The organism is Methylobacterium sp. CCH7-A2 (genome assembly GCF_001557075.1).
Taxonomy (GTDB): Bacteria; Pseudomonadota; Alphaproteobacteria; order Rhizobiales; family Beijerinckiaceae; genus Allobosea; species Allobosea massiliensis.
The window spans coordinates 1-41,393 of record NZ_LSKN01000103.1 but is presented as its reverse complement, the minus strand read 5'-3'; the positions used below and the strand labels follow the sequence as shown (position 1 = coordinate 41,393).

The 41,393-nt window shown below is 67.1% G+C and carries 42 protein-coding genes and 1 pseudogene; 23 read left to right on the top strand and 20 right to left on the bottom strand.

The features are described 5' to 3' along the window. Positions 1–188 precede the first annotated feature (188 nt). The 4 genes from AX750_RS25935 (at position 189) to AX750_RS25920 (ending at position 2,316) form a co-directional block, all read left to right on the top strand. Complete coding sequence (locus tag AX750_RS25935) at positions 189–551, top strand: hypothetical protein (RefSeq protein WP_156449864.1); 363 nt, start codon at positions 189–191, stop codon at positions 549–551. 153 nt (positions 552–704) lie between these two features. Further along, a complete protein-coding gene (locus AX750_RS25930; protein WP_068072117.1) occupies positions 705–983 on the top strand; it encodes a hypothetical protein in 279 nt (92 codons plus the stop codon). 111 nt (positions 984–1,094) lie between these two features. Beyond that, positions 1,095–1,721: a DUF5343 domain-containing protein gene (locus AX750_RS25925; RefSeq protein WP_156449865.1), complete on the top strand. Its 627-nt coding sequence runs from the start codon at positions 1,095–1,097 to the stop codon at positions 1,719–1,721. Beyond that, complete coding sequence (locus AX750_RS25920) at positions 1,711–2,316, top strand: Swt1 family HEPN domain-containing protein (RefSeq protein WP_156449866.1); 606 nt, start codon at positions 1,711–1,713, stop codon at positions 2,314–2,316. The genes AX750_RS25925 and AX750_RS25920 overlap by 11 nt, the downstream gene beginning before the upstream one ends. Positions 2,317–2,545: 229 nt before the next feature. Here AX750_RS25920 and rpsD read toward each other — a convergent pair whose 3' ends face one another. Next, entirely contained in the window at positions 2,546–3,163 is a 618-nt protein-coding gene (gene rpsD, locus AX750_RS08930; RefSeq protein ID WP_066734351.1) for a 30S ribosomal protein S4, read from the bottom strand. Between the two features lie 456 nt (positions 3,164–3,619). Here rpsD and AX750_RS08925 point away from each other — a divergent pair, with 456 nt between their 5' ends. The 3 genes from AX750_RS08925 to AX750_RS08915 all read left to right on the top strand — a co-directional run bounded on the left by AX750_RS08925 (position 3,620) and on the right by AX750_RS08915 (position 6,205). Next, a complete protein-coding gene (locus tag AX750_RS08925; protein ID WP_197431926.1) occupies positions 3,620–4,759 on the top strand; it encodes a dipeptidase in 1,140 nt (379 codons plus the stop codon). A gap of 185 nt (positions 4,760–4,944) precedes the next feature. Beyond that, positions 4,945–5,763: an RNA methyltransferase gene (locus AX750_RS08920; RefSeq protein ID WP_067253916.1), complete on the top strand. Its 819-nt coding sequence runs from the start codon at positions 4,945–4,947 to the stop codon at positions 5,761–5,763. A gap of 19 nt (positions 5,764–5,782) precedes the next feature. Continuing rightward, complete coding sequence (locus AX750_RS08915) at positions 5,783–6,205, top strand: DUF2267 domain-containing protein (RefSeq protein ID WP_066735327.1); 423 nt, start codon at positions 5,783–5,785, stop codon at positions 6,203–6,205. Between the two features lie 71 nt (positions 6,206–6,276). Here the strand turns inward: AX750_RS08915 and AX750_RS08910 are convergent, their stop codons facing one another. Continuing rightward, entirely contained in the window at positions 6,277–8,568 is a 2,292-nt protein-coding gene (locus AX750_RS08910; protein ID WP_082735430.1) for a TonB-dependent hemoglobin/transferrin/lactoferrin family receptor, read from the bottom strand. 400 nt (positions 8,569–8,968) lie between these two features. On the opposite strand from AX750_RS08910, the gene AX750_RS08905 reads away from it, so the two are divergent. Further along, positions 8,969–10,246, top strand: a complete 1,278-nt coding sequence (locus tag AX750_RS08905; RefSeq protein WP_245282359.1) for an NAD(P)/FAD-dependent oxidoreductase — start codon at positions 8,969–8,971, stop codon at positions 10,244–10,246. Between the two features lie 7 nt (positions 10,247–10,253). On the opposite strand, the gene AX750_RS08900 is transcribed toward AX750_RS08905, so the two are convergent. After that, positions 10,254–11,180 (bottom strand): bifunctional helix-turn-helix transcriptional regulator/GNAT family N-acetyltransferase, encoded by a 927-nt coding sequence (locus AX750_RS08900; RefSeq protein WP_066735323.1) that lies wholly within the window; start codon positions 11,178–11,180, stop codon positions 10,254–10,256. A 144-nt stretch (positions 11,181–11,324) separates the two neighbouring features. On the opposite strand from AX750_RS08900, the gene murI reads away from it, so the two are divergent. Next, complete coding sequence (murI, locus tag AX750_RS08895; RefSeq protein ID WP_066735321.1) at positions 11,325–12,194, top strand: glutamate racemase; 870 nt, start codon at positions 11,325–11,327, stop codon at positions 12,192–12,194. 9 nt (positions 12,195–12,203) lie between these two features. On the opposite strand, the gene AX750_RS08890 is transcribed toward murI, so the two are convergent. Continuing rightward, entirely contained in the window at positions 12,204–13,454 is a 1,251-nt protein-coding gene (locus AX750_RS08890) for an FAD-binding oxidoreductase (protein ID WP_066735319.1), read from the bottom strand. A gap of 264 nt (positions 13,455–13,718) precedes the next feature. On the opposite strand from AX750_RS08890, the gene AX750_RS08885 reads away from it, so the two are divergent. From AX750_RS08885 to AX750_RS08860, 6 genes are all read left to right on the top strand, one after another. After that, entirely contained in the window at positions 13,719–14,699 is a 981-nt protein-coding gene (locus tag AX750_RS08885; RefSeq protein WP_066735316.1) for a hypothetical protein, read from the top strand. Between the two features lie 44 nt (positions 14,700–14,743). Beyond that, positions 14,744–15,421 (top strand): glutathione S-transferase family protein, encoded by a 678-nt coding sequence (locus AX750_RS08880; RefSeq protein ID WP_245282358.1) that lies wholly within the window; start codon positions 14,744–14,746, stop codon positions 15,419–15,421. Between the two features lie 78 nt (positions 15,422–15,499). Continuing rightward, entirely contained in the window at positions 15,500–16,183 is a 684-nt protein-coding gene (gene rpe, locus AX750_RS08875; protein WP_066735313.1) for a ribulose-phosphate 3-epimerase, read from the top strand. Positions 16,184–16,318: 135 nt separating this feature from the next. Beyond that, the gene (gene purB, locus AX750_RS08870; RefSeq protein ID WP_066735310.1) at positions 16,319–17,626 is read left to right on the top strand and encodes an adenylosuccinate lyase; all 1,308 of its coding nucleotides are present in this window, start codon (positions 16,319–16,321) and stop codon (positions 17,624–17,626) included. Between the two features lie 35 nt (positions 17,627–17,661). Next, complete coding sequence (locus tag AX750_RS08865) at positions 17,662–17,841, top strand: type II toxin-antitoxin system prevent-host-death family antitoxin (protein ID WP_066735304.1); 180 nt, start codon at positions 17,662–17,664, stop codon at positions 17,839–17,841. A 4-nt stretch (positions 17,842–17,845) separates the two neighbouring features. Continuing rightward, positions 17,846–18,424: an alpha/beta hydrolase gene (locus AX750_RS08860; RefSeq protein ID WP_066735297.1), complete on the top strand. Its 579-nt coding sequence runs from the start codon at positions 17,846–17,848 to the stop codon at positions 18,422–18,424. Between the two features lie 219 nt (positions 18,425–18,643). Here AX750_RS08860 and AX750_RS08855 read toward each other — a convergent pair whose 3' ends face one another. The 9 genes and pseudogenes from AX750_RS08855 to AX750_RS08815 form a co-directional block, all read right to left on the bottom strand. After that, on the bottom strand, positions 18,644–19,759 hold the full coding sequence (locus AX750_RS08855; protein WP_066735296.1) for a branched-chain amino acid ABC transporter substrate-binding protein: 1,116 nt from the start codon (positions 19,757–19,759) through the stop codon (positions 18,644–18,646). 130 nt (positions 19,760–19,889) lie between these two features. Then, positions 19,890–20,264, bottom strand: coding sequence for a DUF6867 family protein (locus AX750_RS08850; protein WP_066735294.1), 375 nt, complete (start codon positions 20,262–20,264; stop codon positions 19,890–19,892). A gap of 1 nt (position 20,265) precedes the next feature. Next, positions 20,266–21,030, bottom strand: a complete 765-nt coding sequence (locus tag AX750_RS08845) for an ABC transporter ATP-binding protein (RefSeq protein WP_066735343.1) — start codon at positions 21,028–21,030, stop codon at positions 20,266–20,268. A gap of 44 nt (positions 21,031–21,074) precedes the next feature. Beyond that, a pseudogene (locus AX750_RS08840) lies at positions 21,075–21,908 on the bottom strand (ABC transporter ATP-binding protein); the annotation flags it as partial. Next, positions 21,908–23,299, bottom strand: coding sequence for a high-affinity branched-chain amino acid ABC transporter permease LivM (livM, locus tag AX750_RS08835; protein ID WP_066735290.1), 1,392 nt, complete (start codon positions 23,297–23,299; stop codon positions 21,908–21,910). The gene livM and the pseudogene AX750_RS08840, both read right to left, overlap by 1 nt. A 4-nt stretch (positions 23,300–23,303) precedes the next feature. Further along, positions 23,304–24,221 (bottom strand): branched-chain amino acid transporter permease subunit LivH, encoded by a 918-nt coding sequence (locus tag AX750_RS08830; RefSeq protein ID WP_066735287.1) that lies wholly within the window; start codon positions 24,219–24,221, stop codon positions 23,304–23,306. Positions 24,222–24,503: 282 nt separating this feature from the next. Continuing rightward, positions 24,504–25,514 (bottom strand): 4-hydroxyproline epimerase, encoded by a 1,011-nt coding sequence (locus AX750_RS08825; RefSeq protein WP_066735284.1) that lies wholly within the window; start codon positions 25,512–25,514, stop codon positions 24,504–24,506. A gap of 30 nt (positions 25,515–25,544) precedes the next feature. After that, positions 25,545–26,777, bottom strand: a complete 1,233-nt coding sequence (locus tag AX750_RS08820) for an FAD-dependent oxidoreductase (protein WP_066735281.1) — start codon at positions 26,775–26,777, stop codon at positions 25,545–25,547. A gap of 10 nt (positions 26,778–26,787) precedes the next feature. Further along, entirely contained in the window at positions 26,788–27,114 is a 327-nt protein-coding gene (locus tag AX750_RS08815; protein ID WP_066735278.1) for a cupin domain-containing protein, read from the bottom strand. A 241-nt stretch (positions 27,115–27,355) separates the two neighbouring features. Here AX750_RS08815 and AX750_RS08810 point away from each other — a divergent pair, with 241 nt between their 5' ends. Next, positions 27,356–28,057 carry a GntR family transcriptional regulator gene (locus tag AX750_RS08810; protein ID WP_066735275.1) on the top strand — a complete coding sequence of 234 codons (702 nt, stop codon included), beginning with the start codon at positions 27,356–27,358 and terminating at the stop codon, positions 28,055–28,057. A gap of 146 nt (positions 28,058–28,203) precedes the next feature. After that, positions 28,204–28,722 (top strand): flavin reductase family protein, encoded by a 519-nt coding sequence (locus tag AX750_RS08805; RefSeq protein WP_066735274.1) that lies wholly within the window; start codon positions 28,204–28,206, stop codon positions 28,720–28,722. A gap of 163 nt (positions 28,723–28,885) precedes the next feature. Here the strand turns inward: AX750_RS08805 and pcaC are convergent, their stop codons facing one another. Genes pcaC through pcaB form a run of 5 tightly spaced genes read right to left on the bottom strand, consistent with a single transcriptional unit; the run spans position 28,886 to position 33,173 of the window. Then, positions 28,886–29,281 carry a 4-carboxymuconolactone decarboxylase gene (pcaC, locus tag AX750_RS08800; protein ID WP_066735272.1) on the bottom strand — a complete coding sequence of 132 codons (396 nt, stop codon included), beginning with the start codon at positions 29,279–29,281 and terminating at the stop codon, positions 28,886–28,888. Between the two features lie 35 nt (positions 29,282–29,316). Continuing rightward, a complete protein-coding gene (gene pcaD / locus AX750_RS08795) occupies positions 29,317–30,096 on the bottom strand; it encodes a 3-oxoadipate enol-lactonase (RefSeq protein WP_066735270.1) in 780 nt (259 codons plus the stop codon). 20 nt (positions 30,097–30,116) lie between these two features. Next, entirely contained in the window at positions 30,117–30,530 is a 414-nt protein-coding gene (locus AX750_RS08790) for a DUF126 domain-containing protein (protein ID WP_066735268.1), read from the bottom strand. Beyond that, complete coding sequence (locus AX750_RS08785) at positions 30,521–31,774, bottom strand: aconitase X catalytic domain-containing protein (protein WP_082735431.1); 1,254 nt, start codon at positions 31,772–31,774, stop codon at positions 30,521–30,523. Before AX750_RS08785 ends, AX750_RS08790 begins: the two co-directional genes overlap by 10 nt. Next, complete coding sequence (gene pcaB, locus AX750_RS08780; RefSeq protein ID WP_066735266.1) at positions 31,767–33,173, bottom strand: 3-carboxy-cis,cis-muconate cycloisomerase; 1,407 nt, start codon at positions 33,171–33,173, stop codon at positions 31,767–31,769. The genes AX750_RS08785 and pcaB overlap by 8 nt, the downstream gene beginning before the upstream one ends. A 181-nt stretch (positions 33,174–33,354) precedes the next feature. Between pcaB and AX750_RS08775 the strand changes: the two genes are divergently transcribed. Further along, a complete protein-coding gene (locus AX750_RS08775; protein WP_066735264.1) occupies positions 33,355–33,807 on the top strand; it encodes a carbon monoxide dehydrogenase subunit G in 453 nt (150 codons plus the stop codon). A gap of 22 nt (positions 33,808–33,829) precedes the next feature. Here AX750_RS08775 and AX750_RS27050 read toward each other — a convergent pair whose 3' ends face one another. Continuing rightward, positions 33,830–35,185: a methyl-accepting chemotaxis protein gene (locus tag AX750_RS27050; RefSeq protein ID WP_156450017.1), complete on the bottom strand. Its 1,356-nt coding sequence runs from the start codon at positions 35,183–35,185 to the stop codon at positions 33,830–33,832. A gap of 310 nt (positions 35,186–35,495) precedes the next feature. On the opposite strand from AX750_RS27050, the gene AX750_RS08765 reads away from it, so the two are divergent. The 3 genes from AX750_RS08765 to AX750_RS08755 all read left to right on the top strand — a co-directional run bounded on the left by AX750_RS08765 (position 35,496) and on the right by AX750_RS08755 (position 39,401). Further along, positions 35,496–36,008 carry a (2Fe-2S)-binding protein gene (locus tag AX750_RS08765; protein WP_066735261.1) on the top strand — a complete coding sequence of 171 codons (513 nt, stop codon included), beginning with the start codon at positions 35,496–35,498 and terminating at the stop codon, positions 36,006–36,008. A gap of 86 nt (positions 36,009–36,094) precedes the next feature. Beyond that, on the top strand, positions 36,095–38,458 hold the full coding sequence (locus AX750_RS08760; protein ID WP_066735259.1) for a xanthine dehydrogenase family protein molybdopterin-binding subunit: 2,364 nt from the start codon (positions 36,095–36,097) through the stop codon (positions 38,456–38,458). Between the two features lie 139 nt (positions 38,459–38,597). Continuing rightward, positions 38,598–39,401 (top strand): xanthine dehydrogenase family protein subunit M, encoded by an 804-nt coding sequence (locus tag AX750_RS08755; protein WP_066735257.1) that lies wholly within the window; start codon positions 38,598–38,600, stop codon positions 39,399–39,401. Between the two features lie 7 nt (positions 39,402–39,408). Here the strand turns inward: AX750_RS08755 and AX750_RS08750 are convergent, their stop codons facing one another. Next, complete coding sequence (locus AX750_RS08750) at positions 39,409–39,762, bottom strand: nuclear transport factor 2 family protein (protein ID WP_066735254.1); 354 nt, start codon at positions 39,760–39,762, stop codon at positions 39,409–39,411. 94 nt (positions 39,763–39,856) lie between these two features. On the opposite strand from AX750_RS08750, the gene AX750_RS08745 reads away from it, so the two are divergent. Together AX750_RS08745 and AX750_RS08740 are read left to right on the top strand one after the other, a co-directional pair. Then, positions 39,857–40,783: a MoxR family ATPase gene (locus AX750_RS08745; RefSeq protein ID WP_066735251.1), complete on the top strand. Its 927-nt coding sequence runs from the start codon at positions 39,857–39,859 to the stop codon at positions 40,781–40,783. A gap of 87 nt (positions 40,784–40,870) precedes the next feature. After that, positions 40,871–41,248: a nuclear transport factor 2 family protein gene (locus AX750_RS08740; protein ID WP_066735249.1), complete on the top strand. Its 378-nt coding sequence runs from the start codon at positions 40,871–40,873 to the stop codon at positions 41,246–41,248. Positions 41,249–41,393 lie beyond the last annotated feature (145 nt).

Here is a 41,393-nt window from a genome sequence, read left to right as displayed (position 1 = left end):
AAGCCTTGAATCAATCCGCGTGTCTCAGGTCAAGCTTTGTCCACGAGGCCTAGTGTTATAGCCGGGTGAACTGGGGCAATGAACGATTGCGAAAGTGATGTTGCTGAGACACCGAAGATCAAGCGTGCTACGCCCCTCGCGCCCGATCGGTTCTCTAATGAAGATTATCTTCTTAGGAAGATCACCCGTTGGGCGGTAATATTTGGGTCGTCAATGTTTGGTGCGGTGTTCTTGTTGAGCGCGCTTTCACAATTTACTATGAAGCGTGGGTAATTGAGTTGGCTCGCGCCCATTTTGCTGCTACCGTGGGATCGCCGTTTGCGGCTCTGGCTGCCTTGTGTCTAGTTGTGATACTAGAGATCAACATCGGGAAAATTGAAATAAAGGTCTCGGATTTTATTTTAAAGGAGCGGGGGCCCATTGATCATGTGGATATTTTGCTTCATCTCTATTGCCGCCGCAATCAAGCTTCTTTGGTGATTGGCTGGCAGGCGGATGGTTTCTGTTGGCTGTCAATCGGGCAGGACTCAAGGCCCCGGCAGCCACCTTGATGGCGCCTAAAGGAGACGCGAGGGGGGCACGTAGAAAAGGTAATGCGGCGGACAATGGATGGGTTGAGGAATTTTTTGGTTGAATATGCGAGCGTCGTGTAGAAACGTCCTCCTGCCTTGACCGGATTCACGGATGGAGGTGTAGGAGGGCTGATGATAAAAGAACTATGGGAAGAAGATTACAAAGCTAATAATGGCAAGACATATCGGCTTGTAATTTACACTGATTCGCGAACGCCGGAACTAACGATCGTCGAGGCGTTCGACGGCAAGCAACCGGCTGTTTTGGAGCTGGCGCCGGGGATCCGGCAGCGCGAGGCGCACTCCGTTGCGGACGATGTGGGTGAGAGCTTTGCCAGAGTATTTAATATATCCGCGTTTCTACATCTGATAGATGATCTCAAAGAACGCCTCGATCGGTACGGGACGTAGAAATATCCGTATCGCGGATATTAGAATTTGCCGAACAGTTTGTCTCCCATTTGCTTGTATATTGCTCTCGCCTACGTGATTTAGACTTCCGAAAATGGAGGTGAGCGAATTATGGCTGCCAATCTTCCGTACCTGGCAACGCCGGGTTCGATCAAAAACGCGTTTGAGAAGATCAAGACCGCCGCAACTCCAGATCGCGTCACTGCCGATTTCGTTAAGAACAAACTGTTGATCAAAGGTGGGGCGGGCGCAGCTCTGCCTCCATTTCTTAAGCGCATTGGCTTCGCCAACTCAGACGCTACGCCGTCCGAAATCTATCATCGATTTAGGAATGCGCAGACGTCTGGTGCTGCCGTCGCAGAAGCGCTCAGGTACGGTTACAAGGAACTATTTGAGATCAATGAAGCTTGCTACGATCTAAACGAGAGCGATCTTCATAGCCTAGTCTGCCAGGTGACAGGGGCAGCAGCGGATAGCAATGTTGCGCGGTTAACTGTCACCGTATTCCGTTATATGAAGGCTTATGCGGATTTTAGTATCCGCTCGAAGCCTCAAGCTATCGACATCACCGCGAGCGACGAGATGCCCAAGCGGCAATTTGCACCTCCATCGTCAGCAGATGGTGTTGGGCTTAATCTGTCCTACACGATCAATTTGAACCTGCCGGCCACTGCTGATCAGGCAGTCTTCAACGCAATTTTCAGAAGCCTCCGGGAGCATCTTCTGAATGGCCAGTAGAGATGTTCTCGACAAGATAAAGGCTTTCGGTATGACCAACCAGTTGGTCACAGGAGAGTTGTCACAAATCGAGCGGACCCACGACATTGTACTGGGGCATGTCCCACCTGTAGTTGAGGCGGAAGAGCGCGACTATTATCCGCAGCTTGATGCGGCGGCGCGGGCTGAAGCGGCCCGTATGGCCCGACATTATGAGGTCTTTTATGCACTTGAGCGGACGATTCGTGCCCTCGTCAATCAGACACTTGAAGAAGCGGATGGAACTGCCGATTGGTGGGCCGGAACCAGAGCGGCCGCCCACACAAAAAGTGAGGTCGAGCAGCGGATACAGAAGGAGCTTCATGCAGGCGTTAGTCGTAGGTCAGACGATGCGTTAGATTACACGACGTTTGGCGAGCTTGCGCAGATCATTACCGGAAACTGGGCGGTCTTTGGCGCGTTATTTACTAGTAAATCTGCTGTTGAAAGAGTTCTAACTAACTTAAACGCCATCAGAAATCCTATCGCTCATTGCTGCGCAATGGGCGACGATGAGGAAATCCGCCTGCGGCTGGCTGTCCGTGACTGGTTTCGCTGCATGGAAGTCGCCCGCTGACGCCAAAGATCACTGCATTCTCCTACGCCTAACCGCCATCAGGATCTTTGTAGGTACCGCGCGGCGGGGAAGCGGCACTTGTTGATTTGCAGAGTAAGATGAGCTGGAGCAGAGGCTCGACAGCCAAGCCAAAGTGCCCCAAAGCCCCCCAACAAAAAAGGGGACGGCGATTGCTCGCCATCCCCCGGAATGCTCCGGCGAGCGGGCTTTGCGGCCCGCCTCCGTTCGATCAGCGCGAGTAGAACTCGATGACCAGGTTCGGTTCCATCTGCACCGCATAGGGCACGTCCGTCAGCGTCGGCGTGCGGGTGTAGGTGGCGGTCGACTTGCCGTGGTCGACGTCCAGATAATCCGGCACGTCGCGCTCGGCGAGCTGGGCCGATTCGAGCACGATGGCGAGCTGGCGCGAGCTCTCCTTGACCGCGACGACGTCACCCGGCTTGACCTGGTAGGACGCGATGTTGACGCGCTTGCCGTTGACCGTGATGTGGCCATGGTTGACGAACTGACGGGCGGCGAAGACCGTCGGCACGAACTTGGCGCGGTAGATCACGGCATCCAGGCGGCGCTCGAGCAGGCCGATCAGGTTCTCGCCCGAGTCGCCCTTCAGGCGGATCGCCTCGGCGTAGTAGCGGCGGAACTGCTTCTCGGAGATCGAGCCGTAATAGCCCTTCAGCTTCTGCTTGGCGCGCAGCTGCGTGCCGAAGTCGGACGGCTTGCCCTTGCGGCGCTGGCCGTGCTGGCCGGGGCCGTATTCGCGGCGGTTGACCGGAGACTTCGGGCGGCCCCAGATGTTCTGACCGAGACGGCGGTCAATCTTGTATTTCGCCTCATGGCGCTTCGACATATCGCGTGTCCTCGTGAGTTCGCGAGTTGAGGACCGCGCCCTCCTGCTCTCCCGCATGGGGCGGGAGCGACAGATCCGGCTTCCGAAGACAACGGATCACGGGTGCGGAAAAAGCCACGCGGGCCTTTTGGGCCCGCGCGACGCCGGCTTAGAACCATGTGGGGCCGAGTTTGTCAAACCCCAGGGGCGGTCGGGGCTGTCTTCTCGCCACCTCCAGCTTCAATCGTGCGTCATCCTGGACTTCGCGCAGCGAAGGCCGGGATCCATCGGAGGGCGTCGAGGCCTCCGATGGATCCCGGTCGACCTGCGGTCGCCCAGGATGACGGGGAGGTGGTGGGTAGGCTGGGAGCGGGCCCGTCAATTCCTATACATGGCGCCCCTGCGCGCGGTGGCCTCGCGCGGGGGCTTGCGACCTGCCACGATCCGGCCCGCTCGATTCCGACTGAAGGTACCGCCATGGCCCTCGCCACACCGCCCGTCCAGGACAATGCCTATGCCGCCGCGCTCGCGCTGCTCGACCGCGCGCCGCTGATCGACGGGCATAACGACCTGCCTTACGTCATCCGGCTCGACCGCACGGCGAAGGGCGATGTCGGCCTCTACGACCTGACCAAGGTCCATGAGAAGGGCGACACCGACATCCCGCGCATGCAGGCGGGCAAGCTCGCGGCGCAGTTCTTCGCGGCCTATGTCCCGCCCAAGCAGCGCAACCCGGCCGGCTTCGCACTCGCGCAGATCGCGCTGATGCGCGACATCCTCAAGCGCCATGCCGACGTGTTCCGACCGGGATTGAGCGCCGCCGATGTGCTCGCGGCCAAGGCGGAGGGGCGGATCGCGCTGTTCATGACGATCGAGAACGGCACGGCGCTGGACGGCGAGCTCGACGCACTCGACGCCTATTTCGACCTCGGCGTGCGGCTGATGACGCTCTGCCACAACGACAGCCATGACTGGTGCGATTCCGCCACCGACGCGCCCCGCAACAACGGGCTCAGCGCCTTCGGCCAGCAGGTGATCGGCAGGATGAACCGGCTCGGCATGGTCGTCGACCTCGCCCATGTCTCGCCCAAGGTGATGCACGACACGCTCGACGTGACGCGGGCGCCCGTCGTCTGGTCGCATTCCAACGCTTTTTCGCTCTGCGACCATCCGCGCAACGTCCCTGACGACGTGCTCGACCGCGTCGCGGGCAATGGCGGCGTGGTGATGGCGACCTTCGTGCCGGACTTCATCAGCCAGGCCTCGCGCGACTGGCACCGCCCGGCAAAGGACCAGTACGGCAAGAGCCCCGAGGGGATCGACCATGTGAAGGTCGAGGCCGATCTCGCCGCCAAGGCGGGGCCGAAGCCGAAGGCGACGCTAACGCAGTATTGCGACCATCTCGACTATCTGGCCAAGCGCATCGGCCACGACCATGTCGGCATCGGTTCGGATTTCTTCGGCTGGATCAACCCCGACGGGCTGGAGGATACCAGCGTCTTCCCGGCGCTGGTGGCGGAGCTGATCCGGCGCGGTTGGTCGGAAGGCGATCTCGAAAAGCTTGCCGGCGGCAACACGCTGCGGGTGCTGCGGGCGGTCGAGGCGGCGGCGGGCTAAGGACGTCAGCGTACCGTCATGGTCGGGCTTGTCCCGACCATCCACGTCTTCCTTCGTCGCGGGCAGTGTTCAAGACGTGGATGCTCGCCACAAGGGCGAGCATGACGGTTCAGGCTTGACCCTGTGCCTCCTTGGGGCGATTCCCCGGTCGCTCCCGCGCTCCGCGGGCGACGACGAGACAGAGCATGACCGGTTCCGGTACCGACCGCACGCGCCCCCCCGTCACGGCTCCGGCCCCGGTCATCATCCTGGTCGAGCCGCAGATGGCCGAGAATATCGGCATGTGCGCGCGGGCGATGGCGAATTTCGGCCTCTCCGAGATGCGGCTGGTGGCGCCGCGCGACGGCTGGCCGAGCGGCGGGGGGCTGAAAAAGGGCGCGACCTCGGCGGCCTCGGGCGCGACGCATATCCTGGAGAACGCCAGGCTCTTCCCGAGCGCGGCGGAGGCGATCGCGGATCTGAACTTCGTGCTGGCGACGACGGCGCGCGAGCGCGGCCAGATGAAGCGCGTGGTCACGCCGGCCGAGGCGATGCCGCCGCTGGCGCAGCGGATCGCAAGCAGCGAGCGCGTCGGCATCCTGTTCGGGCGCGAGCGGATCGGTCTCACCAACGAGGAGATCTCCTTTGCCGATGCGATCCTGACCTTCCCGGTCAATCCGGCCTTCGCCTCGCTCAACCTCGCCCAGGCGGTGCTGCTCGTCGGCTATGAATGGTTCAAGGCGACAAACGGCGAGCCGCCCTTCCGCGAGAACAACCCCTCGCCGCCGGCGACGCGGGCCACCGTCCTGTCCATGTTCGACTATCTCGAAGGCGAACTCGACCAGTGCGGCTTCTTCCCGCCCGGCAAGAAGCAGATCATGACCGCCAATCTGCGCGACATCCTGCATCGGCTGGAGATGACGGAGCAGGAGGCGCGGACACTGCGCGGCGTGTTCAAGTCGCTGACCGAGGGGCCGCGGCGGCGGGGGGCGCCGAAGGCGGGCGAGGACGGGCCGGGGGCCTGACCGCCGCAGGAGAGCGACGATGCCCGTGCCGATGGAATACCGCCTCGCCTCACAGGATTTCGAGCGCTTCCTGGCCGAGGTCGCGGAGGCCACGGGACTCGCCACGCGCAACCAGGCCTATACGACGACGCAAGCGGTGCTGCTGGCCTTCCGGCGGCGGCTCGACGTGACGCAGGCCATCGCCTTCGCGCAGGTGCTGCCGGCGATGCTGCGCGCGCTCTTCGTGATGGACTGGGACCCGCAGGAGCCACGCGTCACGGGCTGGGACCGCGCCGCGATGACCGAGGAGGTGCGCCGCCTGCGCATCGACCACAACTTCTCGCCCGAGAGCGCGATCGCCGATGTGGCGCGGGTGCTGCGCGGCCATGTCGATGCGGCCGCCTTCGCGCGGTGTCTCGCCACCTTGTCGCCGGAGGCGCAGGCGTTCTGGGCGGCCGGATAGGGCTCCAACGACAACGGCCGGCCCCGAAGGGCCGGCCGGCGACGTGTCCCGGGTCTCGAAACGCAGGCTCGTCAGAACTGGTACTTCATCGTCGCCTTCACCGTGCGGCCGGGCTCGGTGTAGTAGTCGCGGGCCTGGGCGAGGACGCCGGTGGGCACGTTGACCGCGTCCCAGTATTTGCGGTCGAAGATGTTGTAGACGCCGATCTGGAGCTCAAGGTCGGCGATCTGCGGCAGCGGCTTCCACCAGGCGGTGGCGTTGAAGATCGCATAGCCCGGCGCCTTGAAGCCCTGGGTCGCGCCGGTGGTGGCGGCGACGTCGTTGCGGGCGGAGGCGAGCTTGGTCGAAACCTCGGCGCCCCAGCGCTCCGTGCCATAGGCGATGGCCACGATGCCCTGCATCGGCGGGATCGAGTTCAGATAGGTGTTGTCGTCCTTGTTCTTGCCGCGGGTGTAGGCGAAGGAGCCGCGCACCAGCCAGTTCTCGGCGAAGGCGTATTGCATGTTCGCCTCGAAGCCCTGGATCTCGGCCCGCGTGATGTTGCGGAAGCTGGTGATGCCGCCCTGCGGGTAGAGCCCGCCGACGCCCGGCGCCTGGGTTTGCACCTGCTCGATGAAGTTGCGGTAGTTGGTGTGGAAATAGGTGAACGAGCCGCCGAAGGCCTTGTCGCCGAAGCGGACGCCGACATCGATGCCGTTGCCGGTCTCGGGGCGCAGATCGGCGTTGCCGGTGCGCAGATAGGTCGTCGGCGAGCCGAAGCGGCCATAGAGTTCGTTGGCGGTCGGGGCGCGGAAGGTCTTGGCCCATTGCGCGAAGACGGTGACGTCCTTGAACCAGGGCGTATCCTTCAGCACCTCGTATTCGAGGCGGATGCGCGGCGACCAGGCCGAGTCGCTCGAGGCGGCGGGCAGGCCGGTCGGGCGCGAGGCGCTGTTGGTATAGGCCGGCGTGTATTGCGGCTTCTCCTCATACCAGTCGTAGCGCAGGCCGGGGGTGATGCGCAGGCGGTTCTGCAGCAGGCCGATCTCGTCCTGGATGTAGAAGCCGGCGAGGCGCCCGTCGACCTTGGGCTGCTCGGACTGGTTGGTGGGGATGTTGTTGCAGGTCGTGAAGGCGCCCGTGTAGATGCCGGTCGCCGGACGGGTGGGGCAGGCGTCGGAGCCGGCGCTGTACTGCTCCAGGCTCGACATGCGCAGCTCGGTGCCGGCGATGACCTTGTGCGTCAGCATCCCGGTGTTGAAGTTCTTGATGACGTGGCCGTTGAAGCCGTAGGCGGTCTCTTCGTTCTCGTTGTCCCGGGCATAGAGCCCGACGATGCTGGTGTAGCGATAGGCGTTGGTCAGGTCGTTGCGCTTCAGCCGCTGCCAATAGGCGACGGCATGGGCCTCGTCGAAGAAGGAGCCCGGCATCTTGTAGTCGTAGCTCAGCGAGACGCGGTCGCGCTGGACGTCCTCGCCGGTGCGATAGGCGCCGGGCCGGTAGTTGCCGGTGAGCGAGACCGAGTTGTCGCGGTTGTCGATCCGGTCCGAGCGCTTGAAGGTCTCGGCGGTCAGGCCGAAGCGATGCGCCTGGTCGTTGGAGTACTGATAGATCTTGGCGAGGAAACTGTACTGGTCGAAGTCGCGCGGGTTCGGCGCGGTGCGGGCGGCGCCGATCGTCTTGACCGTGCCGCCGCTGTCGGTCTCGTGGCCGTTGCGGAAGCCGCCCTGGATCAAGGCCCAGGTGTTGTTGAAGCGCGCCGCGGCGGCGGCGCTGCCGAAGACGGCCTGGTCGGCGCTGTCGAAGCCGGTCTTGGCAAGGGCGCCATAGCTGCGGCCGTTGCGGATGAGGTCCTCCGGATCGAGCGTGCGCACCGCCAGCACGCCGCCGAGCGAGCCGGCGCCGATCGTGCTGCCGCCGCTGGGGCCGCGCAGCAGGTCCAACGTCGAGAGCGAGTCGAAGTCGAAGGCCGTGCCGCCGCTGCGGTTGATCCGCGTGTCGATCAGGAAGGGCTGGCGGATGCCGTCCACCGTCGTCAGCACGCGCGCACCGTCGAGACCGCGAATGTTGAGGCTGTTGTTCTGGCGGTTGAAGGTGATGCCGGCCTCGACGCGGGTCGAGAGGTCGCTCAGGCTCTGGACCTGCTGGCGGTCGAGCTGCTCGCGTGTCGTGCGCGTCGTGGTCGGACCGGCGACGAGCGCCTGGCCCGGCGCGGCACCTTCGACGGTGATCTGGTCGAGCAGGACGGGCGCCTCGGCGGCAGAAGCGGGCGCCGTTGTGCGGCCGCGGTTTTGCTGTTGCGCGAGAACCGGCGTCGCCAGCAGCAGCGCCGCAAGCGTTCCCAGCGCGACACCCTCGCGCAACCTGACTGAAGAGATCTCCATCGCCTTTGACCCACCCTTGCCGACGCAGGCGGCCGGAGCCGTCGCGCGCGTTACGTTTAAAATGAATATAAACAAGGCCTTATACGCTCGATAAGGCTGTCTTCGGATATTGTCCGAGTCGAAGACTGTCAATCATCTGCCATCGAAAGCACATAATCCGATGCGACCAAGACACAGTCGTGAAATCGCTCCAATGAAATCTTCTTTTTACATTGTTCTAAAGAAAGGCCCCGGATCGCGCAGTGTGATGCTCATGCCCTCCCGATCTCGTGAACGGCTGTGCCACCGGGGCGGACATGTTCCTGTTGCAACGCAAGGGCAGGGTCCCAACATGAGCGTCTGAACCGGACGCTCCTCCGCCATGCTCGACCGCCGCACCATGTTGACAGGATCTGCCGCGATGGCGGCCGCGCTGACGTTGTCGCCGGGCCAGGGCCATGCCGCCGAGGCCGATGTGATCGTCATCGGCGCCGGCGCGGCCGGTATCGCCGCCGCTCATGACCTCAAGGCCGCGGGCCGCAAGGCCATCGTGCTGGAGGCGCGGAGCCGGGTCGGCGGACGGGCCTTTACCGATGCTTCGCTGGGGCCGGCCTATGACGCCGGCGCGATGTTCATCCACTGGGCCGAGCGCAACCCCTGGGTCCAGATCGCGCGCGATCTCGGCGTCGCGACCTCCGACGAAACCTGGGGCGGCGGATTTCGCGTCTTCGCGGGCGGTCAACCGATGGCCGATGCCGACCGGCAGCGGCGCCGCGGCGCCTTCGGGCAGATCGACCGGCGGCTGGAAACGGTCGATCTGACGAAGCGCGATCTCTCGATCCGCGATCTGCTGGGCGATCTCGGTCCGGATCTGGCGCCGATCGCCTCGTCCGGGCTCTTGCTCTCGATCGGCGAGGAGTCGGAGCGAATTTCGGCGCGCGACTATCAACGGCTGTGGGCGGGCGAGGATCTCCTCGTTCCATCGGGCTATGGCAACCTGGTTGCGCGGCACGGGGCCGGGCTCGACATCCGGCTCAACCAGCCTGTCAGCGAGATCCGCTGGGACGGGCCGGGCGTGAGCGTGACGACGCCGTCGGGCATGCTGCGGGCGCAGGCCTGCATCGTCACGGTGCCGGTCGGCGTGCTCAAGGCCGGTGCGATCCGCTTTACGCCCGCGCTACCGGCCCGCACCCGCGATGCCCTCGACGGGATCGGCATGGGGGCGCTGACCAAGATCGCGCTGAAGGTCGAGGGCAATCGCTTCGGCATTTCGCCGGGCACCAGCTTCCTGGAGGCCGGCTCGCCGAAGCGGCTGATGAATTTCGACCTGTTCCCGGACGACAAGGACCTGATCGTCGCCTTCTGCGGCGGCGATCACGCGCGTGAGTTGTCGCTGGCGGGGCCGGGCGCCGCGCGCGACCATCTGACGACGCTGCTGTCGGCGATGATCGGTTCCGACATCCGCAAGGCTGTGACCGGCATCTCCTTCCCGGCCTGGTGGACCGACCCGTTCTCGCGCGGCTCCTATTCGGTCTGTCTGCCGGGCCGGGAGGCGGCGCGTGAGCAGTTGGCCGAGCCGATCGGCGGGCGCCTCTTCATCGCCGGCGAGGCCACCGCCGGCGGCGGCGCCATGACCGTCGGCGGGGCGACGCTGGCTGGGCGCGCAGCGGCAGCGGCCGTGGCGCGGATCAAGGCCTGAGGCGCCGCTACAGCACCAGTTCCCAATTCTGGCCGACGAGGTCCTGGCCGAAGGAGTGGTGTTTCTCTTCGGCGATCAGCTTGAATCCCTCGGCGATGTAGATCGCGCGGGCCGCATGCAGGATGTCGTTGGTCCAGAGCTGCATGCGCCGGTAGCCGGCCGTCCGCGCGAAGCGGATCGCCTCGCGCACCAGTGCCTTGCCGAGGCCGAGCCCGCGCCCCGGCCGGTCGACGATGACCATGCGCAGCTTCGCGGTCTCGTCGCTCTCGCGCACCACGAAGGCCGAGCCGAGGATCTGCCCGTCACGCTCGGCGATTAGTCCCTGTTCCAGGCCGGGGCGGAATTCGCGCAGGAAGCCGGCCGCGATCTCGGCGACGAAGGCCTCGAATGCGATGTCCCAGCCATAATCCTCGGCATAGATCCGGCCATGGGCCGCGATCACCCAGCCGACATCTCCGGGGCGGTGAGGGCGGATGACGGGCGTCGGGCCCTGCGCTGCGAAGGCTCCCGAAAGCAGCGTCTCGGCTTCGGTCAGCGCCGCGACGAGTCGGGCGCGTCCCGGCTCGTCGAGCGCGCGCAGCCGATCGGCGGCCTCCGCCTGCGAAGCCTCGTCGAGCGGGCGGAAGACGGCGTGTCCGGCCTCGCTCAGGCGCAATGCGAGGGCGCGGCCATCGGCGGTCGAGCGCTCTCGCAGCAGCCAGCCTTCCGCGGCGAAACGTTTGAGGATGCGCGAGAGATAGGCGGGGTCGAGCCCGAGCGCCTTCGCCAGATCGCTGGCGCGCCAGCCGTCGCGCGTGGCGAGTTCATAGAGAAGGCGGGCTTCGGTCAGGGTGAAACCCGAGCCCAGCAGGCTGCCACCCAACGCGCCCACGAAGCGCGTATGGAAGCGGTTGAAGCGGCGCAGCGCCGAGACGGCATAGGCGAGATCGGACATGGCGGCCCCTCCGCCTTCCATCACATTCAGGATTATGGACTCAGTCAACTAAATTCACCGCAGCGCCTTTGCGGTTTCTTGACGGTCCCTTAACCGGGCTCTGGCGGAATCGCCGCCTTCGTCACGCTCCCGGGCCGCTCGCGCATGCAGGTCGATCTCCTGGCCGGAACCACGCATCGTCCCGCCGTGCTGGCGCGGCCGGTGCCCACCATCCTCGTCTTCGATTCAGGGCTTGGCGGGCTGACCGTGCTGGCGCGCGTGACGGAAGCCTGCCGCGGCGCCGATATCGTCTATGCCGCCGACGATGCCGGCTTCCCCTATGGCCGGCTGGAGGAGGGGGCGCTGGTCGCCCGCGTGCTGGCGGTGATGGAGCGGCTGGTCGCGCGCCATCGTCCCGACCTCGTGGTGATCGCCTGCAACACCGCTTCGACGCTGGTGCTGCCGGCGCTGCGGGCGCGTTTCGCCATTCCCTTCGTCGGCACCGTGCCGGCGATCAAGCCGGCGGCTGCCGCCACACGCTCGGGCCTCATCTCGGTGTTGGCGACGCCGGGCACGGTGGCACGCGACTACACGCGCGGGCTGGTCTCGACCTATGCCGGCGGCTGCGACGTGACGCTGGTCGGCGCGACCGGGCTCGCCGCGCTGGCCGAAGCCGCGTTGAGGGGCGAGCGGGTGGAGGATGACGCCGTCGCCGCCGAGATCGCGCCCTGTTTCGTCGAGCGGGAGGGGCGCCGCACCGATGTGGTGACGCTCTCCTGCACACATTACCCGCTGCTGCTGGAGCCGATGCGGCGCGTCGCGCCCTGGCCGGTGGAGTGGCTCGACCCCGCGCCGGCGATCGCGCGGCGGGTCCTGCAGCTGCTCGGGCCCGAGGTCGCCGCCGAGCGGGCCGGCGGGCACGAGGCGATCGCCGTCTTCACCGCGGGCGTGGGCATCACCGGCCCGCTGCGGATCGCGCTGGCGGGCCGCGGGCTGGCGGAGGTGCTGATCGAGCCGCTGCCGCTCGTCAGCTGAGGCCGGGCCTCAGGCGAAGCGAGCCGGGGCAAACGGCGTCGGATCGACGAAGACCTTCTGGCCCGTGACCATCTCCGCGATCATGCGGCCGGTGACGGCGGCCAGCGTCAGCCCGTGATGCGCGTGGCCGAAGGAGAACCACAGGCCCTTGTGCTTCAGCGCCGGGCCGATGATCGGCATCATGTCGGGCGTGCAGGGGCGGCGGCCGAGCCAGGGCTCGGGATCGATCCGCTCGCCGAGCGGGAAGAGGGCGCGCGCGATCGGCTCGGCGCGCTCGAGCTGAACCGGCGTCTTGGGCGCGTCGCGATCGGCGAATTCGGCACCGGTGGTCAGGCGGATGCCCTGCTGCATCGGCGCGAGGAAATAGCCGCGCTCGGTATCGAGCACCGGGTGGTTCAGCACCGCATTACCCTGCGCCTTGTAATGCATGTGGTAGCCGCGCTTGACCGCCAGCGGCAGGTTGTAGCCGAGCCTGCGGGAGAGCACGTCGGCCCAGGGGCCGAGCGCGACGACGACGTCGCGGGCTTTGGCCGTAGTGCCGTCGGCGAGTGTGACTCTCCACTCCGCGCCGTCCTGCGCGAGCGTGCCGGCATCGCCGAGCGCGAGCCTGCCGCCAAGTTCCTCGAAGCGCGCGACATAGGCCTTGGAGAGGCCGAGCGGGTCGATCACCGTGACCGGATCCGTCCAGTGCAGGCCGCCGACGAGGCTGTCATGGTCGAGATGCGGCTCCTCGGCCTTCAGCGTCTCCTTGTCGAGGGCCTTGTAGTTGAGGCCGAAATCCCGGTTCCAGCGCGCGGCCTCGGCCAGGCGCTCGTCCTGCTGGGCGGTGGTGCGGAACACCTTCATCCAGCCCTTCCGGCGCAAAAGCCCGGTCGCACCGGCCTCCTGCGCGAGCGCATCATGCTCGCTGACGCAATGCTCGATCAGGGTGGCGTATTTGTGCGCGATCGCCTCGTGCTGGGAGGCGCGCGAATGCATCCAGTAGGACCAGAGGAAGGGCGCGAGCTTGGGGATCGCGCTCCAGTGGTAATGCGCGTCGATGGTGTTGTTCATCGCATAGCGGATCAGCGCGCCGAAATCATGCGGGAAGCCGTAAGGGTAGACGCCCTCGCGCTGGATCAGGCCGGCATTGCCGTAGCTGGTTTCCTCGCCCGGCGCGCGCTTGTCGACGAGCAGGACCGAGCGGCCCGCTTTCTGCAGGTGCAGCGCCACGGAAATCCCGACGATGCCTGCCCCGAGAACGATCGTATCCGTCGCCATCACCCGCTCCTCACCGCGAAACCCGCACAAAAATAGCCGTTCGGCGCGGCTTGTCAGCGGCACGACCGGATTTTGCGTGGTTGCGCCTGAAGTTTCGCAAGATTTGCGCCAGCGGCATCCACTGCGTCCGTACAAGCCGGCAAACGGCCTTTCTGGCGCAATTTCCTGCGCACGCAGAGGGGGGCTGCCGCGGTGGCGGGTGACGGACGGCTGTCGATCGGTCAGTGTCGCGCTTCGTCCGGCCGTCCGAGTCTCCCCGTCTCCATGCTCATGCGCATCGCCGCTTCACTGGCTTCCGGACTCGCCTGGCTCGGGCGCTACGGCACGCAAGGGTTCGCGCTGTCGATCTTTCTGGGGCTGGCGTTGCCGCAGTTTTCGGCGGCCGCGCGGCCGCTGCTGCCGGTGACGATCTTCTGCTTCACCACCATCGTGTTCATGCGCGCGGATCTGCGGATCATCGCGGGCCTGCTGCGCAGCCCGGGGCGGCTGATCCTGACCTGCCTGTGGATGGTGGCGGCACCCGTCGTGCTGATCGGCGGGGCCTTCCTGCTCGTCGGGCGGGACGCCATCGACCCCGGCCTGCTGCTCGGGCTGGCGATCCTGGCCGCGGCGCCGCCGATCATGTCCTCGCCCGCGGTGGCGATCCTCTACGGTTTCGAGCCGTCGCTGATCATTGCCGGCGTCATCATCACCACCGTGGCGAGCCCGATCGTCGCGCCGATGCTGGTGGAAGTGCTGGCGGGCGCCGCTGTGCCGCTCGACCGCTGGGTGCTGACGCTGCGGCTGCTGCTCTTCGTCGGCGGCGGCATGGCGGCGGCCTCGTTTCTGCGCTGGGCGCTCGGCATGGCGCGCATCAAGGCGATGAAGGCCAATCTCGATGGTTTCGGGGTGCTGATGTATTTCGTCTTCGCGATCGCCGCGATGGACGGCGTCACGAACGCCGCTTTCGACAACCCGTTCCGTGTCGGCGGCTTCCTCGCCTGTGCCTTCGCCGTCTCGATTGTGGGGCTCGTCCTCAGCTACGGCGCGCTGCGCTTCCTGCGCCGCTCGGAGCGCTTCATGGTCGGATATGGCGCGGGCCAGCGCAACATGGGCATGATCGTCGCCGCGCTGGGGGCCGGCGTGCCGCCCTCGACCTTCCTCTTCTTCGCGCTGGCGCAGTTCCCGATCTATCTGATGCCGTGGATCCTCAGTAGCTTCGCGGCCCGCATCCGCCGCGACGAGGCGGCTGCTGACGGCGCCTGACGTCCGGTCCTGCGAAGGTCGCTCCGTTGCATCGGAGTTGCCCCATGATCACCCTCTATAGCGGCCCGCTCAGCCTGTTCTCGTGGAAGGTCGAGATTGCGCTGCGCGAGAAGGGGCTGCGCTTCGAGCGGGTGATGGTCCCCTTCAACCAGACGACCGGCTACGACCCGAAGCATCCCGAGGTGCTGGCGCTCAATCCCAAGGGCCAGGTGCCAGTGCTCAGCGATGCCGGGCTCGTGCTCTACGACTCGACGGTGATCATCGAATATCTCGACGAGGCCTATCCCGAGATCCCGCTCTATCCGGGCAGCCCGGCCGAGCGGGCCCAGTGCCGGCTCGACGAGCTCTTCGCCGACGAGATCCTGCTGCAGGCGCTGAAGCCGCTGATGCACCGCACCGGGCCGCGGCCCGCCGACCCGGCGCGGCGGGCGGCGCAGGAGGCGGATGCGCTGATCGCGGAGGAGACGCTCGCCGGCCATCACGCCCGGCTGGAGGAGCGGCTGGCGGGGCGGGCATTTTTCGGGCCAGTGCTCTGCGCCGCCGACATCACCCTGTTCATGGGCCTGCTCTTCGGGCGGCGGCTGGGCGGGCCGTCCTTCGCCGGCCATCCTGGCCTGTCGGGCTGGTTTTCGCGGCTGGGCGAGCGGCCGGCCTTCGCGCTGGCCGCCTCCGAGATCGCGGAAGCGGATCGGCGGCTCTCCGTGCCGGTCGCGATGCGCTGAACACGTCCCCCCGGTTGCGGGGGCGGGGCTGCGAATCCGCAATTCCCTTCGCCGGGCCCATGCTTTAAACCGCGCGGCATGAGCGCCCCCATCCGCATCGCCCCCTCGATCCTCTCGGCCGACTTCTCGAAGCTGGGCGAGGAGGTGCGCGCGATCGATGCCGCCGGCGCCGACTGGATCCATTGCGACGTGATGGACGGGCATTTCGTGCCCAACATCACCTTCGGGCCGGATGTGCTGAAGGCGATCCGCCCGCACACGACCAAGTTCTTCGACGTGCATCTGATGATCGCGCCGGTCGACCCCTATGTCGAAGCCTTCGCCAAGGCCGGCGCCGACCTGATCTCCTTCCATGTCGAGGCTGGCCCGCATCCGCACCGGACGCTGCAGGCGATCAAGGCGCAGGGCAAGCAGGCCGGCATCGTCCTCAATCCCGGTACGCCGGCGGCCATGGTCGAGCCGCTGCTGGACGATCTCGACCTGATCCTGCTGATGACCGTCAATCCGGGTTTCGGCGGGCAGAGCTTCATTCATTCCGTGCTGCCGAAGATCGCGCAGGTGAGGGCGCTGATCGGCGAGCGGCCGATTTCGCTGGAGATCGACGGCGGGGCGACGGTCGAGACCGCGCCCCTGGCGGCCAAGGCCGGCGCCGACGTCATCGTCGCGGGCTCGGCCGTGTTCAAGGGCGGGCCTTCCGCCTATGCCGGCAATATCGCCGCGATCCGCAAGGCGGCCGAAGCCGCGCGGGGCGATTGGGTTTGAGACGTCAAAGGTTCGAGTCATCCCGGGCGACCGCAGGGAGACCCGGGATCCATTCCGGAACGGTTCCGGCATGGATCCCGGGTCTGCGCTTCGCTCCGCCCGGGATGACGTCGAGGATGTAATGGAAGGTCGAGCATGATCCCGCGCTATTCCCGCCCCGAGATGGTCGCCATCTGGGAGCCGCAGACGCGGTTCCGGATCTGGTTCGAGATCGAGGCGCATGCCACCGACAAGCTGGCCGAGCTCGGCGTGGTGCCAAAGGAGGCCGCCGCGACGATCTGGGCCAAGGCGAAGGATGCCACCTTCGACGTCGCCCGGATCGATGAGATCGAGCGCGTCACCAAGCACGACGTCATCGCCTTCCTGACCCATCTGGCCGAGATCGTCGGCCCCGAGGCGCGCTTCGTCCACCAAGGCATGACGTCGTCGGACATCCTCGACACGACGCTCTCGGTGCAGCTGGCGCGCGCCACCGATATTCTCATCGCCGATGTCGACGCGCTCCTGGCCGCCATCAGGCGCCGCGCCTTCGAGCACAAATTCACCCCGACGATCGGCCGCTCGCACGGCATCCATGCCGAGCCGGTGACCTTCGGGCTCAAGCTCGCCCAGGCTTATGCCGAGTTCGACAGGTGCCGCGCGCGTCTTGTTGCGGCCCGCGCCGAAATCGCGACCTGCGCGATCTCGGGCGCCGTCGGCACGTTTGCCAATATCGACCCGAGCGTGGAAGCCTATGTCGCCGAGAAGATGGGGCTCTCCGTCGAGCCGGTCTCGACGCAGGTGATCCCGCGCGACCGGCATGCGATGTATTTCGCCACGCTGGGCGTCGTCGCCTCCTCGATCGAGCGGCTGGCGACCGAAATCCGCCATCTCCAGCGCACCGAAGTCTATGAGGCCGAGGAGTTTTTCTCGCCGGGCCAGAAGGGCTCCTCGGCGATGCCGCACAAGCGCAACCCGGTGCTGACCGAGAACCTGACGGGTTTGGCCCGCCTCGTGCGCGGCATGGTCGTGCCGGCGCTGGAGAACGTCGCGCTCTGGCATGAGCGCGACATCTCGCATTCGAGCGTCGAGCGCATGATCGGCCCCGACGCCACCGTGACGCTCGATTTCGCCCTGGCGCGGCTGACGGGCGTCGTCGACAAGCTGCTGATCTACCCCGCCAACATGCGCCGCAATCTCGACAGGCTCGGCGGCCTGCACAACTCGCAGCGCGTGCTGCTCGCCCTGACGCAGGCCGGCGCGAGCCGCGAGGACAGCTATGCGATGGTCCAGCGAAACGCGATGCGGACCTGGGAGCATGGCGAGGACTTCCTCACCAACCTCAAGGCCGATGCCGACGTCACCGCACGGCTCTCGGACGCCGAGCTCGAGGCGATGTTCGACGAGGGCTACCACTTCAAGCATGTCGACACGATCTTCGCCCGGGTGTTCGGGGAGGGGTGATTGAGTCCCGAGCGGGCGGCCATTACAGTTGTGGCATGCAGATGACCGTGACCGAGGCGCGCAGGCGCTGGAGCGAATTGCTCGACCGGGTGGAGCGCGGCGAGACGATCTCCGTGTCGCGACGCGGCAAAGTCGTCGCGACCTTCGTACCGGAGCGGACCCCCGAGCCGGTTTCAGCGAAGCGCCCCGAGCCGGAGACGGGCCGGGCCGTCTGAACGCATGAAAACCTCCGACACCGACATTCTCATCGTTCCCGGCTGGTCCGGCTCGGGGCCCGATCATTGGCAGAGCCGCTGGGTCGCCAAGCTCTCGACCGCGCGGGTGGTCGAGCAGGAGGACTGGCATGTGCCGTCGCGGCTCTGGGCGGAGCGCATCGTCGCGGCGGTGCGGGCGGCGACGCGGCCGGTCGTGCTGGTCGGGCATTCCTGCGGCGTCAGCGCGATTGCGCATGCCGCCGAGCATCTCCACCCCGGCGAGGTGGCGGGAGCCTTTCTGGTGGCGCCCGCGGCCGAGCGGGCCAAGCGCGATTTGCCTGGCATGACGCCGGCTTTCGCCGCCCACCGGCGCGAGACGCTGCCTTTCCGCAGCGTGCTGATCGCCAGCAGCAACGATCCCTACTGCACGCCGGATGAGGCGAAGGAACTGGCCGAGGCCTGGGGTTCCGAATTCGTCGACGCCGGCGAGAGCGGGCACCTCAACACCGAATCCGGCCATGGCCCCTGGCCCGATGGCCTGCTGCGTTTCGCGGGCTTTCTCAGGAGCTTGACGGCGGTTCCGCAGAGATCGATTCAAGGCTGATCGACCAGCTGGGTCATCCCGGACAGGCGGGAACGCCGCGCCGATCCGGGATCCATGCCTGAACCGTTCCGGAAGGGATCCCGGGTCTTCGCTTCGCTGCGCCCGGAATGACCTCGCGGATCAGGGAGAGATCGCGCTCAAGGTTGCCCCAAACCAAAACCGCCCCGGCTTTCACCGGGGCGGTCTCGTTTCACGCGCTGAGGCGATCAGTGGTCGAGATCAATTCTCGACATAGGTGATCTTGCCGTCGGCGCCCTTCTTCCAGGTGTACATGGTGTAGTCGGGCCGGGTGATGTCGCCCTTCTTGTCGAAGGCGATGTCGCCGATGACGGTCTTGACCGCCTGGCCGCCGCGCAGCGCCTCGGAGATCTTCTTGGGATCGGTCGAGTTCGCGCGCTTGGCACCCTCGGCCATGATCTGGACGGCGGCGTAGCTATAGAGCGTGTAGGCCTCGGGCTTGAAGTTCTTGGCCTCGAACTTCTTGATGACCGCGGCGGCCTCCGGGCGCTTCTGCGGATCCGGCGGGAAGGTCATCAGCGTGCCCTCGACGCCGGGGCCGCCGATCGTGGCGAACTCGTCGGTGGTGATGCCGTCGCCGGAGATCAGCACGGCCTTGACGCCCTGGTCGCGCATCTGGCGCACGATCAGGCCACCCTCGGTGTGCAGGCCGCCCCAGTAGACGAAGTCGGCGCCGACGGACTTGATCTTCGAGATGAGCGCCGAGAAATCCTTCTCGCCGGCGTTCACGCCCTCATAGAGCACGTCCTTGATGCCGGCCTTGGTCAGGCCCTTGCGGGTCTCGTCGGCCAGGCCCTGGCCATAGGTGGTCTTGTCGTGGATGACCGCGATCTTCTTGTCCTTGAAGTTCTTGGCGATGTAGGCCGCCGCGACCTCGCCCTGCTGGTCGTCACGGCCGCAGGTGCGGAAGACGTTCCAGAGACCGCGCTCGGTGATCTTCGGGTTGGTGGCCGAAGGCGAGATCATCAGGATGCCGTTCTCGGCATAGACTTCCGAGGCCGGCATGGTGACGCCGGAGTTGAAGTGGCCGACCACCCATTTGACGCCGTCACCGACGAACTTGTTGGCGACCGAGACGCCCTGCTTCGGATCGGAAACGTCGTCGCCGACCGTCACGGTGATCTTCTGGCCGAGGACGCCGCCGGCGGCGTTGATGTCCTCGACGGCCTGCTCCGTCCCGTTCTTCAGCTGCGCGCCGAAGGCGGCGTTCGGGCCGGTGATCGGACCGGCGACGCCGAGCTTGATCTGGGCGTTGGCCACGCCGGAGAAAGCGAGGACCGCGCCGAGCGCGATGCTGCTCAACAGCAGTTTCTTCATGAGATGAGACTCCCCTGCATTGTCGTCATGAACGGGCGGTCATTGCTCGCCCGTCTCGGCGCGGATGTCACCGTGGCACGCAGTGTTGCGCGTTTTCCAGGGTCTGTCACGCGTCAAGCTCGCCGCCTTCTCAGGCTAATTCGTCTTTGATTTCAACGCCGGGCCGGGGCTTCCAGCCAAATGGGCCGGTGCGCTCGAAGAGCCAGCGATACTGCGTCGTCATCTGCCTCGCGCGGTGGTAGCGCCAGCCGGCGAAGGCGAAGCCCATGAGGATGATCGTGTCAACGACGTAGTAGTGCAGCGTCAGCAGCGTCGCCTCGAACAGGGCGAAGTGGATGAAGCGGACGACCAGCCCGAGGACGAGGGCGTAGAGCACGAGCTGATAGGTCGGCTTCCAGGTCAGCGCCATGGCGCGCCCCGTCATCCAGGCCAGCCAGCCGCCCATCACCACCGTGACCAGCAGGAAGAGCCAGATCGTCGGTTCTTCGTAGAGGATGCCCTGCATGTCAGTGCCTCCCGCCTTCGAGATAGGCGGCGCGCACCTGCGGATTGGCCAGAAGCTCCTGGCCGGTGCCGCTCATGGTGACGACGCCGTTGACCATGACATAGCCGCGATGGGCGAGCTTGAGCGCATGGAAGGCGTTCTGTTCGACCAGGAAGACGGTGAGCCCCTGGGTGCGGTTGAGCTCGCGGATCGCTTCGAAGATCTGCTTGACGATCAGCGGGGCGAGGCCGAGCGAGGGCTCGTCCAGCAGCAGCAGCTTGGGGCGGGCCATCAGGGCGCGCGCAATCGCGACCATCTGCTGCTCGCCGCCGGAGAGCGTGCCGCCGCGCTGCTGCAGGCGCTCGCGGATGCGCGGGAAGAGAGTGCAGATTCTCTCAAGATCCTCGTCGAAATGGGAGAGGTCGCGCAGCGCCGCCCCCATCTGCAGGTTCTCGAAGACGGTCATGCGTGGGAAGATGCGGCGGCCTTCCGGCGACTGAGCGATCCCCAGCCGCGCGATCAGATGGCTCGGCATCTTCGTGATGTCGCGGCCCTCATAGGTGATCGTGCCCTCGCGGGCCTGCGGATTGCCGAAGATCGTCATCATCAGCGTCGACTTGCCGGCGCCGTTGGCGCCGATCAGCGTGACGATCTCGCCCTGGCGGACGTCCATGTCGACGCCCTTGAGGGCGATGATCTTGCCGTAATAGGTCTTGACGCCGCGCACGCTGAGCAGCGGCTGCCCCTGCGGTGGCTCGGCCGCCTGCGGAGCGGTGGGGTTCTGCACGAGGGTTTCGGTCACGCGATGCCGACCTCCGCTTCGGCGGCCTCGACCTCGTCGTCATCGACGCCGAGATAGGCCGCGATCACCTTCGGATCGGCCTGGACCTCCGCCGGGGTGCCGTCCGCGATCTTGGTGCCGTAATCGAGCACCACGACATGGTCCGAGATCTCCATCACCACCGACATGTCGTGCTCGATCAGCAGCAGCGCCGTGCCGAGATCCTGCCGGATCGAGAGCAGCAGCGTGTTGAGGTCATGGCTCTCTCGCGGATTGAGGCCGGCGGCCGGTTCGTCGAGGCAGAGCAGGACGGGGTCGGTGCACATGGCGCGCGCGATCTCGAGGCGGCGCTGGTCGCCATAGGGCAGGTCGGCGGCGGGGTCGTCGGCGCGGTCGATCAGATTGATCTTCTCGAGCCAGAACTTGGCCTTTTCGATCGCCTCGTTCTCGCGCGCCTTGTAGCCGCCGATGCCGAGCACGCCGAGAAAGGTGTAGCCCGAGGCGACCATCAGCGGGTTGTGCTGCGCGACCAGCAGGTTCTCCAGCACGGTCATGCCGCCGAAGAGCCGGATGTTCTGGAAGGTGCGGGCGACCTTGGCCTTCCACGAGATCTGGAAGTCCGGCATGCGCTCCAGAAGGAAGCTCGCGCCGGAGTCCTGGTTCAGGGTGATCATGCCCTCGGTCGGCTTGTAGAAGCCGGTGATGCAGTTGAAGACCGTGGTCTTGCCGGCGCCGTTGGGGCCGATCAGCGCCGTGATGTCGCCCTTGCGCGCCTCGAAGGAGAGGTCGTTGACGGCGGTGAGGCCGCCGAAGCGCATGGTAACGTGCTCGACCTGGAGCAGGGGGCGGCCCTGGGCCGCGCTTGGTGCGGAAGCGATCGCCATCAGCCGTGCCCCTCCTGGACCATATCGGAGGAGATGGACTTCTTCTCCTTGAGGAAGGCCGTCGGCTCGCGCGTCGAGATCAGGCCGCGCGGCTTCCAGATCATGATCACGACCATCGCGAGGCCGAAGATCAGCATGCGGTATTTGGTCGGGTCGAAATCATTGCCGAAGACGGCCTTCAGCCAGTCCAGTTCGCGCAGCAGCTCCGTGCCGCCGATCATCACGATCGCGGCGATGGCGCAGCCCCAGAGCGAGCCCATGCCGCCGAGCACGACGATCGCCAGGATCACGGCCGATTCCATGAAGACGAAGGATTCCGGCGAGATGAAGCCCTGGCGCGCCGAGAAGAAGGCGCCGGCGAAGCCGCCGAACATGGCGCCGATGGAGAAGGCGGTGAGCTTGGTCGAGGTGGTGTTGATGCCGAGCGAGCGACAGGCGATCTCGTCCTCGCGCAGCGCCTCCCAGGCGCGCCCGACCGGCAGGCGGCGCAGGCGCAGCGTCACCACGGCGGTGAGCAGGGCCAGCGCCAGGATCAGATAGTAGAGGAAGATCGTGCGGTAAAGCGGTGAGAATTCGAGTCCGAACACCGCCGCAAACCCGGTGTCGCTGGCGTTGAAGGGAATGCCGAAGAAGGTCGGGCGCGGGATGCCGGAAATGCCGGCATAGCCGCCGGAGAAATCGACCCAGTTGATCAGGACGAGGCGGATGATCTCGCCGAAGGCGAGCGTCACGATCGCCAGATAGTCGCCGCGCAGGCGCAGGACCGGGAAGCCGAGCAGCATGCCCCAGAAGGCAGCGAGGATGCCCGAGAGCGGCAGCAGGATCCAGAAGGACAGGCCGAAATTCTTTGCCAGCAGCGCGTAGGAATAGGCGCCGACGGCATAGAAGGCGACGTAGCCGAGATCGAGCAGGCCGGCGAGGCCGACAACGATGTTCAGCCCCCAGCCGAGCATGACGTAGATCAGGATCTGGATGCCGAAATTGTCGATCCATTTCAGCGCGCCGCCCCAGCCCGCGAGATTGATCGCGATGATCGGGAAGGTGACGAGGAAGCCGAGCCCGAAGAGCGAGAACTTCCGCGAATGGCGCTGGAAGAAGGCGAAGGTGCCATGCGGCAGGAAGCGCACCAGCGACTGCCGGCTCGCCTTGGTCTGCTGGCGCAGCGCCACGACGAAGCGGCCGACGAACACGATGGCGACCGCCCAGGCGACCGCATCCCAGCGCGGGTCCAGAACCAAGACATTGTCCATGTTCTGGCGCGTGCCCCAGGCGATGATGGGGATGCAGAGGCCGAAGGTGATCAGCGCGGCGAAGCCGGCCTCCTTCAAGGCGGCGGCATAGTCGTGCCGGGGGGCGGCCTCGGTCGTCGCGGCGGGAACGGGTGCGGCCATGGGCTCAGACCTTCTCGACTTCGGGGCGGCCGAGGATGCCCGACGGCATGAAGACCAGGACGATGGCGAGGATGCAGAAGGCGGCGACGTCCTTGTAGTCGATGGTGAAATAGGCCGACCACATCACCTCGATCAGTCCGATCAGCAGCCCGCCGATGACCGCCCCGGGCAGCGAGCCGATGCCTCCCAGTACGGCGGCGGTAAAGGCCTTCACGCCCGGCACGAAGCCGTCATGGAAGCTGACCACGCCATAGAGCACGAGATACATGACGCCCGCCACGGCGGCGAGGGCGGCGCCCATCACGAAGGTGATCGAGATGGTGCGGTCGACGTCGATGCCGAGCAGGGCGGCCATCTTGCGGTCCTGCTCGCAGGCGCGCTGGGCGCGGCCGAGCGGGGTCTTCTGCACGACGTACCAGAAGGCGGCGAGCAGGATCGCGGTCGTCACGATGATGACGATCTGCTTGTAGGAGATCTGGACCGAATAGGTCGCGCTCTCGATCAGGGTGATCGATTTGTTGAGCATGGGCGGCGTCGACTTGTTGCGCGGCCCCTGCACGACCTGAACGAAGTTCATCAGGAAGATCGACATGCCGATCGCCGAGATCAGCGGAGCGAGGCGGAAGGAGCCGCGCAGAGGCCGGTAGGCCACGCGCTCGATCGTCCAGTTCCATAGCGAGGTGAAGAACATCGCCAACACCAGCACCAGGATCAGCGCGACCACGATCAGGCCCGCCCCGAACCAGGAGGCGATCAGCATGAAGAAGATCAGGGCGATGAAGGCCGAGAGCATGAAGATGTCGCCATGGGCGAAGTTCACCATGCCGATGATGCCGAAGACCATCGTGTAGCCGATGGCGATGAGGCCGTAGATCGACCCCAGGGTCAGCCCGTTGATGAGCTGCTGCAGGAACACTTCCATGGACGACGCAGACCCCTTGAACCCGCTCCCGTTCTCGTGGGCCGGCATGACGCCGACGCATGCGGGATGCGATCACCATGCAGAGCTACCAACGCCTTGCAGTTTGGACAATCGCGCCCGGCCATAAAACTGTCAAAAGCAATCTGCGGCGAAATGCCCTCGAAATGTGCAGCGGAAGCTGCGGTGTCGCGCCGATTTCACGCAAGATGATTGTGTTTGGGGCAGGCGGCGGCGGGGGCTGACGGCCGCCCGCCCCGCTGCGGAAGCGGGGCTCTGCGGCCTTCAGGGCCGATCGGTCACAAGGAAACCATGGGCGAGCGGGTCGCGGTCGTCGATGAAGATGGTGTTGTAGCCGGTCATCCGGGCCCAGCCCTCGATCGAGGGGATGATGCCCTCGAAAGGGCCGACCTGGGCGGTGGCCTCGACGCGGCCGCGGAACATCGTGCCGATGATGCTCTCATGGACGAAGTCGTCGCCGACCTGGAGCTTTCCCTGCGCCGCCCATTGCGCCATGCGCGAGGAGGTGCCGGTGCCGCAGGGCGAACGGTCGATCGCCTTGTCGCCATAGAACACGGCGTTGCGGGCATGGGCCTCCGGCTTGGTCGGCTCGCCGGTCCAGAGGATGTGGGAGAGTCCGTTGATCGCCGGGTTCTCGGGGTGGATGAACTCGTATTTCGCGTTCAGCGCGGCGCGCAGCTTCGGGCTCCAGCGCTGGATATCGGAGGGATTGATGTCGGCAATGTCCCGGAAGGCGTCCTGGGGATCGACGATCGCATAGAAATTGCCGCCATAGGCGACGTCGACCGTGACCTCGCCGAGTTCCTCGATTTCCGCGGTCAGGCCCGTGGCATGGAGATAGGAGGCGATGTTGGTGATGCGGACATTGTCGACATAATCGCCATTGCGGGTGTAGCGCGCCGTCACCAGCCCGGCGGGCGTGTCGATGCGCAGCACGCCCTCTTCGCGCGGGGTGACGAGCCCGCGCTCCAGCGCCATCGTCACCGTGCCGATGGTGCCGTGGCCGCACATCGGCAGGCAGCCCGAGGTCTCGATGAAGAGAAAGGCGATGTCGGCGTCGTCGCGCGTCGGCGGATAGAGGATCGAGCCGGACATCACGTCATGGCCGCGCGGCTCGAACATCAGCCCGGTGCGGATCCAGTCATACTCGCTGAGGAAATGAGCCCGCTTCTCGACCATGTTGGCGCCCTTGAGCGGCGGAGCGCCGCCCGCGACCATGCGCACCGGATTGCCGCAGGTATGGCCGTCGACGCAGAAAAAAGTGTGGGTGCTCATGGGTTTGGCCTGGTCGGTTGGCGGTTTGATTCAGAAGCGCTGAGGGCTGAAAAGCGCGAGGTCGATCGTCGGCGGACGGCCTGCGACCAGAGCCGCCACAAGATCGGCGGTGACGGTCGATTGCGTCATGCCGTAATGGCCGTGGCCGAAGGCGTAGACGACATGGGGGTTGCGGCTCGCGGCGCCGATCACCGGCAGCGAGTCTGGCAAAGAGGGGCGGAAGCCCATCCAGAGCGTGCCGGAGTCGAAAGCCGGCAGCCCGTCCACGAACTGGCTCGCCTTGTCGTAGAGAATTCGGGTGCGGGCATGGTTGGGAGCCGCTTCCAGCCCACCGAACTCGACCGCGCCGCCGATGCGCAGGCCGCTCTCCAGCGGCGTCATGACAAAGCCGTGGCCCTCGAAGCCGATTGGGCGCGAAGTCAGCCCGCTCACGCGTGGGAAGCTGACATTGTAGCCGCGCTCGGTGTCGAGCGGGACCTTGTCGCCGAGGGCCGCCGCGAGCGGCTTCGACCAGGCCCCCGCGGCGACGACCGCGCGGTCGACGACGCGCTGGAAGCCGTCGGCGCCGATCAGGGCCGGGCGCTCGCCGGTCGAGATGTTGGCGATGGCGGCTTTCTCGAAGGTCGCGCCGCGCGCCATGGCCGCCTCGAAGAGCGCCAGCGTGAGCTGCAGCGGATCGCTGATATGGGCGGTGTCGGGGTGGAAGGCGGCGCCGACGAAGGCGTCTTTCAGCGCCGGCTCGAACTGGCGCAGTTCCTCGGGGCCGATCATCTCGACGGTGATGCCGAATTCGGCCTGGCGCCTGGCGATCCCGCGCGCCTCCTCGAAGGCGGCGGCGTCGGTGAAGGCATAGAGCCCGCCCTTGCGGTGGATATGGCCTTCTAGGCCGGCCTGCTTTGCGCGCGCCAGCCAGGCGGGCAGGGCGCGCTGCTGCAGCGCGCCGATGCCCTGGATCGAGCGCTCATAGGCGTCCGGCCGCGCCGCCAGCACGAAGCGCAGCAGCCAGGGCAGAAGTTTCGGGAAATAGGCCGGGCGGATTGCCAGCGGGCCCAGCGGGTCGAGCAGGAATTTCGGCACTTGCCGAAGGATCTTGGGGCTGGCGATCGGCAGGATGTCGGTATGGGCCATCCAGCCGGCGTTGCCGCGCGAGGGCCCGAAGCCGGGCCCTTCCTTGTCGAGGATCAGGACCTCGTGGCCCTCGTCGAGCAGCGCATGCGCGATGGCGCAGCCGACGATGCCGGCCCCGACGATGGCGATCTTCATGGCCGGACCTTCATGGCAGCGACAACTCCGCGAGAGCCGCCGGCCGCTTCACTTCGATCTCGACGAAGGCGATCGGGTGGTCGGAGCCGTTCATGACGTCGTGCTGGATGCCGGCCGGGCGCATATAGGCCTGGCCCTCGGCAAGGGGCACGTCGGTCGTCTTCGTGCCGTCATGGATCCGCAGCGTGCCGGCGACGAGCATCACGACGAAATAGGGCCAGCCATGGCTGTGCCAGCCGGTGACGGCGCCGGGCTCGAAATCCCAGCGGGTGATGCGCAGGGTGTCGTCGTCCTGCTGGACGGTGGGGCGGGCTGGGATCGTGCAGGTAAAGGCCATTCCACTCTCCGCTGCGCCGTCTGCCTCCGGCCGGGTCGGCGGCCGGCCCGTCTGTTCTGCAACAGCCGGCGCACCGGGTCGAGGGCCTTGCCTGTCGGGCGGGAGAACCGGTGAATGCGTCTTGCGCCGGAACCCGTTTCGCTTGCAGATTGCGACCCTGGCGTCCGAACGCGATAGGCAGGGTTGATATATCAATGGCTCGTGACGCGTCAATCCGGGACAGCCTGCGGGGAGCGGCGCGATGAGCCTCAAGCCCGCCTTCGACGCATCGGGGTCCGAGGAGACGCTGCTGCAGCCGTCTCCGGCCTCGCCCAGCCTGACCGAGACCGCCTATCGCCGCCTCGAGGAGGCGATCGTGACCCTGTCGCTGCGGCCGGGCGCGGTGCTGACCGAGGCGCAGCTGATCGACATGGTCGGCGTCGGGCGCACGCCGGTGCGCGAAGCCCTGATCCGGCTCGCCCAGCAGGGGTTGGTCGAGGTTCTGCCGCGCAAGGGCGTGGCCGTTGCCGGCATCAACGCCATAGACATCATGGCGGCGCTCGATGCGCGCGAGGTGCTGGAGCGGCTGATCGCGGGCGATGCCGCGCGCCGCGCCAGCCCGCGCGAGCGCATCGCCATCGTCGAGAAGGCTCGAGCCATGCGGCAGGCTGCCACGGAGGGCGACGCGACGGCCTATATGCGGCTCGACAAGGAACTGGATGCGGCGGTGGCGGCTGCGGCCCGCAGCCCCTATGCCACGCGGGCGGTGGAGCCGCTCCAGGCTTTGATCCGGCGGGCCTGGTATCATTTCGAGCGGCAGGACGATCTCGTGCCGGCGGCGGGTCACCATGTCGCCTTCGCCCAGGCGCTGGCGACGGCCGATCCGGCGGCGGCAATGGCGGCGAGCGACGCGCTGATGCTGCATCTGCGCAGCGGGCTGCTGGCGACGATCGACCGGGACTGAGCCGGCGCCTGCCGGCGACCGATGATATATGTTGCTGAAACCGCGCACGCAGGGTCCAGGGCGTTGCAGCGACCGCGCAAACTGGCGTTTTCGCGCCTCAGCGCCTACATGACGGTCCAACCGCCGCTTCGGCCATCCGGATCGCCATGACCGACACTCTCTCTTTGCCGCCGCGGGCGACGCCCGAGGCCGCGTCTTTCCGTGACGCCATGGCCCGCGTCGCCAGCGCGGTCCATGTCGTGACCACGCTGGGGCCGGCCGGGCGGGCCGGTCTGACCGCGACGGCGGTGGCCTCTGTCTCGGACAATCCGCCGACGGTGCTGGTCTGCATCGCGCGGCCGAGCCGGACTCTGGCGGTGATCGAAGCGAGCGGGCTGTTCTGCATCAACACGCTGCCCGGTGCGGATCACGAACTCGCGGAGATCTTCGCCAGCCGGCGCGGGATCGAGGGCGAGGCCCGTTTTGCGACACGGCCCTGGACGACGCTCGCCACCGGCGCGCCGGTGTTGTCGGACGCGGTCGCGGCCTTCGACTGCCGGCTCACCGCGGTCCAGGACGTCGCGACCCATCGCATCCTGATCGGCGAGGTGGTGGGTCTCGGCGGGGCAGCGGCGGCGCCCGGCAGCAGCCTGATCTATCGGCAGCGGCAGTTTCAGGCGGTTTAGCGCCGATCGGATCCTGCCCATTCCCGCGGTCATCCCGGACGCAGCGCAGCGGAGATCCGGGATCCATGCCGGAGCGCTGGTCGGCGAGGTTCCGGAATGGGTCCCGGGTCAAGCCCGGGACGACCTGCTGGTTTCGAGACAACCGATAAGGCGCGGCGGCGATTCAGCCCTTCGCCGCCTCCGTCTCGATCTCGGCGAACACGCTCGCGGCTTCCTTGAAGGCGTGGTTGGCGGCCGGGACGCCGGCATAGATCGCCGTCTGCATCAGCACCTCCTTGATGTCGTCGCGGGTGAGGCCATTGTTGATCGCGCCGCGGACATGAATGCGGAACTCGCCCCAGGCGCCGAGCGAGGCGGCGATCGCCAGCACGATGATCGAGCGCTCGCGCCGGGGCAGGCCCGGCCGGTTCCAGATGTCGTTCCAGGCGGTGCGGGTGATGAACTCCTGCCACTCGGCGTTGAAGTCGGTCAGGCCGGAACTGGCCTTGTCGACATAGGCGCCGCCGAGCACGGCGCGGCGTGTGGTCATGCCCTCGGCATAGCGGGTCTTGTCGTCCATGGGGGGCTCCTTCAGGTAGGGCTGTCGAAAGGGTGTCAGCCCGTCAGGAAGTCCTGCACGGCCTTTGTGAACGCTTCGGGCTGCTCGAGGTTGGAGAGATGCGCGGCGTCGAGTTCGACCGTGCGGGCGCCGGGGATGGCCTCCGCGATCAGCTGGCCGGCGGCCGGCGGCGTCGCCGGGTCGACCGTGCCGATGACGACGAGGACGGGGTTGGTCACGCTGCGGATCGTCTCGCGCTGGTCCATGTCGCGGATCGCGGCGCAGCAGGTGGCGTAGCCGATCGCCGGAGTCGTGGTCAGCATCGTGCCGACCCGCGCCACGGTCTCAGGCTCGGCCTCGCGGAATCGCGGGCTGAACCAGCGTGCGAGCACGCCCTGGACGAGGGCCTCCATGCCCTGGCCGCGCGCGGTCGCGATCCGGTCGTCCCAGAGCGAGGGCGGGCCCATATGGGCGGCGGTGTTGGCGAGGACGAGGCGGCCCATGCGCTCGCGGGCATTCGTCGCGAGCCATTGCCCGACCATGCCGCCCTTCGAGACGCCACACCAATGCGCCCGCTCGATGCCGAAATGGTCGAGGATGGCGAGGGCGTCCTTGCCCAGCCGCTCGATCCCGAAGGAGGTGTCGGTGGCGACGGAGAGGCCGTGCCCGCGCGAATCATAGCGCAGGACGCGAAAGCGCTTCGACCATTCGGGAATCTGCGGGTCCCACATCGAGAGATTGGTGCCGAGCGAATTCGACAGCATCAGCACGGGGGCATCTGACGGCCCGTCGAAGCGGATGTTGAAGGGTTCGCCCGCTAGGGTTTCGATCGGCATCAGCGTATCCCTCGTCTCAGTCAGTCGTTGAGCGTGATGGTGCCGTCGGCGGCGACGGCGAGACTGCGGCCCGCCAGCGGCGCCTGGTCGGCGGCGGCCAGGCGCAGGGCCGGCGGCGTCGGCCAGCCCATCTCGCGCGCCACCACGAGCCCGAGCAGCAGGATGGCGTCGGGCGCGTCCATCAGGATCGCGGCCGGCGCCTTGCCGGCATGGACCAGTTCGAGCAGCACGGCCGAGGCCGAGGAGGAGCCGATCGTGCCCGGCAGCGCCAGGATCGTTCCCGCCACACCGAGCCCGCACTGGGGATGGCGCTGGTCGATGATCCGGCCCGAGCGGGGATCGACGCCGCCCCAGAAGCTGATCGGGGCGGTCAGGGCGAGGCAGGGGCCGGTCGCGGCCGGGCCCGGCAGGAGGATCTGTCCGGTCAGGCCCATGCCCGCTCCTCCCGGACGAGGCGGCCGGCCACCGCGCTCTCGACGCATTCGCCGAGCGAACCATAGGTGACGGCATAGCCGGTGGTGCCCGGCGCGTAATGGGCGAATTTGCCGGAATTGGTCATCAGCACCGCGCCCTCGATCTCGGGCAGGATCGGCGTGACGACGACGCAGGTGTCGACGACGAAGACCACGCCGGCCTGCTCCAGCGCGGCGCGGCGGCCTTGCGCCTCCAGCGGCTTCAGCACATGGCGGCCGGTGTTGGCATAAAGCGGCGCGGCGAGTCGACGGCCGGCGAGCCTGTGCTCGATCTCGTCGATCTCCGCCAGCGACAGATGCGGCGAGCCGACCGCGACCGCGTCGATGCGCTCGGTCCGGCCGGCGGTGGAGAGGCCCGCCAGCGCCTGCTGCACGATCGCGGGCGTCAGCACCAGCGTTTCGCGCGGCGGCAGGCCGCCGAGCGCGGCCGCGGCGTCCGGCGCCTCGGGCGTGACGCCCGCGACATGGAACAGCCCGACGCCGCCGGCCGAGGCGGAGGCCGCGCCCAGCGCCTTGAGCCGGTCTTCCGTGGTGCAGCCCTGCAGCCCGTCGATGACGGCGATGGACGTGCCGGCGGTGCGGCCGAGCAGGGTGCCGAGCACGGGGTAGAACACGTCCGAGGCGCGTAAGCTCCGGCTCAGGCCGGTGGTGTCGATCAGCAGCGTCGCGATGCGGTTCTCCGGGCGGTGGAGCCCGTAATCGGGGGCGACGCCGGCGATGGCGCAGGCGATGTCGAGGAAATCGCCATAGCGGTTGGTGCGCGCGCCGAGCACCGAATTGCAGAAGACGACCGCGTTGGACTCGCCCCAGGCGACGTCCGTGCCCTTGGCCGGCCGGTGCCCGGCCTGATAGGGCGCGCAGGTCCAGGAGGGCTCGCAGCCCATCGCCTCATAGGCGCGCATCATGCGCCCCGCCATGTCGCGCTCATGCGGCGGCAGCCGGATCGCGGCGCAGCCAGCCGGCGCCAGCGCGCCGACATTCAGCGTCGCGCGCACCGCGACGCGGGCGCCGCCTTCGACCAGCCGCTCGGCGAAGAGCGTGCCGGAATCGCCATGGTAGAGCGCGCCGTCGATATGGGCCGAGGCCACGGGGATGAGCCGCGGCGCGCCCATCAGCCGGGCGGCCTCCGCGACGATGCGCAGCGCCATGGCGGCGCCGTCCGTGCCGGCCGCGATGGCGCGCTGCTGTGGGGTCAGCTCAAGCATCCGTGACCCCGTGTGCGCGCGTCGGCGCCGCCGCGCGGGGAAGGGCCGCCTGTGCGGCTCGCGCCAGAACCCGGTCGATGATGGCGTCGGAGGCGCCGCGATAGGTTGTGGGGTCGAACAGATCGGCCAACGCCTCGGCGGTCAGATGTTCGGTGACGGCGGGCATCGACGCCAGCACGTCGCGCAGATGCTGGTTCTGCGCGACGCAGGCCCGGCTGGCCTCCTCCAGGAGATGATGCGCCTTCGCCTTGCCCAGCGTCGCAGCCAGCGCGAGCGAGACACGCTCCGACATCACGAGGCCCTGGGTCAGGTCGATATTGGCGCGCATGCGCTCCGGGAAGACCTGAAGCCCCTCGATGAGAGTGATCATCTGGGCCAGCGCGGCCCCCGCGATCTTGAAGAGCTCGGGCAGTGTCGGCCACTCGGCATGCCAGCCGCCGAGCGCACGCTCATGCTCCTGCGGCAGCGCCGACAGCATGGTGGCGACCAGGCCGGGCGCGCGCTCGGCTGCGGCGAGGATCAGGGTGCAGAGCACCGGATTGCGCTTGTGCGGCATGGCGGAGGAGCCGCCCTTTCCGGGCGCCTCGGGCTCGGCGACCTCGCCGATCTCGGTCTGGGCCATCAGCCCGATGTCGCGGGCGACCTTGCCGAGATTGCCGGTGAGGATGCCCAGTTCGGCCGCGAGGCGGGCGATGCGGTGACGTTGCCCGTGCCAGGGGATGAGCGAGGGTTCTGCGGCCTGAGTCAGCGCGACGAACCGCGCCTGAAGGCGATCGCCGTCGTCGCCTAGCGCGGCCAGGGTACCAGCCGCTCCAGCCAACTGGACGATCGGCTCGGCCAGCATCTGGCGCAGCACATGCCGGCTTTCCAGCAGCGGATCGAGCCACAGGGCCGTCTTGACGCCAAAGGTGATCGGGACCGCCTGCTGCAGGAAGGTGCGGCCGATCATGGGCGTCGTGCGGTGCGTCTCCGCCAGCGCACGCAAGGCACCAGCCAAGCGGACAAGCCGCATGTCGATGAGCTTCAGCCCGCAGCCGATGACATGGACATGGCCGGAATCGATCACGTCCTGGCTGGTCGCGCCGAAATGAACCCATTTGGCCTGCTCGGGAGCGACTGCGGCGACGCGCGCGGTCAGCGCCTTCACCAAAGGGATCGCCGGATTGCCGGCCAGCGTCGCGGCCCGCCCGAGTTCGGCGATGTCGTAGAAATCGGGGTCGCACTGTCCGGCAATGGCATCGGCCGTGCCCTGCGGCGCGACAGATTCAGCTTCCAGCGCACGCGCGAGCATCGCCTCAAAGCCGAGCATGCCGTGCAGCAGCGCCCGATCGCTTATCGCATCCGCCATCTCGCGATCGACGAAGAGTTCGCCGAAGAGGCCCGCGTGGCTGCCGGTCATGGTGATGGAGGCGCCATGCGGCGGGCGGGTCCGGTCCTCACGCGTGCTCCCCCTGTGCAGCTCGCCCTTGTGCGGGCCGGCGCTTTCCGCTCATGGATAGGCGCGCTCGTCTTGGATAGACCCGAGGCGAGGCCGGCTGCAACAGGGGCCGCGCGCGACGAGGGATGGGAGGACAACCGCCATGGCCATGACGATGAACGGCGAGGTGACGCTGCCGGCGAGCCGGGAGGTGGTCTGGGCCGCGCTCAACGATCCCGAGGTGCTGAAGGCCTGTATCCCCGGCTGCGAACAGCTCAACAAGGACGACGAGACGCATTTCTCCGCCGTGGTGAAGGTCAAGCTCGGGCCGGTGAAGGCGAGCTTCAAGGGCAAGGTCGAGCTGGTCGATCTCGACCCGCCGAACGGCTACCGCATCCAGGGCGAGGGCGAGGGCGGCATCGCCGGCTTCGCCAAGGGCGGGGCGAAGGTCGCTCTCAGCGATGCGGAAGGCGGCCAGACCCTGCTGCGCTACGATGTCGAGGCACAGGTCGGCGGCAAGCTGATGCAGCTCGGATCGCGGCTGATCGATTCGGTTTCGAAGAAGCTGGCCGACGAATTCTTCGCCAATTTCGCCAAGGCCGTCAGCGAAGGCTGAACCGGGGCCGGCGGCCGGCCGGTCAGGAGACCTTGCGCAACGATTCGAGCGCGGCGCCGACGGTGGCCTCGGCGGCGCCGACCTGAAGCGCGATATCGGCGGCGGCGGCATTGGCGCGTTCCAGCGCCCGGGCGGTGTCGTCGAGGCTCCGGCTGACGGCATTGGCCCGCTCGATCGCGGTGTCGGAGCTGTCCGCGACGGCGGCCGCATCCTGGGCGATCGCCGCGGTCACGGCGCTCTGCTGTGAGACCGCCTCCGAGATCGCCTCGGAATCGAGCCTGATCTTGCCGATCGTGTCGGCGATCGACAGCGCATGGGCGCTGCAGGCCTCGGCGCTGGCGGTCAGTTCGGCGATCTGCCCGGCAATGTCGCTGGTGGCGCTCGCCGTCTGCGTCGCGAGCGACTTCACCTCCGAGGCGACGACGGCGAAGCCGCGCCCGGTCTCGCCGGCGCGGGCCGCCTCGATGGTCGCGTTGAGCGCCAGAAGATTGGTCTGGGCCGCGATGTCGGCGATCAGCCCGACGACGGTGCCGATATTGGCCGTGACCTCCCGCAGCCGCGCCACGGCCGCGTTCATCTGGCCGGCATCGTCGACCGCGCGATGGGCGACGACGAGGCTGGTATGGGCGCGCTTGCCGATCTCGGCGATGTTGGCCGACATCTCCTCGGTCGCCGCCGCCGTCTGCAGCGACTTCTCGCGCACCAGGATCGAGGCGCCGGCGACATCGCCGAGGACATCCTTGATGAAGCCCGTCGCCCGCCCGGTCTCGTCGGCGGTGGCGACGAACTGCTCGACGGCGCCGCCGATGCTGGCCTCCAGCCCGCCCATGCGGTGGCGCAGCGTCTCGGCCGCGTCATCGAGCGCGACGGCGCGGCGGCCGGCCTCCGCCGCACGGATCTCGTCGCCGATGGTGATCGCGGTGGTGACGTCGAAGACGAGGACCCGCTCGATCACGAAGAGATCCCGGGCGAACTGGGCGCGCCGCAGGATGTGGCGGTACCAGTGCATCCGCCCGAGCCGCTGCAGCAGAGCCATGCCGACCGACACCCTGGGCTTGGGGCCGATGCCGGCGCGCATCTCGAGGCGGCAGAGATTCTCCGCGGAGGCGACGTAATCGGCGTCGAAGCGTCCGGCGAAGAGCAGGCGGAGATGGTGTTTCTCGGCCGCGCGCAGCTCTCTGTCCACCGGCCCGAGCGAGGCGGAGAGTTCCGGCCGGATGACGAGCGCGCGGTCGAAATCCTCCTCGACGATCGCGTCCGCCAGCCGCTCGGCCTTGGCGGCATAGGCGAGCAGCCGGAGTCGCTCCGGCTTGCCATAGCCGATGGCGCGCAACCGGCTCTGGATCTGCTCGGCCGTCGAGAGCGGATGGCGGGGCACCACGGCGTTTCCTCTTGTTTTAGAGCAGACTAGGCGCGCATCATTAAAAAACGCGTAATTTCAGCAGCGTGCCACTCAGCGGTGTGCCGCGCTGCCATGCCGCAGCGTCAGTTATAAAAAGGCGAGGATTCCGCCCTGAAATCCCGCTCATCCCTCCGCGCGCGCCGGCTTGACCGCGCAAATCGGCGGGTCCACACTCGATTTATAGCTGTTCCAAGGAAAGCGTGCGCCCGCGGCCGGGGGCGCGATGCGTTACAGCGACCGGCGCGACCACAAGCCGGGCGGCAGACCCGGGCGAAGGAGGATGAGGATGGCGAGCGTATCCATGACGGTGAACGGCAAACCGGTCACCGGGACGATCGATCCGCGTACGCTGCTGGTGCAGTTCCTGCGCGAGAACCTGCGTCTGACCGGCACCCATGTCGGCTGCGACACCAGCCAGTGCGGCGCCTGCGTCGTCCATATCGACGGCAAGGCGGCCAAGGCCTGCACCGTGCTCGCCGTCTCGCTCGAGGGCGCCAGCATCACCACGATCGAGGGACTGGCCGGCGAGGGCGGGCTGCACCCGATGCAGGAAGCCTTCCGCGAGCATCACGGCCTGCAATGCGGCTTCTGCACGCCGGGCATGATCATGGCCGCCGTCGACATCGTGAATCGCCGCGGGCACCAGCTCGACGAGAAGACGATCCGCGAGGATCTCGACGGCAACATCTGCCGCTGCACGGGCTACCACAACATCGTCAAGGCCGTCGCGGCCGGCGCCGAGGCCATGGCCGGGCAGGCGATGGACAAGAAGGAGCCGCCGCGCCAGGCCGCCGAGTGAGACGCCGCCGCCCGCGCCATCCCGTGCGGGCGATAGCCCTTGAGATGATGACGTGCCCGTCAGAGGCGCGCTGAGGAGGAGACATCATGACGGCTACCGGAATCGGCGCCCCGGTGCGGCGCAAGGAAGACCACCGCTTCATCACCGGCCAGGGCCGCTACACCGACGACATCAACCGCCCCGGCCAGGCCTACGCCTATTTCCTGCGCTCGCCGCACGCTCATGCCACGATCAAGTCGATCGACACAAAGGCCGCGGCCGCGATGCCGGGCGTGGTCGGCATCTTCACCGGTGACGATCTCGCGGCGGACAAGGTCGGCGGGCTGATCTGCGGCTGGATGATCCACAACAAGGACGGTTCGCCGATGCGCGCCGGCCCGCATCCCGCGCTCGCCCAGGGCAAGGTTCGCTATGTCGGCGATCATGTCGCCGTGGTCGTGGCGGAGACGCTGGCGCAGGCGCGCGATGCTTCCGAGGCGATCGCCGTCGATTACGAGGTGCTGCCGGCGGTCGTCGAGACCGCGCGCGCGGCGGGCGCCAAGACCGTGATTCACGCCGAGGCGCCGGACAACACGGTGTTCAACTGGCATCTCGGCAACAAGGACGAGACGGAAGCCGCCTTCAAGGCGGCCAAGCACGTCACCAAGCTCGACATCGTCAACAACCGGCTGGTGCCGAACCCGATGGAGCCGCGCGCGGCCGTCGGTGACTACGATGCGGGCGAGGGCATCTTCACCCTCTACACCACGAGCCAGAACCCCCATGTGGCGCGGCTCGTGCTCTCTGCCTTCATCGGCATCGCGCCGGAGAACAAGCTGCGCGTCGTGGCGCCGGATGTCGGCGGCGGCTTCGGCTCGAAGATCTTCATCTATGCCGAGGAGACGGTCTGCGTCTGGGCGGCGAAGAAGGTCGGCCGGCCGGTGAAGTGGAACTCCGACCGCACCGAGGCCTTCCTCTCCGACGCGCATGGCCGCGACCACGTCACCCATGCCGAACTCGCCACCGACGCGGACGGGAAGATCACCGCGCTGCGGGTCAAGACGACCGCCAATCTCGGCGCCTATCTCTCGACCTTCTCCTCCTCGGTGCCGACCTATCTCTACGCCCCGCTGCTCTCCGGGCAGTACGACATCCCGGCGATCTATTGCGAGGTCGACGCGGTCTATACCAACACCGCCCCGGTCGACGCCTATCGCGGCGCCGGGCGGCCGGAGGCGACCTTCGTGGTCGAGCGTCTGGTCGAGGTCGCCGCGCGCGAACTGGGCAAGGACCCGGCGAAGTTCCGGATGCAGAACTACATCAAGAAGTTCCCGCACCAGACGCCGGTGATCATGATGTACGATGCCGGCAACTATGCCGCGTCGATGCGCAAGGCGCTGGATATCATCGACTACAAGGGTCTCGGCAAGCGCAAGCGCGACTCCGCCCGCAACGGCAAGCTGCGCGGCATCGGCTTCTCCTCCTATATCGAGGCCTGCGGCATCGCGCCCTCGGCGGCGGTGGGCTCGCTCGGTGCCGGCGTCGGCCTGTGGGAATCGGCCGAGGTGCGCGTGAACCCGGTCGGCACGGTCGAGGTGCTGACCGGCTCGCACAGCCACGGCCAGGGCCATGAGACGACCTTTGCCCAGCTCGTCTCGGACCGGCTCGGCATCCCGATCGACAATGTCTCGATCATCCATGGCGACACCGACAAGGTGCAGATGGGCATGGGCACCTATGGCTCGCGCTCGGGCGCGGTCGGCATGTCGGCGATCGTGAAGGCGGTCGACAAGGTCATCGCCAAGGGCAAGAAGGTCGCGGCCTATGTGCTGGAGGCCGACGAGGCCGATATCGACTTCGCGGACGGTCATTTCTCGGTGAAGGGCACCGACCGCAAGCTCGATTTCGGCTCCTGCGCGCTGCAGGCCTATATCGCCCACAAGTTCAACGGGCAGGATCTCGAGCCGGGGCTGAAGGAGGGCGCGTTCTACGACCCGACCAACTTCACCTTCCCGGCGGGTGTCCATATCTGCGAGGTCGAGATCGACCCGCAGACGGGCGTGACCAAGATCGAGCGCTGGGCGGCGGTGGATGATTTCGGCAACGTTATCAACCCGATGATCGTCGAGGGCCAGGTCCATGGCGGCATCGCCCAGGGCGTCGGCCAGGCGCTGCTGGAAGGCGCGCGCTACAACAGTGACGGCCAGCTCGTGACTGCGAGCTTCATGGACTACTGCATGCCCCGCGCCGACGATCTGCCCTCCTTCGAGGTGGGCATGACGGTGACGCCGTGCCCGTCCAACCCGCTCGGCATCAAGGGCTGCGGCGAGGCCGGCGCCATCGCCGCACCGCCCGCCGTCATCAACGCCATCACCGATGCACTCGGCCATGAGGACATCGCCATGCCGGCGACGCCGCAAGCCGTCTGGCGCGCGGCGCAGAAGAGCATCACGCGAATGGCAGCCGAATAGTTTTCCTCCGTCATCCCGGACAAGCGGCGAAGCCGCGCCGATCCGGGATCCATTCCTGACCCGTTCCGGAATGGATCCCGGCTCTCCGCTTCGCTCCGGCCGGGATGACGACCACCGATTTCAGCAAGGGATCACACCCATGTACGCCTTCACCTATCACCGCCCCGGCTCGGCCCGTCAGGCCGCCGGCCTGCTCGCCAAGAAGGAGGATGCCAAGATCCTCGCTGGTGGGCACACCCTGCTGCCGACGATGAAGCAGCGCCTCGCCTCTCCCGCGGCGCTGATCGATCTCGGCGGTTGCGGCGACCTCAAGGGCATCGTCCGCAAGGGCCGCACCGTTCATATCGGTGCGATGTCGACCCATGCCGAGGTCGCGGCCTCGGCGATCGTCCAGGAAGCGATCCCCGGGCTCGCTTATCTCGCCTCGCATATCGGCGATCCGCATGTGCGCCATCGCGGCACGATCGGCGGCTCGGTCGCCAACAACGACCCCGCCGCCGATTATCCGGCCGCCTGCCTGGCGCTGGGCGCGACGATCGTCACCAACAAGCGCAATATCGAGGCCGACGATTTCTTCACCGGCCTCTACGAGACGGCGCTGGAAGAGGGCGAGATCATCACCAAGGTGGTGTTCCCGGTCGTCTCCAAGGCGGGCTACGCCAAGTTCCGCAACCCAGCCTCGCGCTATGCGCTGGTCGGCGTCTTCGTCGCAAAGCGCGGCAGCGAGATCCGCGTCGCGGTGACCGGGGCGGGCGAGGGCGGCGTCTTCCGCTGGTCGGAGGCGGAAGCGGCGCTCAAGGCCCGCTTCGCGCCGAAATCGCTCGACGGGCTTAAGGCCTCCGCCGATGGCATCAATGGCGACATGCACGCCGACCCGGAGTACCGCGCCCATCTGATCGGGGTGATGACGAAGCAGGCGGTGGCGCAGGCGACGGGGAAGTGAGGGCGGTTCAGTAGAAGAACCGCTCCTCGACGATCATGCCGTCGCGCACCGTATAGAGACCGGCCTCGTCCATCTGGACGCGCTGGCCGGTCTCCTTGACCGTGACGTCGATGGCAAAGCGCATGACGAACTGGTCGCCGTTGCGATAGGGGCCGAAAGCCTCGGCCGCGTGGACCTCGTGAGCGGAATACCACCAGTCGCTCTTGGCCTTGACGGCGGCGCGTCCCTCGACCCGCGCCATGGGGCCGTCCATGGCCTCGATGCTGACGATGTCGGAGGCGTTGAAGCGCTCGGCGGCCTCCTGATGTTCGCCGCGCTTGAGCATGTCGGCAAAGGTGGTGATGGCTTCCTCGTTCGTCATCGATCGTCTCCCTGTCGGGTTTGGGGTATAGGTCGAGCCAGACTGATGGCCCGCCACGGCGCGGTGATGACAGAGACGCGCGCCAGGATTTGACATGAACGATCGCCGGACTGCCTCGCTCCCGACCTCCATCGACGAGACCCTCGCGCTGCTGCAGGGCGGCGGCTATGTCGCCGACCGGGCGCTGGCGACGGTGCTGTTCCTGGCGCTGCGGATGAAGCGGCCACTGCTGCTCGAGGGCGAGGCGGGAACCGGCAAGACCGAGATCGCCAAGGTTCTCTCGGCGGCGCTCGGGCGCAAGCTGATCCGGCTGCAATGCTATGAGGGGCTCGACCTCGCCTCGGCCGTCTATGAGTGGAACTATGCCGGGCAGATGATGGCGATCCGGCTCGCCGAGGTCGGCGGCGCGAGCGGCGACCGCGAGCGGCTGGAAGGCGACATCTTCTCCGAGCGCTACCTGATCAAGCGGCCGCTGCTGCAGGCTCTGGAACCGCAGGAGGGCGGTGCGCCGATCCTGCTGATCGACGAGCTCGACCGCACCGACGAGGCGTTCGAGGCCTTCCTGCTCGAGGTGCTTGCGGATTCGCAAGTGACGATTCCCGAGCTCGGCACCGTGAAGGCGACCGAGCCGCCGATCGTGATCCTAACCTCCAACCGCACGCGCGAGATCCATGACGCGCTCAAGCGGCGCTGTCTGTACCACTGGGTCGGCTATCCCGACGCCGCCCGCGAACTCGCCATCCTGAAGGCGCGGGCGCCCCAGGCCCCGGCGAAGCTCGCCAAGCAGGTCGTGAGCTTCGTGCAGGCGATCCGCAAGGAGGAGCTGTTCAAGGCGCCGGGCGTCGCCGAGACGCTGGATTGGGCGACGGCGCTGGTCGAACTCGACGCGGTGGCGCTCGATCCGGCCCTCGTTTCGGATACGCTGGGGGCCCTGCTCAAGTACCAGGACGACATCCAGGCGATGCAGGGCTCGAAGGTGAAGGAACTGCTGGACCAAGCGAAGAGCGAGGCCCGCGGCTGAGCGCTTCGCGCCTGCGGCAGATCAAGGATCGCGCAGGGCGGTGCGGCTAGACGACGATTGTCCCACGAGGCAGCCGGAGGAGCGACCATGTACAACGATCTCAGGGCCATCGAAGCCGTCACCTGGACCTATCTGAACGGCCTCTATGAGGGCGATGTCGCCAAGCTGGAGCACGCCTTCCATCCGACCTCGGCGCTGACCACGGCGCAGGAGGACGGCACGATCAAGATCGTGCCGCGCGACGAATGGCTGAAAGCGGTGCGCGAGCGGCCCTCGCCCAAGGCGGCCGGCATGGTGCGCGGCGATCACATCCTGACGATCGATCTCGTCGGGCCGACGCTGGCGCTGGTGAAGGTGAAGTGCCAGATGCCGCCGCGCTATTTCACCGATCTGCTCTCCTTCCTGAAGGTCGATAGCAAATGGCAGATCGTCCAGAAGGTGTTCATGACCGAGATGGGGCCTTGATCGGGCTGCCCTTCGATCGAAAGGCGCGGGGGACCCTTCTCCCGGTTGGGAGAAGGGCAGGGATGAGGGACCGCCACAGTTCGCTGGAGTACCGGCAGGCCCTCATCCGGCGCTCCGCGCCACCTTCTCCCATCCGGGAGAAGGG

Bases quoted from the DNA above. Each gene is read 5' to 3' on its own strand.
- AX750_RS08890 (WP_066735319.1), bottom strand. From the start codon at position 13,454: ATGGCGACGGATACGATCGTTCTCGGGGCAGGCATCGTCGGGATTTCC.
- AX750_RS08910 (WP_082735430.1), bottom strand. From the start codon at position 8,568: ATGGAGATCTCTTCAGTCAGGTTGCGCGAGGGTGTCGCGCTGGGAACG.
- murI (WP_066735321.1), top strand. From the start codon at position 11,325: ATGCAGGTCGATCTCCTGGCCGGAACCACGCATCGTCCCGCCGTGCTG.
- pcaC (WP_066735272.1), bottom strand. From the start codon at position 29,281: ATGGACGACAAGACCCGCTATGCCGAGGGCATGACCACACGCCGCGCC.
- AX750_RS25930 (WP_068072117.1), top strand. From the start codon at position 705: ATGATAAAAGAACTATGGGAAGAAGATTACAAAGCTAATAATGGCAAG.
- AX750_RS08865 (WP_066735304.1), top strand. From the start codon at position 17,662: ATGCAGATGACCGTGACCGAGGCGCGCAGGCGCTGGAGCGAATTGCTC.
- AX750_RS08790 (WP_066735268.1), bottom strand. From the start codon at position 30,530: ATGGGCCTGACCGGACAGATCCTCCTGCCGGGCCCGGCCGCGACCGGC.
- AX750_RS08740 (WP_066735249.1), top strand. From the start codon at position 40,871: ATGTACAACGATCTCAGGGCCATCGAAGCCGTCACCTGGACCTATCTG.
- AX750_RS08815 (WP_066735278.1), bottom strand. From the start codon at position 27,114: ATGGCCTTTACCTGCACGATCCCAGCCCGCCCCACCGTCCAGCAGGAC.
- AX750_RS08850 (WP_066735294.1), bottom strand. From the start codon at position 20,264: ATGCAGGGCATCCTCTACGAAGAACCGACGATCTGGCTCTTCCTGCTG.
- AX750_RS08810 (WP_066735275.1), top strand. From the start codon at position 27,356: ATGAGCCTCAAGCCCGCCTTCGACGCATCGGGGTCCGAGGAGACGCTG.
- AX750_RS08775 (WP_066735264.1), top strand. From the start codon at position 33,355: ATGGCCATGACGATGAACGGCGAGGTGACGCTGCCGGCGAGCCGGGAG.
- AX750_RS08830 (WP_066735287.1), bottom strand. From the start codon at position 24,221: ATGGAAGTGTTCCTGCAGCAGCTCATCAACGGGCTGACCCTGGGGTCG.
- AX750_RS08805 (WP_066735274.1), top strand. From the start codon at position 28,204: ATGACCGACACTCTCTCTTTGCCGCCGCGGGCGACGCCCGAGGCCGCG.
- livM (WP_066735290.1), bottom strand. From the start codon at position 23,299: ATGGCCGCACCCGTTCCCGCCGCGACGACCGAGGCCGCCCCCCGGCAC.
- AX750_RS08745 (WP_066735251.1), top strand. From the start codon at position 39,857: ATGAACGATCGCCGGACTGCCTCGCTCCCGACCTCCATCGACGAGACC.
- AX750_RS08880 (WP_245282358.1), top strand. From the start codon at position 14,744: ATGATCACCCTCTATAGCGGCCCGCTCAGCCTGTTCTCGTGGAAGGTC.
- AX750_RS08755 (WP_066735257.1), top strand. From the start codon at position 38,598: ATGTACGCCTTCACCTATCACCGCCCCGGCTCGGCCCGTCAGGCCGCC.
- purB (WP_066735310.1), top strand. From the start codon at position 16,319: ATGATCCCGCGCTATTCCCGCCCCGAGATGGTCGCCATCTGGGAGCCG.
- AX750_RS08905 (WP_245282359.1), top strand. From the start codon at position 8,969: ATGGCGGCCGCGCTGACGTTGTCGCCGGGCCAGGGCCATGCCGCCGAG.
- AX750_RS25925 (WP_156449865.1), top strand. From the start codon at position 1,095: ATGGCTGCCAATCTTCCGTACCTGGCAACGCCGGGTTCGATCAAAAAC.
- AX750_RS08920 (WP_067253916.1), top strand. From the start codon at position 4,945: ATGACCGGTTCCGGTACCGACCGCACGCGCCCCCCCGTCACGGCTCCG.
- pcaD (WP_066735270.1), bottom strand. From the start codon at position 30,096: ATGCCGATCGAAACCCTAGCGGGCGAACCCTTCAACATCCGCTTCGAC.
- AX750_RS08750 (WP_066735254.1), bottom strand. From the start codon at position 39,762: ATGACGAACGAGGAAGCCATCACCACCTTTGCCGACATGCTCAAGCGC.
- AX750_RS08915 (WP_066735327.1), top strand. From the start codon at position 5,783: ATGCCCGTGCCGATGGAATACCGCCTCGCCTCACAGGATTTCGAGCGC.
- rpsD (WP_066734351.1), bottom strand. From the start codon at position 3,163: ATGTCGAAGCGCCATGAGGCGAAATACAAGATTGACCGCCGTCTCGGT.
- pcaB (WP_066735266.1), bottom strand. From the start codon at position 33,173: ATGACCGGCAGCCACGCGGGCCTCTTCGGCGAACTCTTCGTCGATCGC.
- AX750_RS08855 (WP_066735296.1), bottom strand. From the start codon at position 19,759: ATGAAGAAACTGCTGTTGAGCAGCATCGCGCTCGGCGCGGTCCTCGCT.
- AX750_RS08825 (WP_066735284.1), bottom strand. From the start codon at position 25,514: ATGAGCACCCACACTTTTTTCTGCGTCGACGGCCATACCTGCGGCAAT.
- AX750_RS25920 (WP_156449866.1), top strand. From the start codon at position 1,711: ATGGCCAGTAGAGATGTTCTCGACAAGATAAAGGCTTTCGGTATGACC.
- AX750_RS08765 (WP_066735261.1), top strand. From the start codon at position 35,496: ATGGCGAGCGTATCCATGACGGTGAACGGCAAACCGGTCACCGGGACG.
- rpe (WP_066735313.1), top strand. From the start codon at position 15,500: ATGAGCGCCCCCATCCGCATCGCCCCCTCGATCCTCTCGGCCGACTTC.
- AX750_RS08885 (WP_066735316.1), top strand. From the start codon at position 13,719: ATGCTCATGCGCATCGCCGCTTCACTGGCTTCCGGACTCGCCTGGCTC.
- AX750_RS08925 (WP_197431926.1), top strand. From the start codon at position 3,620: ATGGCCCTCGCCACACCGCCCGTCCAGGACAATGCCTATGCCGCCGCG.
- AX750_RS08785 (WP_082735431.1), bottom strand. From the start codon at position 31,774: ATGCTTGAGCTGACCCCACAGCAGCGCGCCATCGCGGCCGGCACGGAC.
- AX750_RS08860 (WP_066735297.1), top strand. From the start codon at position 17,846: ATGAAAACCTCCGACACCGACATTCTCATCGTTCCCGGCTGGTCCGGC.
- AX750_RS08760 (WP_066735259.1), top strand. From the start codon at position 36,095: ATGACGGCTACCGGAATCGGCGCCCCGGTGCGGCGCAAGGAAGACCAC.
- AX750_RS08900 (WP_066735323.1), bottom strand. From the start codon at position 11,180: ATGTCCGATCTCGCCTATGCCGTCTCGGCGCTGCGCCGCTTCAACCGC.
- AX750_RS08820 (WP_066735281.1), bottom strand. From the start codon at position 26,777: ATGAAGATCGCCATCGTCGGGGCCGGCATCGTCGGCTGCGCCATCGCG.